This is a genomic window from Vibrio ruber DSM 16370, assembly GCF_900163965.1.
Lineage (GTDB): Bacteria > Pseudomonadota > Gammaproteobacteria > Enterobacterales > Vibrionaceae > Vibrio > Vibrio ruber.
Genome location: NZ_FULE01000036.1, coordinates 1 through 48560 on the forward strand (window position 1 = coordinate 1; position 48560 = coordinate 48560).

Sequence of the window (48560 nt, forward strand, 5' to 3'; positions counted from 1 at the left end):
CTCCCCCCCCCCCCCCCCCCCAACACCTGCATCACAAGTTTTATCCTACTAGCCTTAGGCTCCCAAATTTGACGCACAATTGCGTTCCTTGATTTCAGAGGCATTGGTACCCAGTGCGCCAGTTACGCTTGCCAAGATGCAAGCGTGATCAGAAGATCTTTTTTGTTTGATTGAGTCGCACGTTATCCAGAACCAGCTTTTTACGGGCGTCCTGCCCAGATAGGCAACGCTGACTCTAGAGAATTGTGTCATGCCTCGAAGCCGAAGGCTGAGACAAATATCAGGGAAAGAAATAAAAAAGAACCGAGTCGCATTTTATCCATTCACAATACTAAGACCATGATAAACAGTGTTTTTTGCTGAGTGCTTCTTTTATGTTACAGCGATTTTGTACACTCGCTAATTAGGAGTATCAGCGTGAATCCACTACATAAACATACACCTCTCGCAAAGGCGATTCTCGAAATTTTAAGTGAAATTTCAAATATTGCCGAAGATAAATATGGCGAACTCCCCAGCGGTACCATCAGAGCATTCATATTTGGTGGCTGTGCTGTGCATATTTACACGAATGCAAGAGGTAGTAATGATCTTGATGTTGAGCTTGAGGCGAGTCGACGACTTGATATCAACGAGTTAATTGTTGAGTTAGATGATGCCGATTATGATGACGAGGACGGAACGCATAGAACTCTTTCATTTGATAACACATTTAACCCAGCTATCCCAGATTTGCACCCAGATTGGCGGGATGACGCTATTCTCATCCAATCTGGTGAAGCGGTTATGCATATCTACTTAGTTAGCGCAGTCGATATCGCTATATCAAAATTAGGCAGATGTACCTCACATGATGTGAATGATATTGTCTCACTATACGTGGCTGAGCGTTTTTCTATTGAAGATTTTACAAAGAGGGCTTGCGAGGCTTTATATTACAGCCCAACGCCAGATAGATTGCGTTGTAATATCGCTTATGCTACACAAGTATTAAAGAGTCTTTAATTACGGTTTTATCATGAAAGCGCAGCAGGCATTTGACAGGTTGGTCAGTCGAGATTTTAACGAGGCATTATCTGAAGATGTAAAATCAGTTGCGCTTGCAGTTTGGCATGAAAATTTTGTACCTGATATCAGCCAATTAGACTCGAACTCCGCAAGATCTGCCAGTTATTTGCTCGACAGATTAATGAGATATAACTGTGTTACTCCAGAAGAGCAAAAAAAGTTGCTTAATGTTGTGGCGCTTTTGTCACGTAAATTTGGTCTGGAAACGGCAACGGTTGTGTCACTTGACCACAGAGTTGACAAGTATGCGAGAAAGTGGGGATTGAAAAGTGATCTCAAGCTGATGCTCAGAGCAATGTTGCCATACCAGACCAGACACTACAGATAACCGCCATTAGGCGATTTTTCGATTTTTGCTTTGAATATCATAATATCGAGAGATGACGCACAATTGCGTTCCTTGATTTCAGAGGCATTGGTGCCCTGTGCGCCAGTTACTCTTGCCAAGATGCAAGCGTAACCAGAAGATCTTTTTTTGTTTGGCTTGGGTGATCGCTTGCCAGAATCAGCTTTTACGGGCGTCCTGCCCGGAAAAGCTTAACCATTCATCCTTGAATGGTTTTCTTTGATTAGTGGTTGATTTGCGTGGTGTGAAACATAGCAAAAGTTAGATTGGTCACTGAACTCAGGGGGAAAAATCATGGAGGATTTTTCAGGATTGCTTGAGCAGGATGCGAATCAATCCGACCCTGATTATGCGTGCTGAACTTAAACCTAGGCCTTTTGGGGTACTTTTTCGGCCTTGAAAAAGTACCTGGGGCGCGTTCGAGGATGCTAATGAAATCAAAGAACGGGATTACGCACCAAACGCCTGCATCATAAGTTTTATCTTCCCAGCCTCCGGCTCCCAAATTTGACGCACAATTATGTTTTTCGGTTTCAGTGATATCGGTACTCTGTGCGCCAGTTCATCTTTCAGAGATGAAAGACGAACCAGAAACTCTTTTTTGTTTGGCTTGGTCGCACGTTGTCCAGAACCGGCTTTTACGGGCGTCCTGCCCGGAAAAGCCTAACCATTCTTCCTTGAATGGTTTTCTTCGGTGGGTGGTTGATTTGAGTTGGGTGACATCTTTTTAAAAAGCCAACTTAATCGATGTTCTCAGGGGAAAATTCAGGGATGAATTTTAAGCTTTTCGTGAGCAGGAGCGAATAAAAGCGTCCCTGATAACAGGCACTGAGCTCAACCTCTAGGCCTTTTGGGGTACTTTTTCGGCCTTGAAAAAGTACCTGGGGCGCGTTCGAGGATGCTAATGAAATCAAAGAACGGGATTGCGCACCAAACCAGCAGATTTACTATTGGCCACACCAAACCACGATTTAATCACCTCAACCGAGCCTCCCTGTTACCCCCATTCCAAAAATAACCACTCCCCATCAAAACCCCAAATTTAAACATGTTTTATAAATCTATTTGAGTATAATTATAGATTCATATGAAAATAGTCTTATCAATAAGCATTCACTCATAAAAACAATCACGGCTTAGTCAACAACGTCAATGAACTATCAAACCACTCAAATCTACAACCTGATGCGTTATGAATTTGCTCAAGTTGAAGGGGATTTTGCTGCCTTACGTGAGTCAGATGTGAAATCCGTTATCCCTGCCGGAATACGCTTTGCAGATTTTCTTGAACAGCTTCGCAGCGGTCATCAGGTATTGCTGACTGATGTGCCATCGATTCCGTTGCTGATCCGGGATCGGGATGAATGGGGTAATCTATACTGGCGAGTGAATCCTGCGGTTGAGCCTCATCTCGATTTGCTGGCTAACAAGGCTTATACCGCCAGAGTTGAATGGGTCAATCATGGCATTGGTTCAACTTATTCCGGCAGTGTGAATGTCTTTGTTTCTACCGAGCCTTATATTGAAAGAAAAACTGTGAAACTCACTTTAGCAGAGCGGCTGGTCAGGCAGCGTCAGGAACGATTACGAGAGCTGGATAAAATCCCACTGCCTTCATCCGCATGGCTGAACGCATTTAACAAGCCACCAGTCAAACCCTCCCGTTTTGCTAAATCTGCGCTGGTGCCGAGCGGTACGTGTGACATCGGTACACAAAGAGAGTCGCTTTCTGCGCTGGGGGATTATGCAGCTTATACACTGGCCATCGGGCAAGGGGTAAGTGCAGCATCTGGAGAAGCTTTTTTAACGCGTATTGGCGGCGCTGCGCTGGCAGAACTGCCGGGAATGGCGATGAAGATCGTCGGGCGGGCTGGCATTCTGGCGGCATTTGTGCCGAACAAATTAGCGGACAGTACGCTCTACAGCGCTGCTGATATGCGTAATAAAGACACGGTTGAAACCAATATTCGCTTGGGTTTCAATACGAAAGGTCGGATTTACGGCTATCACGTCAATGGGGCGAATATTCCTAAGCGTGAGGTAAAACGGGTTGGTGAGCGGTTTGTCGTCGAGTTGGGGCCGGATGTCACTATTGAATGGGTGCCGATCAGTGGTGATTTTGGCGGTAAACCGATTCTGGTTAATCCCATCCCGGAGATGGAAAAGTTCGATATCTGGATCCATCCGCAAGCGGATCAAGGGCAAGAATTTGATAACACCTACATCACCCCAATTGCTGATGCAGATCTGCAAGACTATATTCTGACCTTTCCGGCAGAGACCGGTTTACCGCCGTTGTATGTGGTGTATCAGAAAACGGATAAGCCGAAAGTAAAACCGTTAGAAGTTGGGACTTATGGCGAGTTGGCAGCAAGAAGTGCGAAAGATGGGATGGATATTGATCATATTCCATCTCGGGCTGCTTTAATTAGAGCAGCCGAGAAAATGTATGGTGTAAAGCTGCTTGGTTCTGAAAAAGCAGAATTTATAAAAAGTGCTGCGAGCATTGCAATTCCAAGAGATGTACATCAAAAATGTAGTGAAACATATGGGGGGAGAAACCAAAAAGGCAAGCAAATTGAAGACGCTGAAAACCTTGAAAAAGCGGTAAATTCAAATTTTGATGCAATAAAAGAATGCTTACTTAAATATGGTTATACTGAGGTAAAATTAGAAGAAGCAAGAGATAAATTGCATAATCTGAATAAAGAAAATGGATGGTATTAGCATGGTTGATTATTTCAGACTGATTGGTGAAAAATATGAGAGCCTTCTCCAACGAGCTGATTTTTTATCCCTAATATCGGGGAATGTGCCGTCTAAAATTGATGGCTATAACGAAGAGTTCTTCATTTGTTCTGACATTGCCGGATTAGAGATCCAGTTTGATACGAAAAGCCAAACAGTCACTTCAATATTTATAACAGACCCAGCCAAACTAACAGGAAATCTACAAGGTGTGACGGATAAAAGTAGTGTGCGTCAACAGTTTGGTATCCCCAATGAATCCTCCGAAGAGAAAAAAATACCTGTCTTAGGTGCTGTTGGTGCTTGGGATAAATACTTTTGGGATGACAATGAATTACAAATTCGGTATGTGCCGGGATCTGATTTGATTCATACAGTTTGTTACTTGAAGCATGATAATACATAAAAGATAAATAGTTCTCTGATAACGAAATTCCCGGTCGTGTTCAAATTTCTGTGTCAGCCCCCCCATGTCTCAGAATTCAGAGAAGGGCATTGTGTCATGCCTCGAAGCTGAAACCTGAGACAATCATAAAGGCAAAAAATAAAAAAGAACCGCGTCGCATTTTACCTTTGAGCCGCGCTAAAACTATGATAAACAGTGTTTTTTTATGAATGCTTCTTTTATGCTATAGCCATGTCATCCACCAAAGCGAAGCACGTTTTATGAAAACCTCCCTCGACCACCTGCCTGAATTTAAACAACAAGAGCTTGCCACGATCTCGACTATTTTGCGCAATACGCTGGAAGATTATCTTGAGGGAAAAACGGGGAGTAAAAGTGAATTTCGTATCCTGAAAATTATTCTGTTCGGTAGCCACGCCAAAGGGAATTGGGTCAGCGATCCGGTCAATGGTTATATCAGCGATTACGATATTCTGGTGATCGTCAATAAAGCTGCCTTGGTGGAGGATTATGTAGTCTGGCAGCGGGCTGAAGAGCAAATTGATCGCAAAGTGAAATCCGCGCCGCTGGGTTTGATTGTTCACGATTTACAGGAAGTGAATGAACGCTTGCAACAGGGGCACTATTTTTTTAAGGATATCCGTGAAGAGGGGATTGAACTGTTTGCCGCGACACCGAAGCCACTGATGGAGCCGGGTGATTTAACCGAGGCCGAAAAACGGGAAATTTCGCAAAAGTATTTTATGCGATGGGTTAAAAGTGCACATGATAGTTTCGCGATGTTCGGTTATGCCATGAAAGATAAACGTATTGAGCAAGCTGCTTTTGAACTTCATCAATCCGCAGAAAAGTTTTTCGCCTGCGCGTTACTTGTCTGTACGAATTACTTACCCAAATCACATAATATTGAAAAGCTGAGTAAACTGTGCGCGCAGATAGAACCTGAGTTTAAAACGATTTTCCCGCTCGACAATAAATTCCACCGTCGCAGTTTCCGCCGTTTGCAACGGGCCTATATCGAAGCCCGTTATTCAGAGCATTATGAAATCACCGAAGAAGAGCTGGCTTACCTTGAGGGGAGAGTATTGCAGTTAAAAGCAGTGGTTGAACGGGTTTGTTTGGGGCGGCTTGATTCTGCCTGAGAGCATCGATCAATTTAACTTTATTGATTCGGTGTTTCCCCCAATTAAAATCAGCCACCCAACCAAGAAAATCATTCAAGGAAGAATGATTAAGCTTTTCCGGGCAGGACGCCCGTAAAAGCTGGTTCTGGACAGCGTGCGACTCTGCCAGACAAAAAGAATTTTCTGGTTCGTCTTTCATTCTTGAAAGATGAATTGGCGCACTGAGCACCAATGCTGCTGAGAGCGGGAAAATATATTGTGCGTCATACACGGGAGCCAAAGGCTGAAAATGGAAAGTGAAAATTGTCCACTGATGCCAATTAAATCAAAGGACATTACGCACCAAACGACAGCACAGCCATTTTGGAGCCGGAGAATATAAAACCAGTTCCACCCCTCATCACCACAATACACAACAAAATGCATTAACTTCCCGGCAATTTGACGCCATTTCCGCGATAAATTTAACAATTACTTGAAATAAGAATTAAACTCATTTAGATTTTCATCTTCTTTGATACATATCTCATTTTATTGACGGATCAAACCATCCCATGATTGATGCCAAATACAATAATCAAGCGCCGACATCTGCTGCTCCGGGTAAAAAAACACCCTTAGCATTGATGATCGCGCTCAGCTTTTCTGCCGCAGCAGTGGCAAGTGACGAAACCCAAACAACCCCAGCCGATGCAACTATGACTGTTCATGGCCGGGCACTGTCACTTTACCGGGCACAAGAAACCGCCTTTGCAACCCGGACACCAACCGCGATTGATGATACACCGCAGTCGATTCAAGTGCTTCCCCGCCAGTTGATTGAAGATCAGGCGGCGCGGCAGATTACCGATTTGTACCGTTCAATGAGCGGTGTCAGCCAATACAACTACTCTTATGTGACGTTCCGTGGCTTCCGTCAGGATCATGTTTTATATGATGGTGTGCGGGGCGATCCGTTTGAAGGGCTGTCGATTCCACAGTTATTTAATATTGAGCGGGTAGAAGTATTGAAAGGCCCTGCGGCTGCCGTGATGGGCAGTGGCGAGCCGGGTGGTACCATCAACTATACGACCAAAAAGCCGACTTATGCGACCAAGCGTCATGTGGCTGTGACCGGTGGCAATCAGGATTTCGCCAGTGCTCAGGTTGAGTTGTCCGGTTCTGCCAATGCCGAGCAGTCACAGCGTTATCGTCTCGGTATTTATCAGGATCATGAGAATCCTTACCGTCAAAATACCGATACCCGTAACCGTATCATCGATTTAGGTTACGAGTGGGATGCCGGAGACGATACCACGATTGGTCTGCAATATATCAATGTCACGCAACATATTGGCGGCGGCCGGATTCGTGGCATTCCGACTGATGACGACGGTAACTTTTTAGCCGCTCCGTCATGGAATGCTAATGATGCCAGCGATTATCATGATCTGGAGGCGCAATTCTATCAGGTGCATATGAATCATAATGTTAATGACTGGCTCTCCGGTGATGTGACTTTCCGCTATTTTGAAAATGAAGATACGCAGAAGTATCACGAATCGAGAAGCTTGAAAGATACCAACAGCGATGGCAGAAATGATACGGTAACCCGTGAATATCGGGATCAGTTGAGAACCAATAAAGCAGGCTCAGTGACTGCAAATCTGGTTGCTCAGCTAGACCAACATACCATTTTGTTCGGTGCGGATTATTATCGGCTGGACAATGAATTCACCTATCATCGTGCCAAGCGTAAAGATGGTGTCTCGGATCGCAGTCTGACGAACCCCGACTACACACCGGATGATGTTTCATCCTATAAAAGCTCCCTCGCCAAGCATACCGATTCACGTGAAGAACGTTACGGTGCTTATCTTCAGGATCAATGGCAAATTACCGACGCGTGGAATGTGTTGTCAGGTGTTCGGCTGGACGGCTACCGCGATGAAGTGGTTGATGTGAAAAAACAGACTAAGGAACAGTATTCCGGGTCTGGTTTCTCTTATCGGGTTGGCTCGACGTATAAAATTAACACGCAATTTCACCCTTATGCGGTGATTGCAACCGGCTTTGTCCCTCAGGCTGCGGCCTCTCAGGCTTCTGATAATGGCGGACCGTTCGATCCGGAAGAGAGCCTGATGTATGAAACCGGGGTGAGAACTTACCTGTTTGATAACCGGGTGAATATGAATGTGGCGCTTTACCACATTACCAAGGAAAACGTACTCCAGACCGACCCGAACGACAGCGATAAACAGGTGGCGTACGGCAAAGTTCGCAGTCAGGGCATCGAAGTCGATGTATTGGCTGACTTAACGGCGAACTGGGTTGCCAACTTGTCTTACGCGTATAACGATACGCTGGTCAAACAGGGGGATGAACAGTTCTCGAACCGCACGGTCGGCAAGCGTTTTGCGAACGCACCGCACAACCAACTGGGTTTGTGGACGCGCTATCATTTCCCCGCGATTGATTCATCGATTGGCTTCGGCGCGGATTATGTCAGTGAACAGCTCACACAAGATGCGCAAAAAGTGAAGTCTTTTACAGTGTACGATATGTCATGGCAGACGTTGTGGCATGACTGGAAATTCCAGTTAAATGTGAAGAACTTGTTTGATAAATCCTATGCGGTCAGTGGCTTTACCGAAGCAACCGGCTCGTTTGTCGGTGAGCGGCGGCGCGTTTACTTACAAGCGGATTATTCATTCTGATCTGTCTTGGCCCGGACTCTTCCGGGCCTTTTTGTGTCGGTTTTGTATTGGCTTTTTGTAAAGGTAGTGCCGGATATGGCTGAGACAAACCGTTTCCTGCCGCTGGTGTTATATCTGAGTTTTTCGTAATATGAACAATTCTCATTTATATAACTCAATGCTTTGATTTTTTTGGATGTCTTGAACATGCTGAAGTGCTTTATGCGACGTATTGCTTTGCTACTCATACTCTCTTGTGGATTTGCTACATCGGCTCTGGCGGTGACGGTTCAGGATCAGCGAGGCACCTTTTCAATCGATTATATTCCGAAGCGAATTGTGGTACTGGAGTTCTCTTTTGCCGATGCATTGGCAGCCGTGCATGTTAGCCCCGTCGGGATTGCCGACGATAAAGATGCTGACCGGATACTCCCGGCTGTCCGCGCGCAATTTTCCGATTGGGTTTCGGTCGGAACACGTTCTCAGCCGTCACTGGAGATGATTGCCGAGCTTAAACCCGATCTGATTATTGCTGATGTGGATCGTCATGCTGCGGTGTATGACGCACTGAATAAAATTGCCCCGACCCTGATGTTACGTTCTCGGCGCGAGACTTATGCGGATAATCTCGCTGCCGCAGCGATCATCGGTGAGGTGGTCGGCAAAGCGCAGGCGATGCAGCAACGCTTAGATTTACATCAACAACGGATGGCGCAATATCGTCAGCAACTGCACGCTTTGCAAGGCAAAACGTTACTATTTGGGGTCGCGCGGGAAAATGGCTTTTATGCCCATGCCAATGATGCCTACGCGGGTGGCGTGGCTCAGGCATTAGGGTTTACTTCGCCACCGGCTTTATATGATGACCGGGCCAGTCACCAGATTGGGCTGGAGCAGTTGTTGGCGATGAATCCGGATTATTTAATTATCGGAGACTATACCCCGAACAGTATTATCAATCGGTGGAAAAAGCAGCCCTTGTGGCAGATGTTAGGGGCTGTACGGGCGCATCATGTGCTTTCTGTCAGCGGTAATCTCTGGTCACGCTGTCGGGGGATTCTGGCGGCTGAATATATGGCGAAAGATCTGCTTCAGTTGGTTCCGTTATCGTCATGAGTCTTCCCCGTCGCGCTATATTTCCCGGAACTGCTCACTCTTATATGTTGCGTATGATGCTGTTGTTGTGTCTGAGTGGTTTGATTTTGGTGCTCGGATGGTGGGGTTTATGCGCTTTTTCTGCGATTCCGATGTCACTCACGACCCCCTACGATGCGTTCTTCTCATCCCAGCCGCTGAGTATTGCTGAAACTGTGATTGTTGAAATTCGTCTGCCCAGAGTGATTGAAGCCCTATTGGTGGGCGCAGGGCTGGCGGTTGCCGGGCTGCTGATGCAGACGCTGACCCGCAATCCGCTTGCATCGCCGAGTCTGTTTGGTGTTAATGCCGGTGCTGCTTTGGGCGTTGCGCTGACATCAACCCTGTTTTTACAACAAGCCTATCTTAGCCAGCCAATTGCCGCCATTATCGGCGGTGCGCTGGCTTGGTCGATTGTCGTAATTCTTGGCGGAGCATGGCGAGTCGGGGCTGAGCGTAAACAGCTGGTTTTGGCTGGAATTGCAGTCTCAGCGTTGTGCGGTGCCATGACCAAAGCGATGGTGATTTTGGTGGAAGATCAAGCTACCGGTGTGATGACATGGCTTGCCGGGTCTTTTGCCAGTGTGAGCTGGCAGCATGTGTTGCTGAGTTGGGCGCCGATATCGGGGGCACTGGTAGTGGCATGGGCTCTGGCTCCCAAACTCAATTTACTCGCGTTGGGAGATGAGCGGGCTAAAAGTCTCGGTGTCCGTCTGACATGGATTCGGGCGTTGAGCGGATTACTGGTTTTTATTATCGTCGGCGTGTGTGTCAGTGCCGTCGGTTCAATTGCGTTTGTCGGTTTGATTGTGCCGCATATGGCGCGGAAATTATTTGGTTATGATCTGCGCTGGTTGATGCCGGGCACGGCTTTGGTCGGAGCTACGCTGACGTTAAGCGCTGACATTTTTAGTCGCTGGGTGATTTTCCCCTCAGAAACACCAGCCGGTGCTGTACTGGCATTGATGGGTGCGCCTTGTTTTATCTATCTGGTCAGGAAAGAACGATGAATCATGGATTGAAGATGCCGCTGCTGTTGAGTGGGCTTATCGTCGCCAGTTTTGTCGTCAGCCTGAAATTCGGGGCGGTTGATCTCAGCTGGACGCAGCTATGGCAGGGCTTACACAATCAGGGGGCTTTTGCTTTTACCATTTATGAATACCGCTTTCCGCGCGCGATTGTGGCGATTGTGGTCGGGGCGATGTTAGCCACAGCCGGGGTGTTGATTCAGGGAGTGATTCGTAATCCGCTCGCGTCTCCCGATATTCTGGGTGTCAGCCACGGGGCAGGGTTGGCGGCTGTCGCGATGATGACACTGTTCCCGGCCGTCTCGGTTTTCTGGCTGCCATGGGCTGCGCTGGTCGGAGGGATTGTTGCAGCATTGCTTCTGGCGTTGTTGGTGCGGGGCAATCTGGCACCGGTGAAACTGGCGATAACCGGTGTGGCTCTTGCGGCGCTTTATGCCAGTGCGATTGATTTCATCATGCTGATTCATCCGTTAGATATCAACAATGCCTTACTCTGGCTGACCGGTAGTTTATGGGGAAGAAGCTGGGAACAAATTCAATTATTGTTGCCGTGGTGTGTACTACTGCCTGTGGTACTGGGGTTAAGTCATCCGCTCAATATTCTGGTATTAGGCGAACAACGGGCTACCAGCCTCGGGGTAACGGTCAGTCTGACGCGATTGATCGCGCTGGCAATCGCTGTTGGGTGGACATCAGCCGCGGTCGCGGTTTGCGGGCCGATTAGCTTTTTGGGGTTGATTGCACCGCATCTGGCGCGCCAACTGGTCGGCGGTAAGCATCAAATTTTGCTGCCGACAGGCATGTTAGTCGGGGCACTGATCTTACTGGTTGCAGATTTCACCTCGCGGGTGATTGATCCACCGATTGAACTTCCGGCCGGGATTCTGACCGCTGCAATCGGTGCGCCTTACTTTTTGTATTTATTAGTCAAAATGAGATAAAGATGGGACTGAAGACCGAAAATCTTGATGTCGGATACGGTGATACACCGATTGTTCAGCAGGTAAATTTGCAGATTTTGGAAGGCAAGGTTACCGCTTTACTCGGGCCGAATGGGTGTGGCAAATCAACCCTTCTGAAAGCCTTGGTTCGTATTCTCACGCCGCAGTCAGGAATGGTTCAGTGGCAAGGCAAAGATATCCGTCATTACTCATCACAGGCAATTGCGCGGGTATTATCGCTGTTGCCTCAGTCTCAGGAGGTTCCGGAAGGCATCTTAGTTCGGGATGTGGTTGGCTATGGCCGTAGTCCTTATACCGGTTTCTGGGGGCAGCTAACACAGACCGATCAGCAGCAAGTCGAGCAAGCGATGCAGTTAACCGGGGTCACCGCCTTTGCCGAGCGAAAAATCGCTGAACTTTCCGGCGGTCAGTGTCAACGGGTCTGGTTAGCAATGACCTTGGCGCAGGATACGGATTATGTTTTTCTTGATGAGCCGACCACTTATCTTGATTTAAACCATCAGGTTGAACTGATGAAACTGATGCGTCGTTTGAACCGGCAGGGGAAAACCGTCGTCACGGTGTTGCATGATATTAATCAGGCCTGTCGTTATTGTGATCATCTGATTGTGATGCAAGCCGGTAAGGTTGTGGCGCAAGGTGAACCGACAGAGATATTAACCACGCAGTTGCTGGCGGATGTCTTTGAGCTGGATGCGGAAATTCACCGGGATCCGATAGCGGGCACGCCGATGTGTGTGGTGAAGTAGGAGGGCTCTGCCCCGTTTTATTTGTCCACTACAGTCACGAATGGGAAGGACATGTCCAAAAAATCGTCATGTTGACGTAAGGATGCGCGATTCCCCCTGCTTTTTCCCGACTCTACAGCAGTATTACATGATCCCAACAGATAAGATCTTGCCCAACCGTTCTTGAAGATTCTGGTGAGGACATAAAATGTGCAACCCCGTAATTGATCGTATTATTGAAGATTTATCCAATCAGGTAAGAATGCAACATATGGGGGGGAAAAGAAAAGATGGTCGCTCTAACCGCACCGAAATCAGCGCTGTCAATTTGCTCGGACAGCTCAAACCTCTGCTGAAGCAAAAGCTGACCTTATGTCAACAAGCGATCAGTAAACAAAACCTGTGTGACCTGAGAAACTCACAACGTCAAATCGACAGCATACAGTCGAAATTGCTGGCTTTGCAATTGCGCTACGAAACTGCTCAACAGCTGAAACAACTGTGCAACGCCATTAGCCGGGAGCTGCTTTGTGATGTATTGGTTTCCCAACGTGACGGTAGCCGCTTCGGATATCTTACCGGTTTGTCCGGTGGGGAAAACGGCGGTTTGGCCACCCGTACTAAACAAGGTTTTAGCGTATTTTCTACCCATAACGCCAATGTCATCATGATACCGATAACAGGTATTGCGGACGCGGACCGATTGGGCGTGCCTACCGACGTTGCCCAAGCAGCGACGGCATTGGCGACTTTAGTACAGAATAATTTCAACACCGGATTAGATGACCTTAACTTGTGTGGCCACTTAAACGGAATTTCACAAGAAGTTTATGAGCACACGAACCAAGTCGATGTATATGGTCTGGTTCATGAACTGGGCATGTACGACTATGCCATGACCATCATGGCGGCCTATAAATCACTATTTATCCCGCCTTCGGGTATGGGCCACTTACCTCCGTTTTTTATCGATCGTCAGACTTGGGAGCCTTATCACGATGAGCAAGTGGGACTGGCCAGCCGCAGTCTAATCGTCGACGAAACCGGACATTCTCATTCCACGAGGGTCCGTATCAACCTCAATGAACTCAAAGAAACCCTGGTGGATTTTGCCCTGTTGGTCGCGGCGCTAGACCAAGGCAAGCCTGTCTACGGCTCTTGCCAGGGGGCCCATGTCGGTTGGTTGTTGGTCGGCGGTGAAATGGTCAAATGGAACAAGTACATCTTTACCAATGGTCTAACAGACAATGACCAATCGCAATTACAAGAACTTCCCAATCAAACCGTAATCAATGATCCACAATTGAATCCCGGGGCCAATACAGATCCGCAAGCAGGTAAAGTGACCAAAACTTTGGACATTGACAGCTACGGATCTGATGAAAAGGTTGTGTTGTCTTACGGCGATAGTGAGCTAACAGCAGAAACCGACTTTGCCCACGCCACGGTAATGATCCACGATGATACTAGGCAACTGCTACTTGAAGGCGTCCGAGTGTTGAAAATGCACCCATTACATACAGTGGCGCAGGACTTACTGCTCAACCCATTGAATAAAGCAAATAACGGTAGTAACCCAGTGTCGACAATTGCCAAAGACACAGCACTACGAACAGCGGCAACAGCGGTTGAACAGTTCAGTTACAACACATTGACTGGTACTCAAAGCCACCCGTTCAAGCATATCCATGATGAAAACTCGTTAAAATTCGTGTCAAAAGCACTGGGTAATCTTGGTGTTAAACTATACAAGTTGGTAGACTGACAAAGCGACTGAGCACTCAACTTTACCGCTAAACCAGCGTAATGGAACAGGCTCAGGACAAAGGATTGATCACCTCCCTATTTTTATTGAACGCCAATAAAAAGCGCTAAGCCAGATTGGCTTAGCGCTTTGCATAATCGGTGTGTCTAATTACTCTTCGTTATGCATCTCTGCCCAGCTTTGGGCGCATTTCACTGCGCGTTTCCAGCCTTTATAACGACGTTGCCGTTTTTCTTCATCATGATGAGGGATGAAGGTGCGGTCAATCTCTGCTTTGTTTTTCAGTTCGTCCAGGCTATCCCAGAAACCGACGGCAAGGCCGGCAAGATAGGCGGCTCCCAAGGCGGTCACTTCAGTGACTTTGGGGCGCAGCACTTGTGTATCGAGTACGTCTGACTGGAACTGCATCAGGAAGTTATTGGCAACGGCACCACCGTCTACTCTCAGCCCGGCCAGCTTGATACCGGAGTCTGCCTGCATGGCATCAAGCACATCTCGGGTCTGGTAGGCGATACTTTCGAGTGTGGCTCGGATGATGTGGTTTGAATTGACGCCCCGGGTCAGGCCGACAATCGTGCCGCGGGCATAAGCATCCCAGTAAGGCGCACCAAGGCCGGTGAATGCCGGTACCACGTACACACCGTTTGCTGTGTCTTCTTTGGTGGCAAAGTATTCGGAGTCTCTGGCGTCGGAGATGAGTTTCAGTTCATCTCTGAGCCATTGAATCGCAGCGCCACCCATAAACACGGCACCTTCAAGTGCGTAAGCGGGTTCACCATTCGGGCCGCAGGCCAGTGTGGTCAGTAGGCCATTACTGGAGATCACTTTTTCCTGACCGGTATTCATCAACAGGAAGCAGCCGGTTCCATAGGTGTTCTTCGCTTGTCCTGCCTGAACACACATTTGCCCGTACAGTGCGGCTTGCTGGTCTCCGGCAATCCCGGCGATTGGAATCCGGGTTCCGCCTTTACCACCGATGTTGGTTTTACCGTAGACTTCCGAGGATTTTTTGACCTCCGGCATCATCGATAGCGGAATGCCAAATTCAGAAAGGATCTTCTCATCCCACTGCAAGGTGTTGATGTTGAAAAGCATCGTCCGGGATGCGTTGGTGTAGTCTGTGACATGGACGCGTCCTTGAGTCATTTTCCACACCAGCCAGGTATCGACAGTACCAAACAGCAGTTTGCCGGCTTCAGCATCTTCACGGGCACCTTCAACATTATCCAGAATCCATTTGATTTTTGTGCCGGAGAAATAGGGGTCGAGCAACAGCCCGGTATTTTCCCGGATATAAGATTCTAGTCCGCGTGCTTTGAGGGTTTCACAGATCTCAGCGGTTCGGCGGCATTGCCAGACAATGGCATTGTAGACCGGTTTACCGGTCTCTTTATCCCAGACTATCGTGGTTTCACGTTGGTTGGTAATCCCGATGGCTGCTACTTCATCACTGCGAATCCCAGCTTTACCAATTGCTTCGATTAATGTTGAACTCTGGGTTGCATAGATTTCCATCGGGTCATGTTCGACCCAGCCGGCTTCGGGATAAATTTGAGTAAATTCACGCTGAGATACACTGACGATATTGGCGTCATGGTCGAGTACGACGGCCCTTGAGCTGGTAGTCCCTTGATCAAGGGCAACGACATATTTTTGCTCAGTCATGGTTCATTCCTTCATCTTTTATTGTTTCATGTTTTATTAAGTCGCTGCTTAACTTCTTTTTGTTGCTGTTGTTTGTTCTGTTGTTTGTTCTGTTGATTGTTGCGGCAATAGATGGTGATTCAGTGCAGTTAAATATGCGCTTCCTCATTCTCTTCTTCGGGCACATCGCACTGGTTCGGGATGGTACACCCCACACCTACTGTCGGCAGGTATGCTGCAATGAACTTAGGATAAGCCCAGGCACCGAAGCACGCACCGGCAATCGGCCCGATGATCGGCACAATAAAATAGGGGATATCCTTACCTCCGGTCAAGGCAAAGTCCCAACCTGCCAAATAGGCAAAGAGTTTGGGGCCAAAGTCCCGGGCAGGGTTCATGGCAAAGCCGGTCAATGGGCCTAATGAGCTGCCGATAACTGCAATTAGAACACCGATCAGCAGGGGATTCATCGCGTTTCTGTGGGCACCGTTATTTTCATCGCCGAGCGCCAGAATTCCGAACATCAGCACTGCGGTAATGGTAAATTCAACGGCAACGGCACCAAAGAAGGATAACGACGCATTCGGGTAGGTTGAAAAAATACCGGCTGTTGCGAGTGCATCCTGACTGCTACGCAGGATGTCATGGGTGACTTCATAGTTGATAAAGAGGTTGCTATACAACGCATAAATCAATGCCGCAGCACAAAATGCGCCGAGGATTTGCGATGCAATGTAAGGGAGTACTTTGGCTTTGTTAAAGCCGTGGAATGCTGCCAGAGCAATCGTGACTGCGGGATTAATGTGAGCGCCGGAGACACCTGCCGTGCAATAGATCGCAATCGACACACCGAACCCCCAAATAATACTGATTTCCCATTGTCCATATGAAGCACCGGTTAAAACCAGAGCCGCCACACAGCCAACACCGAAAAATATCAGTAACCCTGTTCCGATAAATTCAGCAATACATTCCCCTAGTAGGGTATGTTGTTTTGTTCGAGCCATAGGTAGAGTCCTTGTTTTACTCACATATATGCCCAGCTTATTCTGCATAGAATTCTTTTTGCGAAAACAAACAAACACAATTAATGAGTGTTCGAGCACAAATGTGTCCCTTTTATTTCTATTTTTGTTAATTAGAGCATTCCTTTAAGGTATGGCATTCCGTTTGGTGGGTCAATAACGATGTCTGAGTATCGCTTTGAGTCGAGAAATAGCTCATATTTTGGATTTTATATTCAATAAAATGCTTGATAATGGCAATTTAATACGTGTTAGACAATGGAAAAGGCCACTGGGTTTGTCTGGTGTTTGAGCCGATTATTTTCTGCTCTCAGGCTATTTGTTGCTTTCATCATCACCTCATGGTGACTTATCCCTCAATATTAACGCTTTCTGATTGAACCTCTGCAATAAAATGTTCGTTCGCGCTTTTGTGAGCAATATATCGAACATTTTTATAAATTAATGACACACTGTTTGTAAGTGAATTGAGCGAAAGGTTGAGACTTATGGCGGTTGCCCGAAGGTTAGAAACAGATGTCGTCATTATTGGTGGTGGGGCTACTGGTACCGGGATCATGCGTGATTGTGCATTACGTGGTATCGACTGTCTTTTGCTTGAACGAGATGACATTGCATCCGGAACGACGGGGCGAAATCATGGCTTATTGCATTCGGGGGCACGTTATGCCGTGACTGATCCTGAGTCAGCAAAAGAATGCATTCAGGAAAATCAGATCCTCAGACGGATTGCCAGACACTGTGTTGAACCGACCGACGGTTTGTTTGTGACTTTACCGGAAGATGATTTGGGGTATCAGGATACATTTGTTGAGGCGTGTGAGGTTGCCGGTATTGAAACGACGCGTTTAAGTGCCAGAGAAGCACTCGCTATCGAGCCACATGTCAATCCGCAGTTGCTTGGTGCTGTCAAAGTACCTGATGGCACATTAGATCCGTTCCGCCTGTGTAGTGCGAACGTGTTGGATGCGAAAGAACATGGTGCGCGCGTCTTGAACCGGACACATGTCCAGGGTTTGATTCGTCAGGGCGATACGGTGCTTGGTGTCCGAGTCTGGCGTTCGGATACCCGTGAACACCTTGATATATATGCCAGACAGGTGGTGAATGCCGCTGGCATCTGGGGGCAGAATATTTGCGAATATGCTGACCTGAAGATTCGTATGTTTCCCGCCAAAGGGTCTTTGCTGATCCTCGATTACCGCATTAATAACCTCGTAATTAATCGCTGCCGTAAACCGGCCGATGCCGATATCCTCGTTCCCGGTGATACCATTTCTTTAATCGGTACAACCTCTGAACATGTCGATTATGACCAGATTGATAACTTACAGGTGACGGAGCGAGAAGTTGAGTTACTGCTGAAAGAAGGGGAGAAATTAGCCCCGATTATGGCCAATACCCGGGTATTGAGAGCATATGCCGGTGTACGGCCATTAGTGTCTGTTGATGATGATGGCAGCGGTCGCAATATCAGCCGGGGAATCGTTTTACTCGATCATGAAGCGCGGGATGGTCTGAAAGGGTTGACGACGATTACCGGGGGTAAGCTGATGACTTATCGTCTCATGGCCGAATGGGCAACTGATATGGTCGCCCAGAAACTGGGTCATACAGCTCCGTGTGAAACGCATATCAAGCCATTGCCCGGCGCGAACGGTATGCCGAAAAAGGCGAGAAAAACCGCCAGTCTCGCCAAGCCGGTTTATGAATCAGCCATTTATCGTCACGGAGAACGTGCGCAACAATTTTTAGCGGATACGCCTGAAAGTCAGGCCGTGATTTGTGAGTGTGAGATGGTCACTGCCGGTGAGATCGAATATGCAATTCAACAGCTGGATGTAAAAAACCTCATGGATCTCAGGCGTCGGACCCGATTAGGGATGGGGCCTTGTCAGGGGGAACTGTGTAGTTATCGGGCAGCCGCGCTGTTTTCTGAATATGCCGGTATGGATGGTTGCCAGTCGGGGGCCCTACTGACCGATTTTTTGCAAGAACGCTGGAAAGGGATCAAACCGATTTTCTGGGGTAATGCGCTGCGAGAAGCAGAGTTCAGTTACTGGATTTATCAGGGATTGCTCGGTGTTGGTGAACAACCGCAGACGGACTCGGATACTCAGCAGGAGGAATGGCAATGATGAATTATGATATTGCTGTAATTGGCGGTGGCATTGCCGGATATTGTGCAGCGATTCGCAGTCAACAGGCGGGAAAGAAAACCGTGTTGATCAGTCAGGGGCAGAGTGCGTTGCATTTTTCTTCCGGTTCCATCGATGTGCTGGGCCGTTTGTCCACGGGCGAGCGGGTTGAGGATCCTTTCGCTGCCATTCTTCAGTTACAAAATTACCCATTTGGTTCCTCTGCATTACCGGGACAGGCGGACTTACAGCAACATCCGTATGCGAAAGTCGGCCGTTCGGCTGTAGAGCAGAGTCTGTTGTGGTTTAAAGAGATGTTGGCTGCGGAGATTCAGTTTTCTCATCAGCCGGATTACGCCAATCACTGGCGGATTACACCGTTTGGCACCCTGAAAGCGACTTGGCTATCTCAGCCGTATGTGTATCAGCACCGTTCGCAAGCGAATTTCCGCGAAATTGTGATTGTTGCGCTGGCCGGGTATCGTGATTTTCAGCCTCAGATCCTGAAAGATAATTTAGCCCGCGTGGCTGATTTTGCCGGGATACCGATACGGATTGCTACCATTCGTCTCCCCAGCGTTGCGCACGATCAGCGTCATCCTTGTGAACGGCGCTCGCTGGATATTGCTCACTCGTTGCAGCAGGCATCAGTTTGGTCGTCATTTTGTGAGCAACTGACCCGAATGACCTGCGCTGATGATTTGGTGATTTTGCCAGCGGTGGTTGGTCATGGTGATGGGATGACAACCTTGGCGCAATTACAACAGGCAACGCAACGTCACTTTCATGAAGTCCCGACGATGCCGCCGTCATTGATGGGAATTCGCCTTGAAGCAGCGTTACACCGGATTTTTATTCAGGCGGGAGGGATTCATCTCAAAGGAGATCAAGTTCTCAGCGGACACTTTGCAGGGGAGAGTCTGGCCGAGGTGTATACCCGTAATCTGACCGATATTCCGGTTCGTGCGCGGCACTATATCATGGCAACCGGTAGCTATTTCAGTCAGGGACTTCAGGCATCACGACAGGCGATCAAAGAACCGGTTTTCGGTTTGGATGTTGCTCAAATGACTCCGCGAACCCAATGGGGAACACATGATTTTATTGCTGATCAACCACATCCGTTTATGACCTTTGGTGTGTCAACTGACGCCCATCTTCATCCGAGTTATCGCGGTCAGCGCATTGATAACCTTTATTGTTGTGGTGCCATGTTGGCCGGATATGACCCGGTTTTTGAAGGCAGTGGCGGTGGTGTTGCGATTGCAACGGCATATCATGCCGTCACGCAATGCATGAGCGATACGCTTTGCCCGGCTGATCGTCAGGAGGTTATTTCATGAATCGTCTTTTTAGTCAGTTTGCACCACAAAGTACCTCATTTGAACAGTGCATCAAGTGTACGGTATGTACGGCTTACTGTCCGGTTTCGAAGGCAAACCCTGATTACCCGGGGCCAAAGCAATGCGGCCCGGACGGTGAACGTTTACGCATCAAAAACCCGGCTTATTACGATGAAGCTTTGAAATATTGCACCAATTGCAAACGGTGCGAAACCGCATGTCCTTCCGGGGTGAAAATTGGCGATATGATTGCCGTAGCTCGTGGGAAATATGGCCAGGAGCCGCTCAATCCGAAACGAATCCGTGATTATGTACTCAGTCATACTGATCTGTTCGGTACACTGGCGTCACCGTTGGCTCCGGTCATCAATGCAACGACCGCTTTACCGATGGTTAAAAAAGCCATGCATCGGATGATTGGCGTTGATCAGCATAAATCTTTACCCAAGTATTCGCATGGAACATTCAGGCGCTGGTTCAGACAGAACTGCGCTGATCAGGCACGGTATCAGCATCAGGTGACTTATTTTCACGGTTGTTATGTCAACTATAACCACCCGCAGCTGGGAAAAGATTTTGTCAAAGTGATGAATGCAATGAACGTCGGAGTGCGTTTGCTGGAGCGTGAAAAATGTTGTGGCGTGCCTTTGATGGCGAACGGATTTCATCATAAAGCGCGCCAGAATGCCGAGGCAAATATTCAGTCGATGATCGCGGCTGTGCGAGAGGATCCAACCCCGATTCTTGCCACGTCTTCCACCTGCTCGTTTACCTTGCAGCAGGAATACCCACATGTGCTGGGGGTCGATAATACTCAGGTTGCTGACAAAATCGAATATGTGACGCGATTTTTGCTGCGATCATTTATGAATGGGCAGCAACCGGTCATGAAACCATTGAATCTGAATGTGGTTTATCACACGCCTTGCCATCTCGAGCGTAGCGGGCAGGCAATCTTTACCATTGAGTTACTGAAAATGATCCCGGGGGTTACTGTCACGGTGCTGGATAGTGAATGTTGCGGTCTGGCCGGAACGTATGGTTTTAAGGTTGAGAATTATCCGGTATCGATGAAGATCGGGGCACATTTGTTTGAATCGATTGATCAATCCGGTGCGGATCTGGTAATCACGGATTGTGAAACCTGTAAATGGCAGATTGAGGAAAATACCCGGCTTGAGGCAATCCATCCGATCAGTTTGCTGGCGATGGCGATTCAGTCATGAACACGAAAATGAATCGCGGCTTCACCCGCTTTCAATATAAAACAGGGGAGCAGCGCTCCCCTGTTGTTTAGGTTGGGCCCGAAAGCCCTATGGACAGATTAATTTGGATTAGTGTTGTACTGAAATAAAGCGGTGAGTGACGAGTTTTTCACCGTTTGGTTCATGGACACTAATTTTGAAGCTGCGGGCATGGTTTTCATTGTTTTCTACAATGACAGTGCCGTGTTCAGAAGTCATCAATGTTTGATGCTGACTGCCACCATCAACTTCAACGGGAACCTGACTCACAGGTTGGCCGTTTTCGGTCACTTTGACAATCGCTTGATCTGGTAGCGTATAGATGCTCATGTCGTATTGTGATTCAGATGCAAATACATTGGCTGAAAGTAGCGTTGCAATTGCAGTTACGGCAGCTAGTGATAGTTGTTTTTTCATAATCTCACCCATATTCGTTGTTGGTTGTATTTATTATTTCGTTATGTCGAGAGTGATTATGAGTCGAAATAGTTGTGACTTCGATAGTATAAATTTGTTCGTTGTTTTCTAATTTTTTGAACTTAGTCACACTTAATATATGTGTGTAACGAATTATTAAGTTGACTTATATTTGCTTATCATATAGGGGTTAATTTAGGGTTAAGACCCGGTCAATGCTGTCGAAAATATGTGTTTGCGTCCTGTAGCGCCAGAGACACGCATGTACGTCAGTCTGTGAGAGTGACCAGACAGGAATGAGAGGTTATGAGAGTGGGTGTGTTGATTCTCGTAGTTCCAGTGAACCGGAATATTCAAAATGTTGTGGTGGCGTGGTTATCTTATTTGCCATATCAATCGCCAGATTTGTTGCATCGATGGTTAATTGCTCGATCGGAAGAGAGACGGTGGACAGGCTCGGAATCGAATAAAATGCCGCCGGTTCATTATCGATACCCATTACGGAAATATCCTGAGGAACGGTAAGCCCACGTTCATATAGCGCCCGGATTGCTCCGAGTGCCATATCGTCATTACAAGAAAAAATAGCACTGAATGTTTGCCCCTGATCCAATAACTGCATGACGGCAGTATATCCCCAAATGTGGGTACTCTTTCCCTCAATAATCAGCGCTTCATTGACCGGAATATTGTTTTTAGCGAGGTGATCGCGATAAGCCTGCAACCGTATCTGACCGGTTTGATGATTCAACGGTGTAGTCAGACAGGCAATGTTGCGATGGCCGAGCTTGAGCAGATGTTCTATGGCAAGCGAGCCGAGTTGGTATTGATCAAAACTGAAACTGACCAGTTGCTGTGTTGATAGACTGCGGTTCAGTACTATCAGCGGCCTTTGTGTTTGCTCTTGATATTGAATCAATTGGGGTTCACTGAGATAACGACTGTAGATCATGATGGCATCACAACGCTGCAGCGCGAGTGTGTTCAGCGCTTCTATTTCTCCGGCTTCACTGTTATGACTTTCCATCACGAACAGTTTCTTTTGGGATTTCTGTAGCGTTTGTGCGGTTTGTTTTAAGATTGAACCGAAGTAATAACTGTCAAAATGCGGCAGGATTAATCCAATCGTGTTTGAGGTATTGGTTGCCAATGCCTGTGCGAGAACATTCGGCTGGTATCCCAGTGACTTCATTGCATCAAGAACGCGGATCCGGGTTATCTCTTTGACGTGCGGGCTACCGTTGATCACTCGGGAGACGGTTGCTTTTGAGACACCGGCTGCTTTACAGACATCAATGATGGTCGCCATCTATTCCCTCAATGGATACATTTTCATGCGCAAAGCGCAATTTTACCGAATTATCTCAGGTGGGGGAATGATATTTTTCCGGGGTTACGAGGCAGACACCATTTCGCCATCAAGGGAGAAATGGTGTTATACGAGCCGGAACTATTGAGTTTGAGATTCGGTCAGGCGTGTGATGGTCAGAACATTCTGATCAATTTGTGCCAGTTCAGACTGAACTTCATTGATGTCATTAATACTTTCTTCAATGCTGGAAGATGCTTCGGTGGACAGCGTTAACATCTTGCCCATTTCTTCGTTCAGACCGAGCGAAGAGTGATTGACGTGCTCCATCAGTGCTACGGTTGTTTCAATCACGTCTTTGATCGCATCAATGGAAGAATAAAGATTATTGACTGTTTCTCCGGTAGAGCTGAGACTTTCTTGGGTATTTTTAGATAGGTTTCTGACTTCATCGGCAACCACGGCAAACCCTCGTCCCTGTTCTCCGGCCCGGGCTGCTTCAATGGCAGCATTGAGTGCCAGCAAGTTAGTTCTTTCTGCAATACCATCAATGACGTCCAGAATATCCTGAATTTTGTTTGAGTTAGTTTTTAAGGTTTCGACATATTGCTGGAGTGCCTGACTATGTTCGGTTTGTTTTTTTACTTCACCGGAGAGCCCGGAAAACTGAGTCTGAACCTTTTGGAGTACGTCTGACGTATCACTGGCGTAGGATGCGACACTCTGTAGGCTTTGAAGCATCCGTCCCAATAATTCCTTGTAGCGGAACAAATCCTGAATGGTTGTCTGTTGCAGTGAGGCGACTTTCTTCAAACTGTGCAATTCATTTTGTAAGAAATAAGCTTTGAAATGACTGTAGTAAATGGGGAAGTTATTGGTGTATTCATCATAAAATGACTCGCCTTCATTCACTTGATACAGATACAGCGCTGTCAGGGTCTCATTTTGATGCAGCCCTAAGAATTCACCGAATGTACTGAATCCGGCAACTGCAGGAATATGATCAAAATTATGCACGGCAGAGAGTGAAGAGCCATTATGTAAGCGGCGTAAAATACAGTCGTTCGCGAGCATTGCAATAGGCTCTCGCGGTTTACCTCGCTGAAATGCTGCGTAATCGCGCTGGATAGACCCGGCAAAATCTTTTGCCTTCATGAGATATAACTTGTCACCGAATGAAAAATCGCAGAAGAAATTGATGGTTTCATCTTCATAGTTAATATTGGCAATGGAGCGAATATACGTTTCATTGCCAATTTTTACGCCGAAACTGTACTGAGCGAGGATCGATTCCAGCTCAGATGACGCGCAGCCAAAATGGCGGCATAGCATCGACAGGGGAGACTGGAGTGTCATACTCGCTTCGTCAAGGAATGTTTTCACGGTGCGCGTGGCAGCATTGGTTTCGGCAATCGTAAAGTGAGTTGAGGTCACTTCAAAGTTGTGCGTTTTTAAAATGCCATATCGAACTGCCGGTGCCAGTTTGACAAACACCAGACAGACTTTGTTGGTCAGAATTTTTCCATCTAAGGCGACATCGGCCTGACTGAAATCCAGCTTACCACCGGCTGAGCTACCAATGAGATAACAAGGAAAACAATCCGACTGGTAGAGGGCTTGAACAAAGAAATTTTCAGAAGAGGAGAGACCGTCGAAGAAAGTCAAGGCAATGGTATCGAGATAGCTGACGGGAAAATCAAGGCTAACTTTTTTTATTTCATCCTGAATACGCGCGATCCGGTCTTGACGGCTGAGTTTGATCTGGCCACTTTTAATATCTTCACAATGAAGCCCGATCTGAGCAATAGAAATCGATTGGAATGCCTGCTCGCTAAAGCTTTGGATGACGATATTATCCCAGCTTTCCGGTGTCGCATGATAGAGCCCTTGCTTATCCCGCCCTCCCAGTTCTCCGGCACTCATGATCGAGACGACATGCTTGGCAAAAGGCATTGCTTCTTTTAATTTTCTTGAAATTTCCGCAAAAGGGAGATGCGGTGACACATAGGCGAGAACAAGCGTGGTTGCACTGGCATGGAAGCTCATTTCTTTCAATTGACTGGTACCAATCTGATGGCTTGTGATTGCCTTAACCTTGACTGGAGGTTCGTGATGCTGGGATTGTTTTTTTGAGGCATTTCGCCAAGATAGATTGAACATAAAGCCACTCCGCCTGTTAGGATTCCGGAAAAATCTGAGTTGTTTATTGCATATCTGTTTAGTTTAATTGTTTTTATGAGTAAATAGCCGAATTATTATAAATAGGATGCATAAAAGACAATATAAGTAGTATGGATAAATTTACGATATGAAAACAAGCACATTATCACTTATTTTGAGAGGTAAGAGGACTTTTTGAGAGGTAAGAGGATTGATTGAAATAAATCATGTTCGATTTTGATGTTGGCCGCAAATGAGGAAAATATTATCGCTGAATGAGTTGAATCATCTTCTGGCGGATTTCTATAACATGGGCTATTGGCGCCTGATAATTCTTTTTTTAGTGAACAGATCTCTATTGAGCTGAGCTATTTATTTCTTTTGCGACAATTAGGCTGATATGACCAGTGTATAGATTGGGTGAATAAAAAATGAACATTTCAAATATATTGCGGATTAAAAATTCGGAATATCACACATGAGTATATGGGGGGGTATATTTTTATATGTGTGAAATAAATATTTAATTCATTCAAGTCGCATTAAAAATGGAATCAACATCATATTTTTATGATCTTGCGATTCTGTGAGTAACGTATTTTATCTACCTGATGCAAGAAAATTACTATGGTTATTTTATAAAAACCGAATAACATACACTTTTTTTGTCAAAATGAAAACTTTTTTGTGAAAATTTTATGCAAATTATTGGTGTGTATCATAAATGTAATCTGTTTGACATGTGGCCTTGGCTCATTTTGTGATCTTCTGCGGTAAATAAAAATTTATTAAATAATAAAAATGTTTTTAGATATCCTGCACTAGATTATTTTGTCAATATAAGAGAAAATTATTTCACCAATTAGGCAATATATTGCTTGAGTCAGGCAAGATATTGCCCAACTGATTAAAAAATAACCGGCAAGAATAAATAAAATAGATAGATTCTAAGTAGTTGCCGGCAAAATCGAATGATTATTAAACTGATTTTGCATTAATTTATACTTTTATCAGCTAACAACAGAGGCATAATATGGGAAACGGAATCGTCGTTGGTAATACAGGTTCTGATCATGATGGCTTTCCTCCTACTCCTGTCACCGCAGGGTCAGGAACCGTTAAATATGATGGTATTCCTGCGGCCCGACAAGGTGATCCTCTTGCGCCACATGATAAGCCGAAACATCCACCTCATGGACGCTCTATTGCAGCAGGTTCAGGTACGGTAATGGTTGATGGCAAGCCAGCAGCCCGCGCTGGTGACCCGATTAGTTGTGGTGGTGCTTTACAAGGTGGTAGCAGTGTTAATATCGGCTAAAAACAGAGCATTTTTGCTCAGTGCTTTTGTGTTTGGCTCTTGTAGCAATATTGTCATGGCAGACGAAGTTGTGAATCCTGAGGCTGCTGTAACAATTGATGAAAACCCATATGGCACAACTGTTACAACTGGCAAAAATGTCGTAACGAATAAAAATAATCTCGCTGATAGAGAAGGCTTCTCTGATTCTGATGAAAACTTGAATCGTGTTTCGATTCAGATGCCGGAATCAGATAATCAGAAAAAATATGATTACGATATTAATTTTTTGACCCCGGCTCAGGCTTATGAGAAAGGGCGTTTACTGCGCGCGCAGTTTAAAAATGAAGAAGCACGGCATTATTTGCAATATGCTGCCGACAAAGGTAATGCGGATGCTGCTTATTTATATGCGATAGAGTTGTCGGAGTACAACCCGACCATCCGAACACCGCGGCTTGTCAGAGAGTATGTTGAGCAGGCGGCAAATTCAGGAAATTTGCACGCGATGAACTACCTCTACCAGCATGGCACTTGGTTACGTACCGTGATTCGACAGTCATGGCAGAAACGCTATCATGATGGATTGGTCAGACTTGCAGCCACACAACCGGCAAAAGCAGTTTATTATCTGTCGCTTTATTATGAAAAAACGGATCCGGATCAGTCTGAGTATTATTTACAACGGGCGATAGATTACAGCTATCCGCTGGCATGGATGGATAATTCCAGAAGATCAATCAACGATATAAATCAGTTATATACGGAAACAAGATTTTCCACCGGGATCTATACCAACTACCGTCATGCGGCGGAGCATAATTTTATCCCGGCGATGAAAGCATGTGTGGAACTATACGAAGGCCGTGGTGATTTTAAGAAAGCTTTTGAATGGCGTCAGCGGGCACTGGATGCCGGTGACCTGACATCTCTGGCCGTTGTCGCGAAGATATATGCAGGCGAAGCGTCATCTTATCGCTTTGTGGATGAAGACTTAATTAAAGCCCGTGCTTATTCGGAGCTTTACTTGGATTATGCCGGTAGTGATCGCCTGACCAGTTTGCATAAATCAATGGAACAATTTTTTGTTGATATTACCAATGAGATGACGCCGCCGGATATTGAGCGTGCTCAAAGTATTACAGACACTTATAAAGAAAAGGTAACCTTTTATAATCACGACACTTATTGGGATTTATAAATAAAGCACGGTGTTTTTATTTATTTCCCCGAATAAAATAAGGGGATGTCATAATTGGTTGATTGGATTTGTGTTTAATATTATCGATTTGAAAACATTATTAAATAAATGGTCTTTTCATTTATTTAATTGATGCGAATGTTATTCGTGTTCTCATATCTGAGTCAGAATTATTTCTGCTTAGATACCATTTTGCTGGTGAAATGAATATACGCAAGCAACGACTATTGGCATAGGTATTGGAGACTTGATATGTCTAAAGAAGGTAGTGTCGCTCCGAAAGAGCGCATTAATATTAAATATGTTCCTGCGACAGGGGATCAACAGGCCGAAATTGAATTACCACTCAAAACATTAGTGATTGGTGATTTCAAAGGTCATACAGAAGAAACACCGGTTGAAGATCGTCAATCCGTTTCTGTTGACAAAAACAATTTCGAATCAGTGATGCGTGAGAGCAACCTCTCAATCAGCGCAACTGTAAAAAATAAATTGGGTGATGATCCTGATGCTGAGTTACCAGTCGAACTGAGCTTCAAGTCATTGCAAGATTTTGCTCCGGATTCAGTTGCGGCTCAGGTTCCGGAATTGAATAAACTGATCGAACTGCGTGAAGCTTTGGTTGCTTTAAAAGGTCCTTTAGGAAATATCCCGGCATTCAGAGAACGCTTACAGGCGCTGATTGCATCTGAAGAGTCTCGTGAAAAGCTCCTTGCTGAACTGGATATTGTCGGCGGGTCTGAAGAGAAAGAACCTCAAGAGTAACGATAGACGCAATACTTTTGGTGTTTTTTAACTTATTGTCATAGGAACTTGATTAATGTCTGCTACAGAAGAAACGGTACTAGAAAGCCCCCAGGCTGGTGAACTCAGCCTGTTAGATGAAATTATGGCGCAAACACGCCTTGCACCGAATGAAGAAGGTTATGATATCGCGAAAAAAGGCGTTGCCGCGTTTATCGAAAACCTGATTGGTTCAAGCCAGGAATCAGAGCCGGTTAACAAATCGCTTGTTGACCAAATGCTGGTTGAACTGGATAAAAAAATCAGTGCGCAAATGGATGAGATCCTGCACCATGAAAAATTCCAGCAAATGGAATCTGCATGGCGTGGACTGAAGCTGTTCATCGACCGTACCGATTTCAGGGAAAACAACAAAGTTGATATCATCCATGTCACCAAAGAAGAACTGTTGGAAGATTTTGAGTTTGCACCAGAAATCTCTCAATCAGGCCTGTATAAGCAGGTGTATTCTTCAGGTTATGGCCAGTTTGGTGGTGAACCAACAGGTGCGATGATCGGTAACTATGCGTTTACACCGTCCACACCGGATATGAAACTGCTGCAATACATGGGTGCGCTTGGCGCAATGGCTCATGCACCGTTCATTTCGAGTGTAGGTCCTGAATTCTTTGGTATCGACTCTTTTGAAGAACTTCCTAATATCAAAGATGTAAAATCGATCTTCGAAAGTCCAAAATATACCAAGTGGCGTTCGCTGCGTGAGTCTGAAGATGCACGCTATCTGGGTCTGACTGCACCACGTTTCTTGTTGCGTGTGCCTTACGATCCAATCGAAAATCCAATCAAAACGTTTAACTACCAGGAAAGTGTCCGTGAATCTCACGAACATTATCTGTGGGGTAACACTGCCTTTGCATTTGCAACTCGTCTGACTGACAGCTTTGCAAAATACAGATGGTGTCCGAACATCATCGGTCCTCAAAGCGGTGGTGCGGTTGAAGATCTGCCTGTACACGTTTTTGAAACTATGGGTGCTTTGCAAGCGAAAATTCCGACAGAAGTGTTGATCACTGACCGTAAAGAATTTGAACTTGCCGAAGAAGGTTTCATTGCCCTGACCATGCGTAAAGGTAGTGACAACGCGGCATTCTTCTCTGCCAACTCGATTCAGAAGCCAAAAGTCTTCCCGAATACGAAAGAAGGTAAAGAAGCAGAGACCAACTACAAGCTGGGTACGCAGCTCCCTTATATGATGATTATCAACCGTTTGGCGCACTACATCAAAGTATTGCAACGTGAACAGATTGGTTCATGGAAAGAGAGACAAGACCTTGAGCGTGAACTGAATGGTTGGATCAAGCAGTATGTTGCTGATCAGGAAAACCCACCGGCAGACGTTCGTAGTCGTCGTCCGCTTCGTGCTGCACGCATTGAAGTGTCCGATGTAGAAGGTAACCCAGGCTGGTATCAGGTATCTCTGGCGGTTCGCCCACACTTCAAGTACATGGGTGCGAACTTTGAACTGTCACTTGTTGGCCGTTTAGATCAGTAATATGTCTTACATTGCGCCTGAAGAGGTTGCATTTGGCGTCGGCTTCTTTGAACGCTTAGAAGCCGGCGAAAGACCCCGGTCTTTGACTCAGGGCCCAGATGCAAACGATGTGCTTAATTCGATCAAGCGGAACGTTTCCAATGTTCTGAATACTCGGCTGGGAGAAGCGCAGAGCGCACCTGAGCTGGGGCTCGTTGATTTTAACGATGCGACATTGGAAACACTTGATCTGGCTGTCAGAATCCGCATGGCGATTAAGGACTGTCTGAGAAAATATGAGCCACGATTGAAAGACATTGTGGTGACGTCAGAAAGAGACGATTTGAACCCATTATCACTGAGATTTCGGATTACTGCCGAAGTGAACAGTAGTGCTGTTCATGACACAGTAAAACTGAATCTGTTATTGGATCAAAATCGTCAATATCGAGTGTATTGATACATGGCACAAGATAAGTACTTTCGAGAAGAACTTTCATTTCTGAAAGAGCAGGGGAAGCGTTTCACTGAAATTCATCCCCAGCTTTCTCGTTTTCTTCACGGTCAGGTGACCGATCCGGATGTTGAACGTCTACTGGAAGGTTTTGCATTCCTGACAGCGCGCCTGCGCGAAAAAGTTGAAGATGAATTTCCTGAGCTGACGCATTCGATTATTAATATGCTATGGCCGAATTACCTTCGGCCTGTACCCAGCATGAGTATTGTTGCGTTTGAGCCGGAATCGAAAGTCAGTGAGAAACAAGTGATCCGGGCGGGCATTCAACTCGATAGTTCAGAGAAAGTATTGGGTACGGTTTGCCATTTCCGCACTTGTCGTGATGTGGCGGTTTTCCCGTTGGTGATTGAGGATATTACCTCTCACCATACCCGGGAATCGAGTACCGTTGATATCAATCTGGCGATGAAAGGCGAGATGTCCGTCGGAGAAGCGCTGGTTGATAGTCTGCGCTTTTATCTCGGTGGCGAGAAATATAGTGCACAAATGCTCTACCTGTGGCTCCATCATCATCTGGATAAAATGGTGATTGATGTCAATGGGACTGAATTCAGTATTCCCCGTGATGCACTTCAGTCGGTTGGTTTTTCCGGTGAAGATTCACTGCTGCCTTACCCGAAAAATGTTTATGAAGGGTATCGGATTCTGCAAGAGTATTTGTCATTTCCGGAGGCTTTCCATTTCTTTGATATCGGCATGTTAGATAAAGTGTTGCCGAAATCCGTGCGTGGCAAAATGACGCTGCGTATCCATTTCTCCAAGACTCTGCCGACCGATGTCCGGATTAATCAAAGTAGTTTTCAGCTTTACTGCGTGCCGATTATTAACCTGTTCGAGCACGATGCTGATCCGATTGACTTGACGGGTAAGCAGTCTGAATACCGTGTGATTCCATCGAGTCGTTATCCGTCACACTATGAAGTGTTCAGTATTGATGGTGTTTTCGGCTGGCAGGATAAAACGCAGGACAGTCAACGGATTCGCGGTGAAAAACGCGTTTATCACCCGTTTGAAAGCTTTCAACATCAGGTTGAGCGAGCCAGACAGCGTGAAGTGCTCTACTACCGCTCACGGGTGAAAGATAGTCAGCGTAATGATGGCTTTGACACCTTTATCTCGTTTATTCGCGGTGATGAAACGCAATCGGTTGATGTCGATGAAGCTATTTCGATCCAACTGACCTGTACCAATCGGCTATTACCGATTGAACTGGGGGTCGGGGATATCTGTCAGTCAACGGATTCCTCACCTGACTATGTCACATTTAAAAATATTATTTCACCGACTCAGCCGTTGCGTCCGGTTTTGGATGGCAGTTTGCTGTGGGGGTTAATTTCAAATTTATCATTGAATTACCTGTCGCTGCTGTCAAAAGATGCACTGAGCAGTGTACTCAGAACGTATGACTTCCGGGCGCTGGTTGATCGTCAGGCCGAGCGTGTGGCGAAAAAACGTCTGGAAGGGATTATCAAAATAGAATCGAAGCCCATAGATAAATTATTAAGAGGGCTTCCTGTACGTGGTCTGCAATCCGAGATTCATATTGATCAGAGCTGTTTTGGCTCAGAAGGTGATCTTTATCTGTTCGGTCGGGTGCTGAGCCACTTTTTTGCTTTGTATGCCAACATCAATTCATTCCATGAACTGATTTTGGTCAACGTCAGTAATAACGAGAAATACACATGGGGAACCCGGACAGGGATGCAGCCGCTGATATAGATTCAGCTCAAGACAAGCAAGCGCTCATACCAATACCGGATAAGGTGAGGTCGTACAATTTCTTCCAACTGGTGGAATTGCTACAAAAACTTCAGCACTCGAATCCGGAAGATGAAGATTGGGAAAGAATTTGTCGCCTGGTATTTAGTGCGAATCCCAGTTTGGGATTCTCGCCTGCTGACGTGACGGATTTGACCCGGTTCGATGACGAGCATTTGATTTTACAAACCAACTTTTTTGGTTTGACCGGCTCGCAGTCTCCGTTGCCGGGCTTCATTCTTGAGCAACTGGCGACAGAAGATCCGGGCGGATTCAAACGTCCTTTTCTGGATTTTTTCAATAACCGCCTGATCAACTTGGTCTATCGGATCTGGCGTAAATATCGTTATTACGTGCGTTTTCAGGATGATGCGCAGGATCTGTTCTCACAACAATTATTCGCATTAGTTGGATTGGCCGACCCTGATTTAAGGGGTGATACACCAATCAACTGGTGCAAGATGCTGGCGTATGCCGGTGTACTGGCCGGACGAAGTCGTTCTCCGCAGGTTGTCGCCGGAATTATAGCCCACTGTTTTGATTTGGAAGATGTCAGCATTCGCCAGTGGGAAAAACGCAGAGTTATGATCGATTCGTCGCAGCAATTCAGTCTGGGTCAGCAAAATGGCAACTTGGGGATGAATACCGTCATCGGTGAATCGGTGATGGATTGCAACGGAAAATTTGTGATTTGTATTAAAGGGCTTTCTCGCCAGCGGTTTGCAGACTTTCTGCCGATCGGTAAGGAATTCCAACCCCTGTGTAAGTTGGTGGAATTCGTTCTGCGCGAGCAGATGGCTTATGACTTAGAGCTCTCTATGGATGAGAAAGAAGTCCCCGTGCTTCGGTTGAATTCTCAGGATAGTGTGGCTTTGGGGTGGTATTCGTTTCTTGGCTCCGGTGAGCGTGAGAAAAATGTATTAATTCAGGTGAGGCAATAGTGATGGTTCAGAGTAAACAGCCTTCCCTCAATATAATTGTCACCAATGTTCAGGTACTGGAGTCCGGTTTGATCTCGCGGATGTCATGGACGCCTGCAGGTGGAACAATTGGAACGGCAACAGATAGTTTTTGGCATCTGACGGATAAGAATGGGGCGATTTACCCGAATCATTGTGAAATTCTCGTCGTTGATGGCGCTTTCTGCGTGCGTGATAACTGCGGTGAAACCTATGTGAATGGTTCATCGATGGCGCTGGGTCGCAACAAGTTAGCCCGATTGGAAAACAAAGACGAAATTCAGGTTGGTCCGTACTCTTTACGAGTCCACTTGGGTAGCAATAGTGATGATGATATTGCTTCAAGCAATGTGTTGGAGCAGTTATTCGATGACGACCGCCATAGTCTTTTAGCCGACGATGACGGTGAAGCCGAGACATTAAACCGCGGTAATGAAGTGGATCACGGTGTGACTGACCCATTAATGGCACTGGATGAACTCTCGCCCCAGAACAAAGATGACAGCTATGTGTTGATCGATGGCGATGAGGATGAAATCCGGGCAGAAGATGAAACTCAAGAACAACCTTTGCTTGCGGCTGAAGAATATTACCAGCGTCCGTTGCAGGAAACACAGCAAGAAAACGGAGAATACGATATGACCGCCTCGATTAGTCTGAAGAAAATTTTCAGATTCGGGGCGTTAAAGTTGGGCAGAAAGTCCAAATCAGACGTACAGCAGGCAGCGCCTGTCAATACGCGCAGTAACCACACTAATGCGACAGACAATCAATCTGTGCACAACCGATCTGTGAGTCATGGATCAGTCGACTATCAATCAGTGAACAACGAATCAGAGGGCTATGGGATGGATGAGAACGTACTCGATCTACTCGAAGAAGAAGTCGCAAAAAGCATGTCTTCAACATCAGAACAGTCTGTTGAAACAAATCATCATGGAAAACATCTGCTGACCGGCCCGATGCTGGATGGTCTGGGTGTGGATCTGACCGATAGCCATGATATGGAAAAAATGCATTTTCTGTCCGAAGAACTGGGCTTATCGCTTCAGGCATGTGTTAAAGGACTACTGGAGCTGCACAAGCAGGTGAATCATGGTCGTTTCGATATGATGAACCGCAATCTTCAGCCCATTGAAGATAACCCGCTGCGTCTGGGTCTGTCTTATGAAGAGACCATGAAAACCATGTATGACTCGCAAAAGAGTCTGGTGCATTTGTCTGCTCCGGCAGCTATCACTGAAAGTTTGAAAAGCATTCAGGATCACAACGAAGCCGTTCAGTATGCGACAACAGAAGCATTGAGCCAGATTTTGGCGGCATTTTCACCTCAGGTACTGCTCCGTCGCTTTAATAATTATAAGCGCCCGAATGAACAGCGTAGCGACTCTGAAGATGCGTGGGCCTGGAATATGTACAGCAGTTACTATCAAGAGCTGACTTCTAACCGTCAGAAAGGGTTTGAAAAACTGTTTTGGGAAATTTTCGAACAGGCTTACGACAAGAAAATCCGTGAGAAGCAACTGGAGTTCTGATTGTGAAAAAGTTTGCTTGTGTTTTATTCGCTTTGCTAATGCTTACTGCGTGCAGTAGTAGCAGTAGCACAGCAGCGGATGAATATAATCCGGCAGAAGCTCCGACAACAGTGACATTCAGTATGGTGACGGATGCGGGTGTAAACCCCAATATCTGGGGCGAAGCATCACCGGTTGAAGTACAGGTCTTTGAACTGGAAGATGATTCCATGTTCATGTCGGCTGACTATGACACGATCAAAGCCAGCTATAAGAAAGCACTCCGCAGTAACTTTGTCAGAGATTACGATTACATGCTGATGCCCGGTCAGTTTAAGTTTGTCAATGCATTCGAAATCTCTCCGGACACGCGTTACATCGGTGTGATGGCGCATTTTGCTGAACCTGAGCTGAGTGAGTGGAAGAAAGCGGTCAAAGTATTGAATAAAGGCCGGGAGTATCACCTGCTGATGCTGTTCAAAGACTACGATGTTAAATTAGAAAAAGTGGAATAATCGAGATGTTTGCACGTAACCGTGTTATCTGGAACGAAGGATTGTTTATCAAGCCTCAGCACTTCCAACAACAACAACGATATACAGAATACTATGTTGATGCACGGATGAATTCTGTCAGTGGCTATCTGTACGGCATCTCTGAGCTGGCATTAAATCCGGAATATCTGGCATTCGGCCGGATTGCAATTGAACGTTTATCAGGCGTCATGCCCGACGGGACTGTCTTTAATGTGCCGCAGGAAGATTCGCTCCCTGAACCTTTGGAAATCGAAGATGCGTCACTGGCCGGGCAATTGGTCTATCTGGCATTGCCGTTGCGCACGGAATCGCTGCTCGAAGTCAATTGGCCGGAAGAACGAGGCACCGGGCGTTATGAAAGTCGCCGGATGGATGTCCGCGATGTCCAGAGTATACAAGGCGACACCACCACGATTGATGTTTCTCCGGTGCGCATGCATTTGATGCTGGAGAAAGAAGATCGCAGTTCTTATGCATCATTTGCGATTGCCCGGATTCTGGAAAAACGTCCGGACGGCAGTCTGGTGCTGGATCCTGAATTTATCCCGTGTCATCTCAACTCGTCTGTCAACGTGACGCTGCACCGGGTGGTGACTGAAATCGCCGGGTTGATGAATGAACGGGCGAAAAGCATTGCCGAACGGATCAGCTCTCCCGGTCAGGGTGCGGTGGCTGATGTCTCTGACTTCATGCTATTACAGGCACTGAACCGTTTGCAGCCGTTGATTGAGCATTTATCCAAATTGCGGACACTCCATCCGGAGCGACTGTTTGAATGTCTGGCTTCAATTTGTGGTGAGTTGGCAACCTTTACTGATGAAAGCCGTCTGCCACCGACCATCCCGGTTTATAACCATGACATGCCGACTGACTGTTTCATGACGTTGATTCGTCACATGAGACAGAGTCTGAGTGTGGTACTTGAGCCGCGTGCTGTGTCTATCCAGCTCGATAAACGGAAATACGGCCTCATGGTTGCGCCAATTCATGACACCAACCTCATGGAAGATGCCGACTTTATTATTGCGGTTAAAGCGAGAATGCCTCTGGACGAGTTGCGTCGTGTGTTTGTTCAGCAGACCAAAGTGGCCTCCGTCGAGAAGATCAGAGAGCTGATTTCTCTCCAGCTACCGGGTATCCCACTGACGCCGCTGCCTGTTGCACCGCGTCAGCTCCCTTACCATGCTGGCTATACCTATTATCAGCTTGATAAATCCAGTGCAGCTTGGTCGATGATCAAACAAGCCAGTGGCTTTGCTTTCCATGTGGCAGCAGCATTTGAAGACCTTGACTTACAATTCTGGGCGATAAGGAGTTAATTATGGTGCAGAATACGGGCGAACACATTGACAACCTATTGTTTGATAATGTGGAAAATATCAACCGGGACCAAGACTATTGGTTCCAATTACGGGGAGATAACCCCAATGTCCTGATTGATGCAGCGACTCCGTTATTTGGTCTGTCACTCCGGGTTCGGGGCATGACCAGTTGTCCGAATATCGAGCAGATTTATCATCAAACGGTGGAAGAGATCAAAGCGATCGAAATCGAACTGACCGAGAAAGGTTTTGATAATGCGGTTTTGATGGCTTACCGATACATCTTGTGTACGTTTCTTGATGAAGCCGTCATGGGGACTGAATGGGGCTCCTCCAGTATCTGGGCATCGCACTCGATGCTTTCCCGTTTTCATAATGAAACCTGGGGTGGAGAAAAAGTCTACACCATTCTTGCGCGTCTCGAAGGTGAACCGCAACGCTACAAGCTTTTGCTGGAGTTTATCTATCACTGTCTGATCCTTGGTTTCGAAGGCAAGTATCGGGTGATGGAAAATGGTCACAATGAGCGCGAAAGAGTGATCAGTCACTTATACGATATGCTGGCTGCGCTTGAAGAGAAAAAGATCCAACCCCTCAATCAAGCGAATCAACATATCGTCGATGCCAAGTATCGTCTGAATCGTCAACTGCCGGTTTGGTCGGTTTTTCTTGGATTCTTCCTGCTGTGGAGCGGGATCTTTCTGGGTTACACATGGTTATTGCACGAGAAATCTGCTGACGTTGTGAACCAGTTAAGTCAACTTCTTAATTAATTTTTTAGGCTAGGTGATCGCTGTGATCCGAATTGAATTACCCACTCTTATTTCAAAGTTAAACCAACAAAGTAAGCTGGCACTGGAGCAGGCGGCTTCTTTATGTATTGAACGTCAACACCCAGAAGTCACGTTAGAACACTATTTCGATGTACTGTTGGACAACCCACTTTCTGATATCCGTGTCATCCTCAAGCAGGCCAACATCGATTTTGAAAATGTCAGACAGGCGATTGTCAGTTCGTACACCCGTGAACATGTACTGGACACCTATCCGGCATTTTCTCCTTTACTGGTTGAATTGCTTCAGGAAGCTTGGTTGTTGTCTACCACCGAGCTCGACCAGAATGAACTTCGTTCCGGTGCGATCTTTTTGGCTGCGTTAACTCGTGTAGACCGCTACTTGCCCGTGCGCTTGATTTCGCTGTTAGAAAGCATCAACCGTGAAACACTGAAGAAAAACTTCGCAGCGGTTGTCGCTGATTCTTCAGAAACCGCAGTTGAAAAAACCACTGAGAAGCGGGGCGCAAAATCGCCGCTGACAGAAGCCACCACCCCGCTGCAAAAATATTGTTCGAATGTCAGTGAACAGGCGCGTCGCGGTGAACTTGACCCCGTGTTATGTCGTGAAAATGAGATCAATCTGATGATTGACATCCTGTGCCGTCGTCGCAAAAACAACCCGATTGTGGTCGGTGATGCCGGTGTGGGTAAAAGTGCCATGATTGAAGGCCTTGCGCTGCGTATCGAAGCGGGCAACGTGCCTGACCAACTGAAAAATGTTGATATTATGGCGCTCGATTTAGGCCTGCTGCAGGCGGGTGCCTCGGTTAAAGGTGAATTCGAGAAACGTCTTAAAGGCGTGATTGATGCGATTAAATCGTCTCCGACACCGATTATTCTGTTTATCGACGAAGCGCATACCTTGATCGGTGCCGGTAATCAGGAAGGCGGCGCTGATGCGGCGAACTTGCTCAAACCTGCACTGGCACGTGGTGAACTGAGTACCGTCGCTGCAACGACCTGGAAAGAGTACAAAAAATACTTTGAAAAAGATCCGGCTCTGACCCGTCGTTTCCAACTGGTTAAGCTGGAAGAGCCGAGTATCAACCAAGCCGTTGATATCCTGCGTGGTCTCAATAGTGTGTATGAGAAAGCGCACCATGTTTTAATCACTGATGAAGCATTAAAAGCGGCCGCAGAACTCTCGGCTCGCTATATTTCAGGCCGTCAACTTCCGGATAAAGCGATTGATGTGTTAGACACCGCTTGTGCCCGTATTGCGATTCACCTGACCACGCCACCGAAGCGTCTCGCGCAATTGGAAACCAACTGTTATCAGCGTCAGCTTGAAATCGATATGCTGGAAAGAGCGCAGTTCCTCGGCAGTGAAAATGATGTTAAACGTCTCGATGAGCTACGGGCTCAGGAAGATCAGGACGAAGCGGAAAAATTAACGCTGCTTGAAAGCTGGGAAAGTCAGAAAGAACTGGTTGAATCAATTATTGAACTCCGTTCACAGCTGATCGCAATGTCCTTACAGCAAGCAGAAGAGATTGCAGTTCAAGCGATTGAAGCCCAACCGGTTGAAGCGGCGTCATTTGACGTTTTAGATGAGTTGGTTGAAGGGCAGGACGTCGCCGAAGATCAATCTCCACAACAAGTGATGGCAGCGCTGAAAAGCGAGCTGCAAGAAAAATATGCAGCCCTTGAAGCGATCCCTCACCGTGAGCGTCTGATTTACCCACAAGTGGATGCGGATCAGATTGCAGAAGTGATCGCCGACTGGACGGGTGTGCCTGTTGATCAGATGAATACTGACGAATTGCACAAAATTACCAACCTGACGTCTATTTTAGGCGAGACCATCAAAGGTCAGGATACAGCGATTGAACGGGTTCACCGTCATCTGTTGACTGCCCGTGCTGACTTACGTCGCCCCGGCCGTCCGAAAGGCGCGTTTCTGTTGGTGGGACCAAGTGGTGTCGGTAAAACAGAAACCGTCATTCAGCTGGCAGAGCAACTGTACGGCGGACAGCAATTCCTGACCACGATCAACATGTCTGAATATCAGGAGAAACATACCGTTTCGCGTCTGATCGGCTCACCTCCGGGTTATGTCGGTTACGGTGAAGGTGGTGTTCTGACTGAAGCGATTCGCAAGATGCCTTATTCGGTCGTGCTGCTGGATGAAGTTGAAAAAGCTCACCCCGAAGTGCTGAATATCTTCTATCAGGCATTTGATAAAGGCGAGCTGGCCGACGGTGAAGGCCGGGTGATTGACTGTAAGAACGTGGTGTTCTTCCTGACGTCGAATCTCGGTTATCAGACCATTGTCGATTATGCTGACGAACCGAAAATCATTGCTGACCGGTTGTATCCTGAACTGGCTGACTTCTTTAAACCAGCATTACTGGCCCGGATGGAAGTGATTCCTTACTTACCGTTGAAGAAAGAAGTCTTGGCTGAAATCGTGCAGGCGAAACTGACTCGCTTGGAAAAACTGTTCCAGGAACGTTATTCCGCAGAAGTTGAGATTGCCGATTCGCTGATTGAGGAAATCCTGACGCGGGCAACCCGTTCTGAAAATGGTGCGCGGATGCTGGAAGCGATTATCGAAGGACAACTGTTACCACCGGTCTCGCTGGCATTGCTGAACAAACTTGCACAGCGTGAACCGATTAATCGCGTCTATCTGGCTGCGGTTGATGGTGAATTCATCGGTGAGGTTGAATAACGATGAACCGCTGGTTAACTTACGCGACCGATCTCGTCGGTATCAGAAAGCCGCAACAACTTGCGACGCTTTTTACCGACACGGTTTCGCGTGAGTTGGATCTTGATACTTGCTTATTGCTTGTCCCCAGTGCTGATGGGCGGACGTTAGTCCCCCATCGATCTGATCTGGAGATGGTTTGGTCGGTTACTGATTTTGATTGCCCGTTCGCTCATGTTCTCCAGTCTTCTAAATCGATGGCGTTGTCATTAGACAGTTTGGTTTTCTGGCAGTCTGATCGTTCATTTGTTCAGTTAACTGAGTCGGTCGGAATGTTTGACGTCGTCCGCATCGTACCATTGCCACTGAATCAGGATGTTGTGAAGACCCTGTTATTCCTGATTGGTGAGGCGGAACATCTTCATCAGGTATTTGCTGATGACGATTTTCGTCGTTATGTGGATGTGTTCAGCCAACAGTGGGCTTTGTTGACCGATATTGAACGTGAAGAGCAGCATCAACGCGATCTGCGCGAATCATTATTCGATGTTGAGCGCGCCCGTGAACAGCAACGTCTGACGGACTCATTGTCCCGGACGCTGGTCGGACAAAGTGCTCCGATGGTCAAACTCAGAGAGCAGATTGTCAGTGCAGCAGGTTCTCAGTTATCGGTCATGATTCAGGGTGATACCGGAACCGGGAAAGAATTGGTGGCGCAGGCGGTGCATGATCTGTCTGAACGGGCTGATCAGCCATTTATTGCGATTAACTGTGCTGCGATTCCGGAAAACTTACTGGAGAGTGAGCTATTCGGTTACAGCAAAGGGGCTTTTTCCGGTGCTGAAGCTGATAAACAGGGGCTCATCGCACAAGCCAATGGCGGTACCTTATTCCTTGATGAAATCGGGGATATGCCTTTGGTTCTGCAAGCCAAGCTGTTGCGGGTACTTGAGACACGCAAATTTCGTCCGGTTGGCGGTAAAGAAGAGCAGGCCTCCGATTTTCGGCTGGTTTCTGCAACGCACGTCAATCTGTTGGGGCAAGTTCGTCAGAAAGCATTTCGACAAGATCTCTATTACCGACTGTTTCAATACCCGATTACGGTGCCGTGTCTGACTGAGAGAATCGACGATATTGCGTTATTGAGTCAGCATTTTGTTCAGTTATTTAACGACTCGCACGGGACTCAGATCCGTGGGTTGAATTACAAAGCGATTGATTGTCTCAAGCAGCACAATTTCAACGGCAATGTGCGTGAGCTGAAGCATTTAATCGAGTTTGGATGTGCACAAACACAAGACGGCCATGAAGTTCAGGTGAGTAGTTTTATTCATCGGATTCTGCCTCGTGAAGAGGTCAACCTGTTTCAGGTAGAAGAGCCGGAGTCGTGCACTGTGATTAAAGATCTCAAACAGGCGATTCAGGATTTTGAATCAAAAATCATCAGAGAGCGCCTGCGATTGTTTTCCGGTGACCGTGCCAAAGCGGCAGAAAGCTTGGGAATTCCCAAACGGACACTGGCTTACAAATGCCAGAAACTGGAGATTAAAGCGCCATGAAATTAGGAATTTCTCGCTCAGTCATGAGCTTGGCGACACTGATATTACTTCCTGCGGTTGCTGCGATAGCGGCAACCGGCCCACAAATGCCGAAACCGGAGGTTTTATCCAAACCGGAGCAGTTGGTTGAACAGGCAAATCAGTGTCGGAGTGTCTCAGAGCGTCTGGAAAGATTACGTTGTTTTGATCGGGTGTTCGAAACGCCGCTGCATCTGACACCGCTCAAAGAGCAAAAGGTTGGGGCATCAGAGTCGTGGCTACATGCAATGGATTCGTTGGCGGAACTCGGTGAGGGCAAAATGATGCATCTGACCGAACAAGGGGATGATGCGTGGTTGATACTGTTGGCATCGAATCCTGCGTCACAGTTCGCAGATGATAAAAAGCCAGTGTTAATGATGAGCTGTATTCACCGGATCAGCCGGGTTGAATTGGCGTTACCGAGCGAAATCCCAGATGCAAGAGCCAAAGTCACAATCCAGCGGGAAACACAATACTGGCGCAGTGATGATGCCGGCTTATTACTTTCTTCGGGACGCGGTATGCCAGCAATTAGCCTGATGCGGATTATGGCCGGGCAAGACAAAACGGTATTGCGTTCTAATTCAAAGACGGTTGATGGTCTGACTTTCGATACCACGGGTTTGAGTGAAGCGCTCAAACCGTTAAGAACACGCTGTGATTGGTAGCTGAAATTATGGAACTATCTGAATATCGCCCATGCATTACCACACCGATTGCGGGAGAGAACCCAGTCGGTGAACGTTTGATTGACGATTCATTGTTTGATTTTGTTGAAGATCAGATGATGAAAGTCGGCTCGCTGTCTCATGCCAGTGTGCAATGGGATGAAGTCGAGCACAGTGTTTTAAAATTACTCAAAGAGAAATCCAAAGATATCAAGTTGTTGGTTTATCTCTTACAGTGTCTGCATCATCAGGTGACACCGGCCCGGTTCAACTTATCCTTGTTTATTTGGGCTGATTTCATCTCCCTGTTCTGGGAAGAGAGTTACCCGGCACCGGGCCCGCGAGGGGCACTGCCGCGCCGTAAATTTTTCGGCCAAATCATCCAGCGCTTTGGCATTGTCATCGAAAAACAGGATTTCAATCGTTTTTCCGGTGAGTTAATGAGCGATCTGGAAAGTGCGCTGGATAGTTTGAATCAGGCGGTGGAAGCCAAAGGGTTGGTGACCGAAGACTTCACCGGGCTTCAAAACACCATTCGCTCGAAAATGCGTCTGGCTGAAGAGCGCCAGCGTGCCGAACAGAAAGCCCAAAAGCCGAAGAACCAACCGCAACAGGAAGCCGCCACAACCAGTAGCCCACTGTCGGTTGATAGTTCCAGTGATAAAGCAGCCAGACAGACCTTGTTAAAAGTGTCTGAGTTTCTTGCCGAGCAGGAACAAGGCATTGGTCTGGCAATTCGTTTGCGCCGTCATGCAGTGTGGTCAGGCATTCTCTCTGAACCCGATCATAATGCCGACGGAGAAACCATGCTCCGGCCGATGCAGCAAGACCGCGTGAAAGACTATCAGGATCTGATGCGCAGTCCCGATTTGTCTTTATGGCGCAAGATTGAACAGAGCCTGACGATGGCGCCTTATTGGTTCGAAGGGCAGATGATGAGTTATCAAATTGCTCAGGCACTCGATAAAAAAGACTGGTGTCGGGCCATCCGGGAGGAAGCGGGTTATTTTCTTGAACGCTTGCCCAAGTTAAAAGAACTGAAATTTAAAGGCGGGCAACCGTTTGTTCCAGAAGAAGTCAATGCATGGCTGGGAGAGCAGGAGCAGGCGACCACGCAGGCTTCGGTGGTCGGTAGCTGGCAGGAAAAGCGTAAAGAAGCATTTACCTTGGCAAAAGAAGCCGGAATTGCTGTCGCTCTCTCCATGATTAATGGCGGCCTTGAAAAGGCGGTCGAACCCAGAGATAAATTTTATTGGCGGATGATGTCTGCTGATTTGCTCAATGAACATGGTTTTTCCGCCATGGCAGAAGAGCAATATCAGACCTTGTACCGTCAGGCGGGTTCAGCAAGTGTTTCAGAGTGGGAACCCTCACTCATGCAACGATTAGAGAAATATTCAACGTCAGAGTAAGCGAAGGATATCGTCCATGTTGAAAAAGATTTTCGGGCTGCTAAAAAAATTAATGCCGAGCATGGTAGCACTCGTGCCGGCATTGCTGTTAATTAGCTTTATTTTAATTAATATTGCCATTTGGTGGGCCGGCCCATGGCTCACAATTTATGACACCAAACCATTGGCGAGTATCACTGCGCGGCTCTTTGCCAGTTTACTTGTCTTCTTACTGGCGGCCGCTGTATGGGGCTTCTGGCAGTGGCGGAAGCTGCAAAGTTACGAAGCGGAACAACAAAAAGAAGAGATATTCCGTCAGGATCCGATCAAGTTAATGGAAGAGCGCCAAGAAGTTGAGCTCAATCAGGTGATTACCAATATGCGTAAGAGCCTGAAGAATAAGCGTGACTTTCTTTACTCTTCGCCTTGGTATCTGGTTCTCGGTCTGGAAAATGCCGGTAAAACCAGCCTGATTAACCGCTCCGGACAGAACTTTACCCTGTCTTCAGTGATGCGGGCTTCGGGTCAGCGCAGCGAAAATCAATATTCATTTGACTGGTGGATCGGCGACAAAGCCGTGGTGATTGACCCCGATGGTGAGCTGCTGACGCAAGGCAACCGTGATGAAGACAACGACGGTGAGATGGAACGCCGTTTGTGGAAACATTTTGTTGAATGGCTGGAGCGTACCCGCAGCCGCCGTCCGCTCAACGGTATTGTGCTGGCGCTGGATGTGTCGCATCTGGCAACCGCCAAAGCCTCAGAAAGAAAAGCCTACGCCAGTATTCTGCGTGCCCGACTGCGTGAATTGATGGAAACCATGTCTATCCAATTGCCGGTCTACATTGCACTGACCAAGCTGGATTTGCTCTATGGCTTTGAACCTTTTTTCAGACACTATTCCAAAGCAGAACGAGAAGAAGCATTAGGATTCACTTTCCAGCTCAACCCGAATGATGATCAGGATGCTTGGTTAAAAGAGTTTGAAGACGATTATCTCCGGTTCATGTCAACGATTAATGACATGTTGCCAAAAGCGGTTTCCGTACCGATGGATGCCGATGAGCGGCATGGGGTTTACAGCTTCAGTCGTCAGATTTCCGGGCTGAAAGATATTCTGACTCAGTTTTTCCGCGAAACGTTGGGCAATGACCAGTATTCGTTGTCCGCTGTGGTTCGCGGGGCTTACTTTACCTCGGTGTACCAGCAAGGCGTCCCGACCAATGCGTTTGATGATGCGGCCTCACGTCGCTATGGTTTAGACCATGCAATCAATCGGGCACAAATTGCAAAAAATTCAACGGTTTATTTTGCCTCGCAGTTATTTAGCAACATCATCTATGCCGAGTCCGGTCTGGCATCGGACAACCGTCGGGTTGCCAAGCGCAAACGGCGTCTGATGATGCTGTCAGGTGTGACTTGTACCATCGCGACATTGTTACTGTTTGGTGCTTGGCAACGCTACTACGCGGTCAACGTTGCCCACGCGGATGCGGTATTGACTAAGGTTAACGAGTTTAAGAACGAGTTGCCGAAGAATATTTATCAGGCATCACAACGCGATATGCTCGACTCGCTCAATAAAATTCGTCAGGCCACACTGGAGTTTGGTTTCTTCCGGAATAAGTCGAGATATTTTTCAGATATGGGTCTGTATCAAGGGCATACCATCGGCCCTATGGTTGAAAAGACCTACCTGAACCTGCTTGAAACCCGGTTCTTGCCGATCCTGCTTTCTGACGTGATCGTGAAAATGAATGAAGCCGACACCGAAGTTGAAAAACTGGACGCGTTGCGGGTTTATCGCATGATGACTGACAAAGAAGGGCGTTATAAAGACATCGTACTGGATTACTTCGGTAAATACTGGCAGCAAGAGTTCCCGGCGCGTCGTGCGGTGCAAGAAGAGCTGATGGGGCACTTGGATTATGCGATGGATCATACCGACCTAACCACGGCGCGGAAGAATGGTGATCCGAACGCTGAGAAGATTATGGGAGCCTACGATCAGACCATCGCTAAAGTTCAGACTGCGCTCAATGCAATGCCGAACAAACAGCGTGTCTATCGTAACCTGAAGTTGAATGCACCGACGGTACTTGGCCCGTCACTGAACCTGCGTAATCTGGTGGGGCCGGTATTTGACCTCGTCTTTGATGAGCGCGTGATGAACGGCGACGGACTATATATTCCGCAAATGCTGACCAAACGCGGGTTTGAAGATTACTTCATTCCGCAGGTCGAATCGGTGTCGAAACTGGCGTTGATCGATGGCTGGGTTCTGGGACAAAACCGTTCTGCTGAGTTCAGTGAAGCGGACAAACAAGATCTGCGGGATAAAATCCGGGGACTGTATGTGGCCGACTATACCAAGACTTGGCGTGCTGCACTGGCAGAAGTGGATATCAAATATTTCAAAGATATCAACGATGCGGTGACCGTACTGGATAATATCACCAGTAGTGTCGAGCCGATCCAGCGTCTGTTGAGAACGCTGGAAGCTAACACCAAAATGATTGCGGGTATTCCGGATGATTCTTCAGCGCAAAGTGAGCTGTTGAAGTCACCGAAATACCGAGTTGCTTCAATGATTGATACCCCGTTTGCCGATCTGAACGGCATGTTGGACGCAGTTGGTGACAAGCCTGCTTATATCACCGAAGTGATGGGCGCCATTGATGAGCTGAAGCTGTATCTGAAAGGGATTCAGGCCTCACCGGATATGGGAATGGCAGCGCTGAATGCGACCAAGGCGAGAATGAAGCTGGTAAACGGTGATCCGATTTATACCCTCAGACGGGTGGCATCGGGACTACCGGCTCCACTGGATCGTATCCTGACCAAACTGGCCGATGAAAGCTGGTATGTGATCAAGCAAGAAGCGGTTAAGTATCTGGAAGTGCGCTGGCATGATGACGTTTATCGCGTCTTCCGTGAAAAACTGGCGGATCGCTATCCGTTTAATCCGAACTCAAACAAAGATGCATCATTGACTGACTTTGAAGAGTTCTTCGCACCGAACGGTATCTTAGATAGCTTCTATCAGAATCAGCTGAAGATCTTCATTGATGAGAAAGTCGGCTTGTCTGATGCAGACAGTGGTCAGAGTGTTGTGAAATCTGAAGTATTGGAGCAAATTGAACGGGCACGCCAAATTCAGGATGCATTCTTCAACCGTAAAGGTGTACTGGATGTGAGCTTCTCGATTGAGCCGATTCGTCTGACGGGCAACAAACGCCGCAGTGTGCTGAATGTAGACGGGCAGTTCTTGTCATACAGTCATGGTTCAAGAGAAAACGTCGAACTGATTTGGCCGAATACGCTGCGTGATTCTGCAATTTCTAAGATTACGCTGATCCCGACTAAATCAAATCTGTCGCCACGGAGTATTATTATTCAGGGGCCATGGGCATTCTTCCGCTTACTGGATGCGGGTGATGTACTGGCTGCGAGCACAACCTCGGTTGACTATAAGTTTACGGTTGATGGCGGTGACATGGTGTATCGCATTAACTCTGAAGCTGATGTCAATCCGTTTACCCAGCGTTTGTTTAAATCATTCAAACTCTCAGGTAACCTATATTAATACTCAACAAATAGCGGAGTGCCTTCGGGCACTCCCTGCATTGATTAGGGCAATTTAACGCCATGTCTCCACGACTATTGATTGAAAACACACCTTTCATACTGACAGCCGAGCAAGAAGAACTCCACAATCACGCTTTGTATCAGGCGGTTAAAAAAGAGATCTATCGCGAGCGTTCTCCCTTTGCGGGCGGCACCGACTGGGAGCTGGTCAAACAGAACAGTGAGCAGTTAGCGCAGATCACCGGCCTTGATCTGGCAATGTGCGTCTATTACAGCATTGCTTGTCTCAAGCTGGACGGCTTGCGCGGTTATACCAACGGGCTGGAGCTGATGTATGGTTGTCTGGTCAGTCTGAAAGACGAGATCAAAGAAACCGATAAGTATATCGAGCGTTTGTTCCATTGGGCGAATGCACAAGCGTTAATTGAACTGCAAAACCTCCGCGCCAGTTATGAAATGCTGCGTGAGCTTTACCGTTGTGAACAGTTGTGTGATCGCATCAGCTACTTACTCCAAGCGGAAAGACCGGGGGTGAAAGCTGATTTTGAGTCGATTGGATATCTGATTTTTGAACAGATTGATCGACTGGAAACCTGTTATCAGGTCGCGTTAAAGCGGCGTGAGTTCACCGAAACCGGTCGCCCGGCGGCGGTAGTCAAGGTCACCCAACCGGGCACGCGCTGGTGGAAGTTGCTGCTGATGTTCGTGTTGGGCGGTGCGATTGTCGGCAGTGGTGTGTACTGGTGGTTGTTGCAGACACTTGGCAGTTGAATGACTTTTTAACTGTATAGGTTAGAATGATTGAAAGCCCCTGATGAAAGGGGCTTTTTTCGTTTTACAGTGTAAATAGTAGGGGATTTGTTGTATTGCTGTGGGTTGTTGTAGCCATCGGCTCTCAGATTTGACGCACAATTGCGTTCCTCAATTTCAGAGGCATCGGTGTTTTGTGCGCCAGTCACTCTTGCCAAGATGCAAGAGTAACCATATATGGTCACTCCATCTAAATCAAAGTATTTTTCAGACTTCCTCAATGTATTTATTCATCTCATAAATTCACCATCGACGGTTGTTCCTGAAAATGAAACGCGGCCTTAAACATATATCCGGCGTCAGTTTGATACTCTATGTATCGCGCCCAAATGAGATCCAAAAAGTCTTGCCCGCCTAATCAGAAAATATGCCTCACTGGATGGGCAGGTTA

36 protein-coding genes are annotated in these 48560 nt (G+C 47.0%); 31 read left to right on the top strand and 5 right to left on the bottom strand.

Going from position 1 to position 48560, the window contains the following annotated elements:
* The first annotated feature begins 417 nt into the window (after positions 1 to 417).
* From VR7878_RS13590 to VR7878_RS13645, 11 genes are all read left to right on the top strand, one after another.
* A complete protein-coding gene (locus VR7878_RS13590; protein WP_077336632.1) occupies positions 418 to 1005 on the top strand; it encodes a DUF6036 family nucleotidyltransferase in 588 nt (195 codons plus the stop codon).
* Positions 1006 to 1018: 13 nt separating this feature from the next.
* Positions 1019 to 1396, top strand: a complete 378-nt coding sequence (locus VR7878_RS13595; protein WP_235862886.1) for a hypothetical protein — start codon at positions 1019 to 1021, stop codon at positions 1394 to 1396.
* A 1170-nt stretch (positions 1397 to 2566) separates the two neighbouring features.
* Positions 2567 to 4141 carry an S-type pyocin domain-containing protein gene (locus VR7878_RS13600; protein ID WP_077336634.1) on the top strand — a complete coding sequence of 525 codons (1575 nt, stop codon included), beginning with the start codon at positions 2567 to 2569 and terminating at the stop codon, positions 4139 to 4141.
* Position 4142: 1 nt separating this feature from the next.
* Positions 4143 to 4568 (top strand): DUF6392 family protein, encoded by a 426-nt coding sequence (locus tag VR7878_RS13605; protein WP_077336635.1) that lies wholly within the window; start codon positions 4143 to 4145, stop codon positions 4566 to 4568.
* A 260-nt stretch (positions 4569 to 4828) separates the two neighbouring features.
* A complete protein-coding gene (locus VR7878_RS13610; RefSeq protein ID WP_159440471.1) occupies positions 4829 to 5710 on the top strand; it encodes a HEPN domain-containing protein in 882 nt (293 codons plus the stop codon).
* 536 nt (positions 5711 to 6246) lie between these two features.
* Positions 6247 to 8388 (top strand): TonB-dependent siderophore receptor, encoded by a 2142-nt coding sequence (locus tag VR7878_RS13615; RefSeq protein WP_077336637.1) that lies wholly within the window; start codon positions 6247 to 6249, stop codon positions 8386 to 8388.
* Positions 8389 to 8589: 201 nt separating this feature from the next.
* A complete protein-coding gene (locus VR7878_RS13625) occupies positions 8590 to 9483 on the top strand; it encodes a Fe(3+) dicitrate ABC transporter substrate-binding protein (RefSeq protein ID WP_306345805.1) in 894 nt (297 codons plus the stop codon).
* Entirely contained in the window at positions 9480 to 10511 is a 1032-nt protein-coding gene (locus VR7878_RS13630; protein WP_235862887.1) for a FecCD family ABC transporter permease, read from the top strand. The genes VR7878_RS13625 and VR7878_RS13630 overlap by 4 nt, the downstream gene beginning before the upstream one ends.
* Positions 10508 to 11470 carry a Fe(3+) dicitrate ABC transporter permease subunit FecD gene (fecD, locus tag VR7878_RS13635; RefSeq protein ID WP_077336641.1) on the top strand — a complete coding sequence of 321 codons (963 nt, stop codon included), beginning with the start codon at positions 10508 to 10510 and terminating at the stop codon, positions 11468 to 11470. The genes VR7878_RS13630 and fecD overlap by 4 nt, the downstream gene beginning before the upstream one ends.
* A gap of 2 nt (positions 11471 to 11472) precedes the next feature.
* A complete protein-coding gene (gene fecE, locus VR7878_RS13640) occupies positions 11473 to 12240 on the top strand; it encodes a Fe(3+) dicitrate ABC transporter ATP-binding protein FecE (protein ID WP_077336642.1) in 768 nt (255 codons plus the stop codon).
* Between the two features lie 187 nt (positions 12241 to 12427).
* Positions 12428 to 13984, top strand: a complete 1557-nt coding sequence (locus VR7878_RS13645) for a hypothetical protein (protein WP_077336643.1) — start codon at positions 12428 to 12430, stop codon at positions 13982 to 13984.
* Positions 13985 to 14134: 150 nt separating this feature from the next.
* Here the strand turns inward: VR7878_RS13645 and glpK are convergent, their stop codons facing one another.
* Both glpK and VR7878_RS13655 read right to left on the bottom strand, forming a co-directional pair.
* Entirely contained in the window at positions 14135 to 15649 is a 1515-nt protein-coding gene (glpK, locus tag VR7878_RS13650) for a glycerol kinase GlpK (RefSeq protein WP_077336644.1), read from the bottom strand.
* Between the two features lie 128 nt (positions 15650 to 15777).
* Entirely contained in the window at positions 15778 to 16635 is an 858-nt protein-coding gene (locus tag VR7878_RS13655; protein ID WP_077336645.1) for an MIP/aquaporin family protein, read from the bottom strand.
* Between the two features lie 506 nt (positions 16636 to 17141).
* Between VR7878_RS13655 and glpA the strand changes: the two genes are divergently transcribed.
* From glpA to glpC, 3 genes are read left to right on the top strand one after another with little or no spacing between them, the layout of a single operon-like run.
* Positions 17142 to 18791 (top strand): anaerobic glycerol-3-phosphate dehydrogenase subunit A, encoded by a 1650-nt coding sequence (gene glpA, locus VR7878_RS13660; RefSeq protein ID WP_077336646.1) that lies wholly within the window; start codon positions 17142 to 17144, stop codon positions 18789 to 18791.
* Entirely contained in the window at positions 18788 to 20134 is a 1347-nt protein-coding gene (glpB, locus tag VR7878_RS13665) for a glycerol-3-phosphate dehydrogenase subunit GlpB (RefSeq protein WP_077336647.1), read from the top strand. The genes glpA and glpB overlap by 4 nt, the downstream gene beginning before the upstream one ends.
* The gene (gene glpC, locus VR7878_RS13670; protein ID WP_077336648.1) at positions 20131 to 21360 is read left to right on the top strand and encodes an anaerobic glycerol-3-phosphate dehydrogenase subunit GlpC; all 1230 of its coding nucleotides are present in this window, start codon (positions 20131 to 20133) and stop codon (positions 21358 to 21360) included. The genes glpB and glpC overlap by 4 nt, the downstream gene beginning before the upstream one ends.
* Before the next feature lie 108 nt (positions 21361 to 21468).
* Here the strand turns inward: glpC and VR7878_RS13675 are convergent, their stop codons facing one another.
* From VR7878_RS13675 to VR7878_RS21545, 3 genes are all read right to left on the bottom strand, one after another.
* Positions 21469 to 21795, bottom strand: a complete 327-nt coding sequence (locus tag VR7878_RS13675) for a hypothetical protein (protein ID WP_139344093.1) — start codon at positions 21793 to 21795, stop codon at positions 21469 to 21471.
* A 304-nt stretch (positions 21796 to 22099) separates the two neighbouring features.
* The gene (locus VR7878_RS13680; protein WP_077336650.1) at positions 22100 to 23104 is read right to left on the bottom strand and encodes a LacI family DNA-binding transcriptional regulator; all 1005 of its coding nucleotides are present in this window, start codon (positions 23102 to 23104) and stop codon (positions 22100 to 22102) included.
* Between the two features lie 141 nt (positions 23105 to 23245).
* A complete protein-coding gene (locus VR7878_RS21545) occupies positions 23246 to 25264 on the bottom strand; it encodes a methyl-accepting chemotaxis protein (protein ID WP_077336651.1) in 2019 nt (672 codons plus the stop codon).
* A 1033-nt stretch (positions 25265 to 26297) separates the two neighbouring features.
* Between VR7878_RS21545 and VR7878_RS13690 the strand changes: the two genes are divergently transcribed.
* The 17 genes from VR7878_RS13690 (at position 26298) to VR7878_RS13770 (ending at position 48130) form a co-directional block, all read left to right on the top strand.
* Positions 26298 to 26582 (top strand): type VI secretion system PAAR protein, encoded by a 285-nt coding sequence (locus tag VR7878_RS13690; RefSeq protein ID WP_038184374.1) that lies wholly within the window; start codon positions 26298 to 26300, stop codon positions 26580 to 26582.
* A 55-nt stretch (positions 26583 to 26637) separates the two neighbouring features.
* Entirely contained in the window at positions 26638 to 27762 is a 1125-nt protein-coding gene (locus VR7878_RS13695) for an SEL1-like repeat protein (protein ID WP_077336652.1), read from the top strand.
* A 252-nt stretch (positions 27763 to 28014) separates the two neighbouring features.
* A complete protein-coding gene (tssB, locus tag VR7878_RS13700; RefSeq protein ID WP_077336653.1) occupies positions 28015 to 28527 on the top strand; it encodes a type VI secretion system contractile sheath small subunit in 513 nt (170 codons plus the stop codon).
* A 55-nt stretch (positions 28528 to 28582) separates the two neighbouring features.
* Positions 28583 to 30058 (top strand): type VI secretion system contractile sheath large subunit, encoded by a 1476-nt coding sequence (gene tssC, locus VR7878_RS13705; protein ID WP_038184369.1) that lies wholly within the window; start codon positions 28583 to 28585, stop codon positions 30056 to 30058.
* Between the two features lies 1 nt (position 30059).
* The gene (gene tssE / locus VR7878_RS13710; protein WP_072963202.1) at positions 30060 to 30497 is read left to right on the top strand and encodes a type VI secretion system baseplate subunit TssE; all 438 of its coding nucleotides are present in this window, start codon (positions 30060 to 30062) and stop codon (positions 30495 to 30497) included.
* 3 nt (positions 30498 to 30500) lie between these two features.
* Complete coding sequence (gene tssF, locus VR7878_RS13715; protein WP_077336654.1) at positions 30501 to 32273, top strand: type VI secretion system baseplate subunit TssF; 1773 nt, start codon at positions 30501 to 30503, stop codon at positions 32271 to 32273.
* The gene (gene tssG, locus VR7878_RS13720; protein ID WP_077336655.1) at positions 32237 to 33253 is read left to right on the top strand and encodes a type VI secretion system baseplate subunit TssG; all 1017 of its coding nucleotides are present in this window, start codon (positions 32237 to 32239) and stop codon (positions 33251 to 33253) included. Before tssF ends, tssG begins: the two co-directional genes overlap by 37 nt.
* Positions 33254 to 33255: 2 nt before the next feature.
* Positions 33256 to 34806 (top strand): type VI secretion system-associated FHA domain protein TagH, encoded by a 1551-nt coding sequence (gene tagH, locus VR7878_RS13725; RefSeq protein WP_077336656.1) that lies wholly within the window; start codon positions 33256 to 33258, stop codon positions 34804 to 34806.
* The gene (gene tssJ / locus VR7878_RS13730) at positions 34803 to 35300 is read left to right on the top strand and encodes a type VI secretion system lipoprotein TssJ (RefSeq protein ID WP_370737090.1); all 498 of its coding nucleotides are present in this window, start codon (positions 34803 to 34805) and stop codon (positions 35298 to 35300) included. Before tagH ends, tssJ begins: the two co-directional genes overlap by 4 nt.
* Positions 35301 to 35305: 5 nt before the next feature.
* Complete coding sequence (gene tssK / locus VR7878_RS13735) at positions 35306 to 36640, top strand: type VI secretion system baseplate subunit TssK (RefSeq protein WP_077336658.1); 1335 nt, start codon at positions 35306 to 35308, stop codon at positions 36638 to 36640.
* Between the two features lie 2 nt (positions 36641 to 36642).
* Positions 36643 to 37416 carry a type IVB secretion system protein IcmH/DotU gene (icmH, locus tag VR7878_RS13740; RefSeq protein WP_077336659.1) on the top strand — a complete coding sequence of 258 codons (774 nt, stop codon included), beginning with the start codon at positions 36643 to 36645 and terminating at the stop codon, positions 37414 to 37416.
* Between the two features lie 22 nt (positions 37417 to 37438).
* On the top strand, positions 37439 to 40153 hold the full coding sequence (tssH, locus tag VR7878_RS13745; RefSeq protein ID WP_077336660.1) for a type VI secretion system ATPase TssH: 2715 nt from the start codon (positions 37439 to 37441) through the stop codon (positions 40151 to 40153).
* A gap of 2 nt (positions 40154 to 40155) precedes the next feature.
* Entirely contained in the window at positions 40156 to 41691 is a 1536-nt protein-coding gene (locus VR7878_RS13750) for a sigma-54 interaction domain-containing protein (RefSeq protein WP_077336661.1), read from the top strand.
* Positions 41688 to 42380 carry a type VI secretion system-associated protein VasI gene (gene vasI / locus VR7878_RS13755; RefSeq protein ID WP_235862888.1) on the top strand — a complete coding sequence of 231 codons (693 nt, stop codon included), beginning with the start codon at positions 41688 to 41690 and terminating at the stop codon, positions 42378 to 42380. Before VR7878_RS13750 ends, vasI begins: the two co-directional genes overlap by 4 nt.
* A gap of 8 nt (positions 42381 to 42388) precedes the next feature.
* Positions 42389 to 43792: a type VI secretion system protein TssA gene (gene tssA / locus VR7878_RS13760; protein ID WP_077336662.1), complete on the top strand. Its 1404-nt coding sequence runs from the start codon at positions 42389 to 42391 to the stop codon at positions 43790 to 43792.
* A gap of 16 nt (positions 43793 to 43808) precedes the next feature.
* Positions 43809 to 47357, top strand: a complete 3549-nt coding sequence (tssM, locus tag VR7878_RS13765) for a type VI secretion system membrane subunit TssM (protein WP_077336663.1) — start codon at positions 43809 to 43811, stop codon at positions 47355 to 47357.
* Between the two features lie 62 nt (positions 47358 to 47419).
* On the top strand, positions 47420 to 48130 hold the full coding sequence (locus tag VR7878_RS13770; protein ID WP_077336664.1) for a type VI secretion system ImpA family N-terminal domain-containing protein: 711 nt from the start codon (positions 47420 to 47422) through the stop codon (positions 48128 to 48130).
* Positions 48131 to 48560 lie beyond the last annotated feature (430 nt).

What these genes read in the sequence shown, in the direction of transcription:
- VR7878_RS13595 (WP_235862886.1), top strand. Translation starts at nt 1,019, where the DNA reads ATGAAAGCGCAGCAGGCATTTGACAGGTTGGTCAGTCGAGATTTTAAC.
- VR7878_RS13600 (WP_077336634.1), top strand. Translation starts at nt 2,567, where the DNA reads ATGAACTATCAAACCACTCAAATCTACAACCTGATGCGTTATGAATTT.
- VR7878_RS13605 (WP_077336635.1), top strand. Translation starts at nt 4,143, where the DNA reads ATGGTTGATTATTTCAGACTGATTGGTGAAAAATATGAGAGCCTTCTC.
- VR7878_RS13610 (WP_159440471.1), top strand. Translation starts at nt 4,829, where the DNA reads ATGAAAACCTCCCTCGACCACCTGCCTGAATTTAAACAACAAGAGCTT.
- VR7878_RS13615 (WP_077336637.1), top strand. Translation starts at nt 6,247, where the DNA reads ATGATTGATGCCAAATACAATAATCAAGCGCCGACATCTGCTGCTCCG.
- VR7878_RS13625 (WP_306345805.1), top strand. Translation starts at nt 8,590, where the DNA reads ATGCGACGTATTGCTTTGCTACTCATACTCTCTTGTGGATTTGCTACA.
- VR7878_RS13630 (WP_235862887.1), top strand. Translation starts at nt 9,480, where the DNA reads ATGAGTCTTCCCCGTCGCGCTATATTTCCCGGAACTGCTCACTCTTAT.
- fecD (WP_077336641.1), top strand. Translation starts at nt 10,508, where the DNA reads ATGAATCATGGATTGAAGATGCCGCTGCTGTTGAGTGGGCTTATCGTC.
- fecE (WP_077336642.1), top strand. Translation starts at nt 11,473, where the DNA reads ATGGGACTGAAGACCGAAAATCTTGATGTCGGATACGGTGATACACCG.
- VR7878_RS13645 (WP_077336643.1), top strand. Translation starts at nt 12,428, where the DNA reads ATGTGCAACCCCGTAATTGATCGTATTATTGAAGATTTATCCAATCAG.
- glpK (WP_077336644.1), bottom strand. Translation starts at nt 15,649, where the DNA reads ATGACTGAGCAAAAATATGTCGTTGCCCTTGATCAAGGGACTACCAGC.
- VR7878_RS13655 (WP_077336645.1), bottom strand. Translation starts at nt 16,635, where the DNA reads ATGGCTCGAACAAAACAACATACCCTACTAGGGGAATGTATTGCTGAA.
- glpA (WP_077336646.1), top strand. Translation starts at nt 17,142, where the DNA reads ATGGCGGTTGCCCGAAGGTTAGAAACAGATGTCGTCATTATTGGTGGT.
- glpB (WP_077336647.1), top strand. Translation starts at nt 18,788, where the DNA reads ATGATGAATTATGATATTGCTGTAATTGGCGGTGGCATTGCCGGATAT.
- glpC (WP_077336648.1), top strand. Translation starts at nt 20,131, where the DNA reads ATGAATCGTCTTTTTAGTCAGTTTGCACCACAAAGTACCTCATTTGAA.
- VR7878_RS13675 (WP_139344093.1), bottom strand. Translation starts at nt 21,795, where the DNA reads ATGAAAAAACAACTATCACTAGCTGCCGTAACTGCAATTGCAACGCTA.
- VR7878_RS13680 (WP_077336650.1), bottom strand. Translation starts at nt 23,104, where the DNA reads ATGGCGACCATCATTGATGTCTGTAAAGCAGCCGGTGTCTCAAAAGCA.
- VR7878_RS21545 (WP_077336651.1), bottom strand. Translation starts at nt 25,264, where the DNA reads ATGTTCAATCTATCTTGGCGAAATGCCTCAAAAAAACAATCCCAGCAT.
- VR7878_RS13690 (WP_038184374.1), top strand. Translation starts at nt 26,298, where the DNA reads ATGGGAAACGGAATCGTCGTTGGTAATACAGGTTCTGATCATGATGGC.
- VR7878_RS13695 (WP_077336652.1), top strand. Translation starts at nt 26,638, where the DNA reads ATGGCAGACGAAGTTGTGAATCCTGAGGCTGCTGTAACAATTGATGAA.
- tssB (WP_077336653.1), top strand. Translation starts at nt 28,015, where the DNA reads ATGTCTAAAGAAGGTAGTGTCGCTCCGAAAGAGCGCATTAATATTAAA.
- tssC (WP_038184369.1), top strand. Translation starts at nt 28,583, where the DNA reads ATGTCTGCTACAGAAGAAACGGTACTAGAAAGCCCCCAGGCTGGTGAA.
- tssE (WP_072963202.1), top strand. Translation starts at nt 30,060, where the DNA reads ATGTCTTACATTGCGCCTGAAGAGGTTGCATTTGGCGTCGGCTTCTTT.
- tssF (WP_077336654.1), top strand. Translation starts at nt 30,501, where the DNA reads ATGGCACAAGATAAGTACTTTCGAGAAGAACTTTCATTTCTGAAAGAG.
- tssG (WP_077336655.1), top strand. Translation starts at nt 32,237, where the DNA reads ATGGGGAACCCGGACAGGGATGCAGCCGCTGATATAGATTCAGCTCAA.
- tagH (WP_077336656.1), top strand. Translation starts at nt 33,256, where the DNA reads ATGGTTCAGAGTAAACAGCCTTCCCTCAATATAATTGTCACCAATGTT.
- tssK (WP_077336658.1), top strand. Translation starts at nt 35,306, where the DNA reads ATGTTTGCACGTAACCGTGTTATCTGGAACGAAGGATTGTTTATCAAG.
- icmH (WP_077336659.1), top strand. Translation starts at nt 36,643, where the DNA reads ATGGTGCAGAATACGGGCGAACACATTGACAACCTATTGTTTGATAAT.
- VR7878_RS13750 (WP_077336661.1), top strand. Translation starts at nt 40,156, where the DNA reads ATGAACCGCTGGTTAACTTACGCGACCGATCTCGTCGGTATCAGAAAG.
- vasI (WP_235862888.1), top strand. Translation starts at nt 41,688, where the DNA reads ATGAAATTAGGAATTTCTCGCTCAGTCATGAGCTTGGCGACACTGATA.
- tssA (WP_077336662.1), top strand. Translation starts at nt 42,389, where the DNA reads ATGGAACTATCTGAATATCGCCCATGCATTACCACACCGATTGCGGGA.
- tssM (WP_077336663.1), top strand. Translation starts at nt 43,809, where the DNA reads ATGTTGAAAAAGATTTTCGGGCTGCTAAAAAAATTAATGCCGAGCATG.
- VR7878_RS13770 (WP_077336664.1), top strand. Translation starts at nt 47,420, where the DNA reads ATGTCTCCACGACTATTGATTGAAAACACACCTTTCATACTGACAGCC.